At 40.3% G+C, this 57671-nt stretch carries 53 protein-coding genes (1 of these 53 running past the window's edge); 38 read left to right on the top strand and 15 right to left on the bottom strand.

Going from position 1 to position 57671, the window contains the following annotated elements; translation table 11 throughout:
• Together H5079_RS14720 and H5079_RS14715 are read left to right on the top strand one after the other, a co-directional pair.
• On the top strand, nt 1-69 hold the end of the coding sequence (locus H5079_RS14720) for a GFA family protein (RefSeq protein WP_011329061.1). The gene continues 345 nt to the left of window position 1, outside the view; 69 of the gene's 414 nt are visible here — the last part of the coding sequence; its start codon lies beyond the left edge, outside the window; the stop codon is at nt 67-69.
• 7 nt (nt 70-76) lie between these two features.
• Complete coding sequence (locus H5079_RS14715; RefSeq protein WP_182684371.1) at nt 77-514, top strand: Rid family detoxifying hydrolase; 438 nt, start codon at nt 77-79, stop codon at nt 512-514.
• Nucleotides 515-594: 80 nt separating this feature from the next.
• Here the strand turns inward: H5079_RS14715 and H5079_RS14710 are convergent, their stop codons facing one another.
• Nucleotides 595-1788 carry an MFS transporter gene (locus tag H5079_RS14710; RefSeq protein ID WP_182684370.1) on the bottom strand — a complete coding sequence of 398 codons (1194 nt, stop codon included), beginning with the start codon at nt 1786-1788 and terminating at the stop codon, nt 595-597.
• A 114-nt stretch (nt 1789-1902) separates the two neighbouring features.
• Here H5079_RS14710 and H5079_RS14705 point away from each other — a divergent pair, with 114 nt between their 5' ends.
• Nucleotides 1903-2697, top strand: a complete 795-nt coding sequence (locus tag H5079_RS14705; RefSeq protein ID WP_011329058.1) for a helix-turn-helix domain-containing protein — start codon at nt 1903-1905, stop codon at nt 2695-2697.
• Here H5079_RS14705 and H5079_RS14700 read toward each other — a convergent pair.
• Together H5079_RS14700 and H5079_RS14695 are read right to left on the bottom strand one after the other, a co-directional pair.
• Entirely contained in the window at nt 2685-4751 is a 2067-nt protein-coding gene (locus H5079_RS14700; RefSeq protein ID WP_182684369.1) for a TonB-dependent receptor, read from the bottom strand. The genes H5079_RS14705 and H5079_RS14700 overlap by 13 nt on opposite strands.
• A gap of 73 nt (nt 4752-4824) precedes the next feature.
• Nucleotides 4825-5484, bottom strand: coding sequence for a YoaK family protein (locus H5079_RS14695; protein ID WP_011329056.1), 660 nt, complete (start codon nt 5482-5484; stop codon nt 4825-4827).
• A 181-nt stretch (nt 5485-5665) separates the two neighbouring features.
• Between H5079_RS14695 and H5079_RS14690 the strand changes: the two genes are divergently transcribed.
• From H5079_RS14690 to H5079_RS14680, 3 genes are all read left to right on the top strand, one after another.
• Nucleotides 5666-5914 (top strand): TIGR03643 family protein, encoded by a 249-nt coding sequence (locus H5079_RS14690; protein ID WP_011329055.1) that lies wholly within the window; start codon nt 5666-5668, stop codon nt 5912-5914.
• Between the two features lie 79 nt (nt 5915-5993).
• Nucleotides 5994-6443 (top strand): hypothetical protein, encoded by a 450-nt coding sequence (locus tag H5079_RS14685; RefSeq protein ID WP_011329054.1) that lies wholly within the window; start codon nt 5994-5996, stop codon nt 6441-6443.
• A 19-nt stretch (nt 6444-6462) separates the two neighbouring features.
• On the top strand, nt 6463-7539 hold the full coding sequence (locus H5079_RS14680) for an endonuclease/exonuclease/phosphatase family protein (RefSeq protein WP_182684368.1): 1077 nt from the start codon (nt 6463-6465) through the stop codon (nt 7537-7539).
• A 202-nt stretch (nt 7540-7741) separates the two neighbouring features.
• Here H5079_RS14680 and H5079_RS14675 read toward each other — a convergent pair whose 3' ends face one another.
• Nucleotides 7742-9121: an NAD-dependent succinate-semialdehyde dehydrogenase gene (locus tag H5079_RS14675; RefSeq protein ID WP_011329052.1), complete on the bottom strand. Its 1380-nt coding sequence runs from the start codon at nt 9119-9121 to the stop codon at nt 7742-7744.
• A 272-nt stretch (nt 9122-9393) separates the two neighbouring features.
• On the opposite strand from H5079_RS14675, the gene H5079_RS14670 reads away from it, so the two are divergent.
• Together H5079_RS14670 and H5079_RS14665 are read left to right on the top strand one after the other, a co-directional pair.
• A complete protein-coding gene (locus tag H5079_RS14670; RefSeq protein ID WP_089368690.1) occupies nt 9394-9960 on the top strand; it encodes a Crp/Fnr family transcriptional regulator in 567 nt (188 codons plus the stop codon).
• 48 nt (nt 9961-10008) lie between these two features.
• Nucleotides 10009-10506, top strand: coding sequence for a YgjV family protein (locus tag H5079_RS14665; protein ID WP_011329050.1), 498 nt, complete (start codon nt 10009-10011; stop codon nt 10504-10506).
• A 34-nt stretch (nt 10507-10540) separates the two neighbouring features.
• On the opposite strand, the gene H5079_RS14660 is transcribed toward H5079_RS14665, so the two are convergent.
• Nucleotides 10541-11053, bottom strand: a complete 513-nt coding sequence (locus H5079_RS14660) for an NUDIX hydrolase (protein WP_011329049.1) — start codon at nt 11051-11053, stop codon at nt 10541-10543.
• 229 nt (nt 11054-11282) lie between these two features.
• Here H5079_RS14660 and H5079_RS14655 point away from each other — a divergent pair, with 229 nt between their 5' ends.
• The 6 genes from H5079_RS14655 to H5079_RS14630 are packed head-to-tail and all read left to right on the top strand — an operon-like array spanning nt 11283 to nt 17436.
• Nucleotides 11283-12623, top strand: a complete 1341-nt coding sequence (locus H5079_RS14655; RefSeq protein ID WP_182684367.1) for a sigma-54 dependent transcriptional regulator — start codon at nt 11283-11285, stop codon at nt 12621-12623.
• Nucleotides 12624-12638: 15 nt separating this feature from the next.
• Nucleotides 12639-12845, top strand: coding sequence for a histidine kinase (locus H5079_RS14650; RefSeq protein WP_182678284.1), 207 nt, complete (start codon nt 12639-12641; stop codon nt 12843-12845).
• A 26-nt stretch (nt 12846-12871) separates the two neighbouring features.
• Nucleotides 12872-14356: an ATP-binding protein gene (locus H5079_RS14645; protein ID WP_179807509.1), complete on the top strand. Its 1485-nt coding sequence runs from the start codon at nt 12872-12874 to the stop codon at nt 14354-14356.
• Nucleotides 14357-14818, top strand: coding sequence for a response regulator (locus H5079_RS14640; protein ID WP_011329045.1), 462 nt, complete (start codon nt 14357-14359; stop codon nt 14816-14818). It begins immediately after the preceding gene.
• Nucleotides 14819-14844: 26 nt separating this feature from the next.
• On the top strand, nt 14845-16800 hold the full coding sequence (locus tag H5079_RS14635; RefSeq protein WP_182684366.1) for a hybrid sensor histidine kinase/response regulator: 1956 nt from the start codon (nt 14845-14847) through the stop codon (nt 16798-16800).
• Between the two features lie 21 nt (nt 16801-16821).
• Entirely contained in the window at nt 16822-17436 is a 615-nt protein-coding gene (locus H5079_RS14630) for a fumarylacetoacetate hydrolase family protein (protein ID WP_182684365.1), read from the top strand.
• Between the two features lie 92 nt (nt 17437-17528).
• On the opposite strand, the gene H5079_RS14625 is transcribed toward H5079_RS14630, so the two are convergent.
• Together H5079_RS14625 and H5079_RS14620 are read right to left on the bottom strand one after the other, a co-directional pair.
• Complete coding sequence (locus H5079_RS14625) at nt 17529-18581, bottom strand: aldo/keto reductase (protein ID WP_086993206.1); 1053 nt, start codon at nt 18579-18581, stop codon at nt 17529-17531.
• Nucleotides 18582-18602: 21 nt separating this feature from the next.
• The gene (locus H5079_RS14620) at nt 18603-19031 is read right to left on the bottom strand and encodes a thioesterase family protein (RefSeq protein ID WP_086993205.1); all 429 of its coding nucleotides are present in this window, start codon (nt 19029-19031) and stop codon (nt 18603-18605) included.
• A gap of 140 nt (nt 19032-19171) precedes the next feature.
• Here H5079_RS14620 and H5079_RS14615 point away from each other — a divergent pair, with 140 nt between their 5' ends.
• The 3 genes from H5079_RS14615 (at nt 19172) to H5079_RS14605 (ending at nt 22135) form a co-directional block, all read left to right on the top strand.
• Nucleotides 19172-19348, top strand: a complete 177-nt coding sequence (locus H5079_RS14615) for a hypothetical protein (RefSeq protein WP_011329040.1) — start codon at nt 19172-19174, stop codon at nt 19346-19348.
• Nucleotides 19349-19421: 73 nt separating this feature from the next.
• A complete protein-coding gene (gene dinB / locus H5079_RS14610) occupies nt 19422-20477 on the top strand; it encodes a DNA polymerase IV (protein ID WP_011329039.1) in 1056 nt (351 codons plus the stop codon).
• 122 nt (nt 20478-20599) lie between these two features.
• Complete coding sequence (locus tag H5079_RS14605) at nt 20600-22135, top strand: leucyl aminopeptidase family protein (protein ID WP_182684364.1); 1536 nt, start codon at nt 20600-20602, stop codon at nt 22133-22135.
• A gap of 52 nt (nt 22136-22187) precedes the next feature.
• Here H5079_RS14605 and H5079_RS14600 read toward each other — a convergent pair whose 3' ends face one another.
• Nucleotides 22188-23825: a methyl-accepting chemotaxis protein gene (locus H5079_RS14600; RefSeq protein WP_182684363.1), complete on the bottom strand. Its 1638-nt coding sequence runs from the start codon at nt 23823-23825 to the stop codon at nt 22188-22190.
• A 136-nt stretch (nt 23826-23961) separates the two neighbouring features.
• Nucleotides 23962-26187, bottom strand: coding sequence for a S9 family peptidase (locus H5079_RS14595; RefSeq protein WP_089368684.1), 2226 nt, complete (start codon nt 26185-26187; stop codon nt 23962-23964).
• A 111-nt stretch (nt 26188-26298) separates the two neighbouring features.
• On the opposite strand from H5079_RS14595, the gene H5079_RS14590 reads away from it, so the two are divergent.
• Both H5079_RS14590 and H5079_RS14585 read left to right on the top strand, forming a co-directional pair.
• Nucleotides 26299-26697, top strand: coding sequence for an HIT domain-containing protein (locus H5079_RS14590; protein WP_182684375.1), 399 nt, complete (start codon nt 26299-26301; stop codon nt 26695-26697).
• A 27-nt stretch (nt 26698-26724) separates the two neighbouring features.
• The gene (locus H5079_RS14585) at nt 26725-27258 is read left to right on the top strand and encodes a fused DSP-PTPase phosphatase/NAD kinase-like protein (protein ID WP_089368683.1); all 534 of its coding nucleotides are present in this window, start codon (nt 26725-26727) and stop codon (nt 27256-27258) included.
• Between the two features lie 141 nt (nt 27259-27399).
• Here H5079_RS14585 and H5079_RS14580 read toward each other — a convergent pair whose 3' ends face one another.
• A complete protein-coding gene (locus H5079_RS14580; RefSeq protein ID WP_011329033.1) occupies nt 27400-29094 on the bottom strand; it encodes a dipeptidyl-peptidase 3 family protein in 1695 nt (564 codons plus the stop codon).
• Between the two features lie 283 nt (nt 29095-29377).
• Between H5079_RS14580 and H5079_RS14575 the strand changes: the two genes are divergently transcribed.
• Nucleotides 29378-30217, top strand: a complete 840-nt coding sequence (locus H5079_RS14575; protein WP_011329032.1) for an HDOD domain-containing protein — start codon at nt 29378-29380, stop codon at nt 30215-30217.
• A gap of 76 nt (nt 30218-30293) precedes the next feature.
• Here H5079_RS14575 and rdgC read toward each other — a convergent pair whose 3' ends face one another.
• A complete protein-coding gene (gene rdgC / locus H5079_RS14570) occupies nt 30294-31205 on the bottom strand; it encodes a recombination-associated protein RdgC (RefSeq protein WP_011329031.1) in 912 nt (303 codons plus the stop codon).
• A gap of 470 nt (nt 31206-31675) precedes the next feature.
• Here rdgC and H5079_RS14565 point away from each other — a divergent pair, with 470 nt between their 5' ends.
• The 14 genes from H5079_RS14565 (at nt 31676) to H5079_RS14500 (ending at nt 47618) form a co-directional block, all read left to right on the top strand.
• Complete coding sequence (locus H5079_RS14565; RefSeq protein ID WP_086993178.1) at nt 31676-32044, top strand: response regulator; 369 nt, start codon at nt 31676-31678, stop codon at nt 32042-32044.
• A 228-nt stretch (nt 32045-32272) separates the two neighbouring features.
• Nucleotides 32273-34690 (top strand): bifunctional aspartate kinase/homoserine dehydrogenase I, encoded by a 2418-nt coding sequence (gene thrA, locus H5079_RS14560; RefSeq protein WP_011329029.1) that lies wholly within the window; start codon nt 32273-32275, stop codon nt 34688-34690.
• A 9-nt stretch (nt 34691-34699) separates the two neighbouring features.
• On the top strand, nt 34700-35635 hold the full coding sequence (thrB, locus tag H5079_RS14555) for a homoserine kinase (RefSeq protein ID WP_011329028.1): 936 nt from the start codon (nt 34700-34702) through the stop codon (nt 35633-35635).
• Nucleotides 35636-35645: 10 nt separating this feature from the next.
• Nucleotides 35646-36929, top strand: a complete 1284-nt coding sequence (gene thrC, locus H5079_RS14550; protein ID WP_182684362.1) for a threonine synthase — start codon at nt 35646-35648, stop codon at nt 36927-36929.
• 271 nt (nt 36930-37200) lie between these two features.
• Nucleotides 37201-38457: a serine hydroxymethyltransferase gene (glyA, locus tag H5079_RS14545; protein ID WP_011329026.1), complete on the top strand. Its 1257-nt coding sequence runs from the start codon at nt 37201-37203 to the stop codon at nt 38455-38457.
• Nucleotides 38458-38561: 104 nt separating this feature from the next.
• Nucleotides 38562-39011: a transcriptional regulator NrdR gene (gene nrdR / locus H5079_RS14540; protein WP_011329025.1), complete on the top strand. Its 450-nt coding sequence runs from the start codon at nt 38562-38564 to the stop codon at nt 39009-39011.
• 2 nt (nt 39012-39013) lie between these two features.
• Nucleotides 39014-40162: a bifunctional diaminohydroxyphosphoribosylaminopyrimidine deaminase/5-amino-6-(5-phosphoribosylamino)uracil reductase RibD gene (ribD, locus tag H5079_RS14535; RefSeq protein WP_182684361.1), complete on the top strand. Its 1149-nt coding sequence runs from the start codon at nt 39014-39016 to the stop codon at nt 40160-40162.
• Between the two features lie 4 nt (nt 40163-40166).
• Entirely contained in the window at nt 40167-40820 is a 654-nt protein-coding gene (locus tag H5079_RS14530; protein ID WP_086993175.1) for a riboflavin synthase, read from the top strand.
• 28 nt (nt 40821-40848) lie between these two features.
• Nucleotides 40849-41961 (top strand): bifunctional 3,4-dihydroxy-2-butanone-4-phosphate synthase/GTP cyclohydrolase II, encoded by a 1113-nt coding sequence (gene ribBA, locus H5079_RS14525; RefSeq protein WP_011329022.1) that lies wholly within the window; start codon nt 40849-40851, stop codon nt 41959-41961.
• 93 nt (nt 41962-42054) lie between these two features.
• Nucleotides 42055-42519, top strand: coding sequence for a 6,7-dimethyl-8-ribityllumazine synthase (gene ribE, locus H5079_RS14520; RefSeq protein WP_011329021.1), 465 nt, complete (start codon nt 42055-42057; stop codon nt 42517-42519).
• A 15-nt stretch (nt 42520-42534) separates the two neighbouring features.
• Nucleotides 42535-42945 carry a transcription antitermination factor NusB gene (gene nusB / locus H5079_RS14515; RefSeq protein WP_011329020.1) on the top strand — a complete coding sequence of 137 codons (411 nt, stop codon included), beginning with the start codon at nt 42535-42537 and terminating at the stop codon, nt 42943-42945.
• Between the two features lie 94 nt (nt 42946-43039).
• Nucleotides 43040-44014, top strand: coding sequence for a thiamine-phosphate kinase (gene thiL, locus H5079_RS14510; RefSeq protein ID WP_041454538.1), 975 nt, complete (start codon nt 43040-43042; stop codon nt 44012-44014).
• Nucleotides 44011-44496: a phosphatidylglycerophosphatase A gene (locus H5079_RS14505; RefSeq protein ID WP_011329018.1), complete on the top strand. Its 486-nt coding sequence runs from the start codon at nt 44011-44013 to the stop codon at nt 44494-44496. The genes thiL and H5079_RS14505 overlap by 4 nt, the downstream gene beginning before the upstream one ends.
• Before the next feature lie 35 nt (nt 44497-44531).
• Nucleotides 44532-47618 (top strand): ligand-binding sensor domain-containing diguanylate cyclase, encoded by a 3087-nt coding sequence (locus tag H5079_RS14500; protein ID WP_011329017.1) that lies wholly within the window; start codon nt 44532-44534, stop codon nt 47616-47618.
• Nucleotides 47619-47688: 70 nt separating this feature from the next.
• Here H5079_RS14500 and dxs read toward each other — a convergent pair whose 3' ends face one another.
• The 3 genes from dxs to H5079_RS14485 form a co-directional block, all read right to left on the bottom strand.
• A complete protein-coding gene (dxs, locus tag H5079_RS14495) occupies nt 47689-49551 on the bottom strand; it encodes a 1-deoxy-D-xylulose-5-phosphate synthase (protein WP_086993171.1) in 1863 nt (620 codons plus the stop codon).
• Between the two features lie 112 nt (nt 49552-49663).
• Entirely contained in the window at nt 49664-50551 is an 888-nt protein-coding gene (ispA, locus tag H5079_RS14490) for a (2E,6E)-farnesyl diphosphate synthase (protein ID WP_011329015.1), read from the bottom strand.
• A 2-nt stretch (nt 50552-50553) separates the two neighbouring features.
• Entirely contained in the window at nt 50554-50796 is a 243-nt protein-coding gene (locus H5079_RS14485) for an exodeoxyribonuclease VII small subunit (protein ID WP_011329014.1), read from the bottom strand.
• A 268-nt stretch (nt 50797-51064) separates the two neighbouring features.
• On the opposite strand from H5079_RS14485, the gene pomA reads away from it, so the two are divergent.
• From pomA to H5079_RS14470, 3 genes are all read left to right on the top strand, one after another.
• Nucleotides 51065-51832 carry a flagellar motor protein PomA gene (pomA, locus tag H5079_RS14480; protein ID WP_041454537.1) on the top strand — a complete coding sequence of 256 codons (768 nt, stop codon included), beginning with the start codon at nt 51065-51067 and terminating at the stop codon, nt 51830-51832.
• A 2-nt stretch (nt 51833-51834) separates the two neighbouring features.
• Nucleotides 51835-52755 (top strand): flagellar motor protein MotB, encoded by a 921-nt coding sequence (locus H5079_RS14475; protein ID WP_182684360.1) that lies wholly within the window; start codon nt 51835-51837, stop codon nt 52753-52755.
• 202 nt (nt 52756-52957) lie between these two features.
• On the top strand, nt 52958-54898 hold the full coding sequence (locus H5079_RS14470; RefSeq protein ID WP_182684359.1) for a DNA topoisomerase III: 1941 nt from the start codon (nt 52958-52960) through the stop codon (nt 54896-54898).
• A 25-nt stretch (nt 54899-54923) separates the two neighbouring features.
• Here the strand turns inward: H5079_RS14470 and H5079_RS14465 are convergent, their stop codons facing one another.
• The gene (locus H5079_RS14465; RefSeq protein ID WP_182684358.1) at nt 54924-56234 is read right to left on the bottom strand and encodes a M20 family metallopeptidase; all 1311 of its coding nucleotides are present in this window, start codon (nt 56232-56234) and stop codon (nt 54924-54926) included.
• Between the two features lie 113 nt (nt 56235-56347).
• Between H5079_RS14465 and H5079_RS14460 the strand changes: the two genes are divergently transcribed.
• The gene (locus H5079_RS14460; RefSeq protein ID WP_182684357.1) at nt 56348-57205 is read left to right on the top strand and encodes a tetratricopeptide repeat protein; all 858 of its coding nucleotides are present in this window, start codon (nt 56348-56350) and stop codon (nt 57203-57205) included.
• Nucleotides 57206-57671 lie beyond the last annotated feature (466 nt).

Raw genomic sequence — 57671 nt, 5'->3', positions numbered from 1 at the left:
CAGTCTAGCGTTAGTTGGTTGAACGATTTAGTGCAAGTGCCTGCATTTGCCACCACCCCAAAAAATTAGGTTTATGATGAAAAAAATAACATTAATTACCTTATTCGCCAGTGTATTGAGCAGTGGTTTTGCTAATGCAAAAAACAGTGATATTGAGCACTTAAATGCGGCCTCAGCAAGTTTACCTTTTTCGCAAATTGTAAGGGTCGATAATACCTTGTATATGTCGGGTCAAATTGGGCTTACAAGCAGTGGTAAACTAGCACAAGGTGGTTTTGCAGCAGAGACTAAGCAAACGCTCGAAAATATAAAAAGCACCCTAGAGCAGCATAATTACAGTATGAAAAACATAGTAAAGTGTACGGTTATGCTAACCGACATAAATAACTTTAAAATGTTTAATAAAATATATGCTGAATACTTTACCCCGCCATATCCTGCGCGCAGTGCGTTTGCAGTAAAAGCGTTAGCACTAAATTCAGTTGTAGAGGTTGAATGTATTGGCGCTGTTTAAGCTAAATATATAAAAAGTACTAAACTATAATTAGTTATAAAAGTGGGCAAATGATTACACCGCCCACTTTTAATTAACGCTTACGCTTTGTTGCGCATAGTAATATTACGCCCGCCTAAATAACCAAACACCGCACATAGCGCGCTCGCACCTGCGCAAAACCATAAAGTAGATGCCCAGTTACCAAAATAACTATGCAGCGCACCTGCAATAATAGGTCCAGTAGCGGCAAGTAAATAACCAATACACTGCGCCATACCAGAAAGTGCCGCAGCTTGATGTGAGTCGTGAGTACGTAAACTAATAAACGACAAGCCCAATATAAAGCATGCACCCGAGCAAAACCCCATAGTGATTGACCACACAGACGCATAGTCTGGCATATACAACAGTCCAATCGACGACAGGCTTGCCAACACTCCTAAAACAAAGGTGAGTACGCGCTGATCTTTTAGTTTTGCTAATAAGGGAATTAAGATAATACCGGGTAAAGCCGAAGCTACCTGAAATGAGCCTTGCAGCGCACCCGCTTGTTGTGCGCTGTGGCCACTGTCTATTAAAATGCTTGGTAACCAGCCAATAATTATATAAGTAAATAACGAGTTACAGCCAAGTAGCAAAGTAATTTGCCACGCAAGGGCTTGGCGCCACACTTTTACGTCACCGGTGTTTTCAACCAGATCTTTAGTCGGTTTGGTGCGTAGCTTTAATTGCGGTAGCCAAATAAATAAACTTATTAAAGTAATTAACGCGTAACTGGCTAAAGCAATTTGCCAGCCCATTTGTTTATATTCGGCAAGGGGAATAATTAACGCTGAGTAACTACCGCCAAAAATACCCATAGCAAGCACATACGCCGAGGTCATTACAGCCACTTTGTGTGCAAAGTCGCGCTTAATTAAACTCGGTAACAGCACATTACCTATCGCAATGCCGACCCCAATGACGGCGGTGCCTAAATAAAGTACCGGCACAGAATTTATCATGCGCGATGCTAAGCCTAAGCCAATTAAAATAAGGGCAATAAAAAGCGACACTTCTAAGCCTTGCCTTTTAGCTAAACTAGTGGCTAATGGGCTTGCTAAAGCAAATGCAATTAACGGTAAGGTGGTAAGCATACCGGCTTGTGATGCGCTTAAATTAAAACTAAGAATTATTTGGTCCAGCACGGGGGCTAAACCAGTCACTGGCGCACGTAAGTTACTGGCAATAAGTAAAATTCCCAGTACTAATAATGCGTAAGATAAGCGAGATTGAGATTGTTGAGTTAACAAGGTAAACGTCCTAGCAGGTTGGTTATTTAGCAAGAAGCAATAGAGACTAGTATAAAGGCTAAGTCATCACTATAATTTAGTAAAAGAGACATTAAATAACTAAAAACAGACAAAATGCAGCTTCCCCAAGATTGGAATGAAATAAAAAACTTTGAAATCATGCCGCAGCCGGTTATTGCTAAAATAGAATATGCCCAGCTTAGCCGTGAAATTCCGCTGCATACTCATCCAAAAGGGCAGTTAATTTTAGCCCTGCACGGTTATGTTACCTGTGAAGTGGCAACAAAAATGTGGATGGTGCCTACTCATAGCGCCATTTGGATCCCGGCAAATGTAGAGCACAGTAATAGAGCATCTGATAATGCGCATTTATGCCACTTATTTATTGATGCAAACTTACAAGGTATGCCAAGTACAGCCTGTACATTAACCATTAGCCCATTAATAAAAGAGTTAATGCTTAGTTTGGCAAGTAATCAGCAAAACTATAGCTTAACGGGTAAAACCGCACGGCTTGCACAGGTATTATTTGATCAGCTGGTGGATATGCCAATTCAACCTTTAGACTTTGTACTATCAAAAAACAGTGTTATTAAAAACATGAGCAATCAACTTATTAGCCAGCCTTATAGCCGTAAAACATTGCCACAATGGGCACAGCAATTTGCTTTAACTGAACGTACTTTAGCGCGGTTAATAAAAAAAGAAACCGGTATGACCTTTGGTAAATGGCGCACTCAATTGCATATTATAATTGCACTGCAGGCGTTATCTAATCAGCAAAGTGTGCAGCAGGTATCGGAGCTATTAGGTTATGAGTCGGTGAGTGCGTTTATTACTATGTTTAAAAAAGTAATGAAAAAATCGCCCATGCGTTACATGAGCGATCTGGATGTTTACCAGCTATAAGTTGCTGAGATCATGGCGTTACGTGGCCGCCCTGGAAAGTAGCGGTCGCCGGTAAAGCTTGTGTAATCGGCGCGCTCGGCATAAGCGGTATCGGTTAAGTTAATAATACGCGCTGCAAGCGCTAAGTTATTTGTTATTTGCCACTGTGCTCGTAAACTTAAAATGTCATGCCCGTCATAACTGTGTAAGTTTTCAGGATCGGTATAGTAACGACCAACATGATGCCATTGCAGTGCCACATTGGCGTTATTAAACGCCTGCCAGGTTAAATCTAAATTGGCAATTTTACGCGGGGCGGTATCAACATCATTATCTTTAATATTGATATTATTGAGTATTTGCTCATTAGTATAACTATGCTTGGCATAACTGGCGGCAAAGTTAACTGACCAAGTTGAGGTGAGAGCATGCTCAAGTTCAAGCTCAATCCCGCGGTGGCGCGAGCTGCCATTATTCACGGTAAAAAAGTCGCTGTCGCGGTAAATAGTATGGTGCTTACTCATAGCATAAACCGATAAATTATAACGACTATTTTGATAAACGCCTTTTAAGCCAAACTCAGCATTATTAGCTATTTCGGCACTTAAATTAGTGGTGTTTTGCTGGCGTTGTAACTGATATAACTCGGCGGCTTGTGGCGCTCGGTAGCCACGCGAAAAGTTAGCATAAAGCAGGTTATTAACAGTGTACTGATAGCTAACCCCAAGTTTTGGCGATAAGTTACTAAAATTATTTTTTGTACTTTCAGGGCGGCTATATCGGCAACCACCAAATCCGCACTCTGTACCGTCTTCTTTCGTGCGCCCCGCTAACATGTTATTAGTGTAGTCGTATTGCATGTGCTCATAACGAGCGCCAAGAGTCACTAACCAATCGTTTAGTTGCAGATCAACACTGACAAAAGGTGCATATAAAGTGGCATTTACGTCGTAATCGTAATGCTTACCTTGGGGTACTGTAGCAACTAAAAATGCCGAGCCTTGAGTTGGCTTGTTTTGACTTTGTAAAAAGTCGGCGCGGGTGTATTCGCCATCTAGGCCAAAGTTAAGCTTAATATTATTCTCTAGCTGATGTTGATAAAGCGACTGCAGCCCCACACCGGTTTGACTGTTGTACTCTAGTGGCGTACCAGGTAAAAAATGCTTAAAAAAGTCCATACTTTGGTTACGAAAATACACCGTTGTTGAGAGTGTATCGTCATTTATTTGCCAAGTGGCGTTACTCCATACTCGTAACGAACGTGCTTTTCTAAACGCATCCGGATCAAAGTTTTGTTGTGCTATGCTCTCGTCTTTATAGCTTTTAAGGCCAGTAATAAAGCCTGCGGTTTGTTGATCTAAATGGGTATAAGTAAGCCCAGAAGTAAGCGCTAAATCGCTATTATTATACCGGTGACGTAAGTTTACCTTTTGTTGTTTTACGCTTTCATCATCGCGATAGCCGCTGTCGTCAGTAATGCTGGCGTTAATACCTAACCCACTGCTGCCCATATCGTGGCCAGCACGTAATTTATAGCGGTTATAGCCAAACGAGCCATAATCTAGTCCGATTAAGCCGCCATCTTGCGTTGTATCTGGGGTGATCACGTTAATAACCCCATGCACCGCATTTGAGCCATACAGGGCAGAACCAGGGCCTTTAAGTACCTCTATACGCTGCGCCATTTCGCTATGTGCTTCAAACAACTCGTTTATATTACAAAACCCAGCTGCTCTTAGTGCAATACCATCCTCAAGTGTGAGTAAACCACCACAGGCACCTGCACCGGATAAAACAGGTGAGCGCAGCGCGGGTAAATATTCTTGGCCATTACCACGTTGTATATTTGCGCCAGCGACTCTTTGCATGGCTTCTTCAATATGCGTAGGAGCAATGGCATTTAATTGTGCTTCATTGAGCACGCTAATAATTACGGGTAACTGTGTACTAAGCGCCTCAACACGCGACGCAGTGGTTGTTATGCGCTCAATTGGCTGAGCATCATTTTGCTTGGCAATGGCTATAAGTGGTAGCTGAGAGAGTAACAGCAAAGGGGGTAAGTAATGGCGTTTCATATATTCCTACACATTGATTATATGGCAATAGTGCTATGGTAAGCGTTAGGCAAACGTATTGAAATAACTTGCGTTAAACGGTATTGCGTAAACGATAAAGCCGATAAGTAATTGATAAAATAAAGCACATAACAGCCGGTACTACTAAAGTTGCTACAGAAAACAATTCAAATAGCATAAACCCAATTACACCACCGCATAAAAAACCTAGGGTGATCAGTAAAAACACCATGAATTTTCGGCCATCTACAGCATCGCCTTTTAATGCGCGGCCCATCATTAAACCAAGGTCGGTAAAAATACCGGTTAAATGTGTAGTACGTACTACTGCGCCACTGTAATTGGTTGCCAGCGCATTTTGTAAACCACAAGCGGCAGATGCCAGCACTATGCCATAAACAAAGGAGCTATAAAGTAAGTAGGCACTGGCTAGTAGTAATAACCCTTCAATAAACAATAAAGTATCGTAATGTCGGCCTAACTTTAACGAACCACCGTTGAGTAAAAACCCCGACAACGCAGAGCCAAGCATAAAGCTAATTATGATACTAAACAGTAATAATGCCGCACTGCCATCACTCATTAATTTAATGCCAAATAAAGTAACAGAGCCCGACAAATGAGAAATAGCCTGATGTTCAAATCCTAATAAACCCACGGCGTTCACAATGCCGGCAATAAATGCCAGTGTAAATGCGCCATATTCAACCCAGCGTGGCAGCTTTGTAAACATAGTTAACTTCTCTATACTTGGTTATAGATATATTTAATATCATACACTTAAACTTTCTTCTTCTAAAATAATGATAAAAAATAACCGTAATTAAATATATCTCTATTTTATATGGCTTAAGTTAAATTGATCGTGCAATTTTAGTGCTTCGTATTAGTTATTTTTTAAAGAGAAAATAACTATGTTTAACGCCCAGCAGCAATCGCGCATTATAGAAATGGCATGGGAGGATAGAACCCCGTTTGAAGCAATAGAGCAACTTTATGGCTTAAACTATTCGCAGTTGGTGGTTTTTATGCGCCAAAATATTGCCAGCGGTAGCTTTAAAGTATGGCGAAAACGCCACGCTGGGCGCAAAACCAAACATTTAAAGCTGCGTGATCCCGCCATTATGCGCAGCCATTGTAAAACGCAATATAAGCAGCGTTAAGATTAATTTATACAGAGTTTCATATAATGTTCAGGCTAACTTGTTAATCTCGCGTTATTAACTAAAGCAGAGATTAACTATGTATAAAACCATTTATAGCGCATTAATTATTTTAATATTGAGCTCATTTAACGCACAAGCAAAGCACGACAAAGATGATTATTATGATAAGCACCATAATAAACATAGTAAATACGAGCATGGCTCAAACAAGCACTACAATAAAAAACACCATAATAAAAAACACTATTCAAATAAGCATGAGTGGAAAAAACACCATAAAAAATATGATCGCCACGATAACCACTTATCTAAAAAAGAAGCTAAAAAACTTATTCGTCAAGGGTGGACACCACCGGGTTGGCATAAAAGTTACCACAGAGGTGATATTTTAGAGCGTGATATTTATAAGCGTGCCAAAGTAATAGACAGATACCGAGATAAAGGTACTGTACGCATAGAGGTAGATCGTACTATTATTCATATGGTACACGACACGCGCGAAATACTGTCTATTTTGAGTCGATAAGCAACCAACAGGAATTTAAATGTTTATTACGCTGGCAATAATAACAAGTTTTTTATTATTTATAACGCTATTACCTATGGCGTATAGCCAGCATTACCTGGTGCGTGGTTGCGACTTTATTCGCTTACAAGTGTTTTATATTGCAAGCTTTATAGCATGTGTTGCTGGGTACTTTGCATTTAATAACGCCACAGACTTTTTGTATATTGTTGCAGGCGCTGTATTAATTTTGTTTTTACAGGGAAAGTGGATATACCCATATACTTGGTTGGCAAAAAAAGAAGTGCAAAGCGCCTCAAAACACATTGCGCACAGTGTAAGAATTATGTCGGCAAATGTACTTATGTCGAACCATAACAGTGAGCAATTAATTAGCTTGGTTGATCAGCATCAACCCGACCTGCTTATTACCCTTGAAAGTGACAGCTGGTGGCAAAATAAGTTATCAGTACTTAAAAAAGACTATCCATATTACATAGAGTGCCCTAAAGACAACCGTTACGGCATGCACCTATACAGTAAATTTAAAATATTTGACGCACAAATATGCCAGCTAATAGAAGACGACATACCGTCAATTCATATTTTATTTGCAAGTGCACAAGGGGTTAAAATGCAAGCGCACTTTATTCACCCAGCGCCACCAAGCCCCACCGAAGAAGACTCATCGCGGCCGCGCGACTCAGAGCTAATTATGGTAGCAAAAGCACTTAAAAACCCAACACGGCCAACCATAGTTGCCGGCGACTTAAACGACGTAGCTTGGTCGCGCAGTACCCGTTTGTTTATGCAAATTAGTGGCTTATTAGACCCCCGTAAAGGCCGTGGCTTTTACAATACTTTTCATGCAAGTTACTTTTTTATGCGCTGGCCGCTGGATCATTTATTTCACAGCGAAGGGTTTAAAGTAAAGCGTATAAAACGATTAGCTAAATACGGTTCTGATCACTTCGCGCTATTAACCGAGCTAACCTTTGAAAATGCCGACCAACAATCGCTAGAAACTAAATCGGCGCTGCACAAGCAAGAAGAGATTCAACAACTCGCTATGAGCAAAGCAGATAAACGCAAAGTGCCAGTGTTTGAAAAGAGTTAAGCTTTCAGTAATTAATTTATAAAGAGCTTAGGTGCTGCGTTTTAGCACGTGATAAAAATGATGAGTAAAAGTGCGATATAAAATCGTAATAACAAAAATTGATGTTAGATAAATTGAATACAAAAACACCGCGCTGAATTAGCGCGGTGTTTTATTTTACTTTCTAGTAACGAGTGTTTAGTACTCGTACTTTATAGTAAGTTTATGAGCTGTGGATCATGATGCTTTTAACGTTCACAAATTCGCGCATGCCAAAGCCGCCGTGCTCTCGACCGTAGCCACTTTCTTTAACTCCACCAAATGGTAAGTTTGGTTGCGCTAAACCGTAGCCGTTTATGTTGATCATGCCGGTGTCGAAGTGCTTTTTAGCCAGCTCAATGGCTTTTTTCTCGTCTTTTGAGAAAATGCCGCCACCTAAACCATAGCGAGACGAGTTAGCAATTTTCATTGCATCGTTGTTGTCTTTCGCTTTTATAAGCGAGGCAACAGGGCCAAATAATTCGTCATCGTATGCTGGCATGCCTGGCGCTAAATTATCAAGTAGCGTAGGAGGGTAGTAAAAGCCGGTTTGCTCTGGTATTTCACCACCGGTGACTATGTTTGCTCCTGCTTTAACCGATTGCATTACTTGCTCGTGAATACCGTCGCGTAAATCTTTACGTGCCATTGGGCCTAAATCAGTGCCGTCGGCCATTGGATCGCCCATTTTCATGGCTTCAAACTGCTGTTTTACTTGCGCTTTAAAGTCATCATACAGAGACTCAACCACTACAAAACGTTTTGCCGAAACACACGTTTCGCCGTTGTTGATCATACGTCCTGTTACACAGGTTTTTACGGCAAGCTCTAAATCGGCGTCATCAAGTACTAAAAATGCGTCGTTACTACCAAGCTCTAGTACGGTTTTTTTAACGTATTTACCCGCTTGCTCGGCCACTTTTTTACCTGTGCTATCGCTACCGGTAAAGGTAACGCCGCTAATCGCTTTATGCGCTATGAGTGCGCTGGCTGTTTTGCCATCAATAAGTAGGTTACTAAAGCAGTGCTCAGGAAATCCGGCTTGTTTAAACAAGGTTTCAATTTTTTCGGCCATACCAAATACATTACTGGCATGCTTTAACACTGTGGTGTTACCGGCCATAATATTAGCGGCGCTGTAACGAATTACCTGGTAAAGCGGAAAGTTCCAAGGCTGAATGCCAAGTAGTACACCCGTAGGCTGATAGCTAACAATTGCGCGACCGCCGTCCATGTCACGTTCTTCATCAGCAAGAATTTTAGGGCCGTGCTCGGCACTGTAACGACAAATGCCTGCGCACAGTTCAACTTCTTGCAAACCTTGGGCGTATACTTTACCCATTTCTTCGGTCATAAGCTTGGCTATGGCATCTTTTTGCTCTTCGAATAATGAAGCTAATTTGTTTAAGTGTTTTGCACGTTCGGTCACTGACACTAAGCGCCACTGTAAATAGGTTTGATGAGATTTTTCGATTACCTGCTCAGCTTGCTGTTGCGACAGCAGCGTATAGGTATTAATGATTTGCTCAGTTGTTGGATTGATCGTATTAACTGTGTTGCTCATTGTAATCTCCTCTATGTTTGTCTGTACTGAGAAGTGCAAAGGTAATGCCAGTTAAGGTTCTATTCGAGTTTATTTATAAGTTTATGTTATTAATAAATTTAATGTTTTTTATAATATGAATTTAATATTTTTATAGTTTATTTATCTGTTATATTTTGTAAACAATGCAAGTAGCTGCAAAATTTACAAGAAAATTAAAGTAATTTACGTGTTTTTAGGCTTAGCTTGCAAGTTAGAGCCAGTAAACCCTCATCAAAAAATGGTTAATATAAATGAATGAAATTTCAATCTTGCCGCTAGGCGATAGCTATCAAGAACTTGCTGCAAATTTAAAACTGCAACTTGCAGCGCAATACCCAATTAAGCATATAGCGCGCGATACCGTATTGTTACAACAAGGGCAAAAGCAGCGTTATGGCTATTTAATTCTTGATGGGGTGTTAGGTGCAATACATGATGATGCACAGGGCGGGCAAAGGTGTAAGGAGTTTTACTTTAAAGATGAGTTTGCGCTACTTTATGGAAACTGGCTAACGAATACCGAAGCGTTTTATCAACTAAAAGTAATTAATAGGGTAAGCGTTATTAGCGTCCCATTGAATGTATTTAATCAACCCGAATGGCAAATAATTAAGCAACAACTTATTGCGCAGCAGCTTATATTTAAAGAGGCCAAAGAAGCATTTTTATTGCTTAATACACCCGAGCAACGCTACCGTTATTTATTAGCCGAAAAGCCCCATTGGTTGGCGCAGCTAAGTTTAACTCAAGTGGCTATGTATATTGGTATTTCGGCAATTTCTTTATCAAGAATTCGTAAACGACTTAACTTAAGTTAAGAGTAATAACGCTAAAGCTAGTTAGACTTGCTGCTTTAAGGAGTCACTATGTTTTTAATTGCTCAGTCGTTAGTTGCTATAGCAACATTACTTGATCTTGCTTCGTTTCAGTTTAAGTCGCGTTCGTTAATTTTAACCTGCTTATTTATGTCGGTATTGCTGACTGCAGTGCACTTTTTTATGTTGGGGCACAATAGCGCAGGTTGCTTAATGTTAATTGCCGCCTTTAGGTATTTTTACTGCATTTATGCACGCAAAACGTGGGCAATGTATGCTTTTATGTTGCTGTGTTGCGTGGCTGTTTATTTTACTTGGCAAGATTGGTTTAGCGCACTGGCACTTATTGCGACGTTAATTCAAACGTTTGCATCGTTTCAAAAGCACGACTTACATATGCGTTTATGTATGGTTGTAGGTACTTTATTTTGGATAAGCCATAACGTTTTTGCAGGCTCTCCGGTCGCTATTGTTATGGAAAGCTTATTTTTAAGCAGTAATTTAGTTGGCTTGTATCGTTTTTATAGCACAAAAAAAATACCTTGTTGAGCTTTACTCAGGTGTAAGTAAAGCTAATTACAGGCTATAACTGTTTAGCTATTTCTTTGAGTAAATAGGTTTCGCGAATAATCGACAGCCCCTGCTTATCGCTGGTGGCAAGTGTTCGCTCGTTATGCTCAATTGCTTCATTTATATCTACCCACTTGGCAACCATACCATTTTGTTGCTCGTAGTGTTCAAGCTGCGTTTGGCCTAACTTTTGGTCAATATTACATACATAGCAATAAGACTTTATATGAATAATGTCAAAGTCGTCTTTGTACCAAGGGCGGTACTCTTCATATAGGCCGAACTCTTTTTTTATTACTATATTTTGTGCGCCGGTTTCCTCTTGTAGCTCACGTATTAACCCTTGCTCTATACTTTCGTGCTCATCAACACCGCCACCAGGTAAACTAAAGTCATCGTATCTCTTTGTATACATTAATAAAATATGCTGTTTATGCATGGCAATAGCGCGGGCGGTAATACGTGTAAATTGGCTGCCTTGTTCAATATTAATACTTGGGTGAATGAGGGTTTTTAATGGGCGCATTGGCTCTCCTGTAATAAAGTTAAATTATATCAGTTATTTATTTTAGGTTTTTATTAAATAGTATATAAAGTGAGTGTTTTTTAAGTTTAAGTACATCAAGTATGCTTACACTGTTCACTGATGAAAATGTAACTAAATAATATAAGCTCTGTAATTTAAGCGACAAATAGCGCGCCTTTCTTTTAGTGCTAAGGCCAAGTAGAATAATAAAAAAGCATAGGGATTAATCATGTTAAATATACTATTAGTGGACGATGACGTTGAGTTTAGTGACGTGGTTTGTCATATAGTCGAATTCCTCGGCCATAACATAAGTACAGCAACCAGTTTAAAAGAAGCCCATCAGTGGCTAGAAAACAATAGTTTTGATCATATACTGCTCGACTTTATGCTCCCCGACGGTAGCGGCTTACACCTACTTGATCATTTAAAAATGATAGGCCATTCACCTAAAATAACTCTAATATCTGGGCACCCTTCGGTAAAGGGGATTTTAGCCGACATGTGCGAACCTAATGTTGCGCATTTATTAAAGCCATTGCAGCGTGAAGATCTTGAAAGGGTGTTAAATGGCCCGAAAAAAATCATTAAAAAAACGAAATCATCAGCTATAACCCGCCACTTTGGTACGCTAATAGGCGAGTCTACAGCAATGCATAAGCTGTACACCATGATAGAGCGAGTGGCTAAAACCCACGCCAACGTAATGCTTATGGGCGAAAGTGGTGCGGGTAAAGAAGTGGTTGCTCAGGCCATTCATAATGCCAGCGAATGTGGAGGACCGCTGGTGGCAAGTAACTGTGGTGGTTTTTCAAAAGAGTTAATTAGTAGTGAGCTGTTTGGCCATGAAAAAGGCGCATTTACCGGTGCTATTGCACGTAAAGAAGGCGTGTTTGAACAAGCAAATGACGGCACGTTATTTTTAGACGAAGTAACCGAAATGCCAATTGGTATGCAACCTAACTTACTGCGCGTGCTAGAAACAAAAAAAGTAACACGTGTTGGCGGAAACCGCGAAATACCTACAAATTGCCGAGTTATTTCCGCCACTAACCGCTCGCTTACCGATTTAGCGCAAAATAATATTATTCGTGAAGATATTTACTTTAGATTGGCAGTGTTTCCTATTGATATACCGGCACTGCGCGATCGTAAAGAAGATATTCCACTATTAGCAAACGCCTTTTTAGAGCAATTAAATGATGAAAATGGCACCGCATTTAACTGGAATAACGACCAGTTAAAAGAGCTACAAAGCTATGACTGGCCTGGTAACGTGCGCGAACTGCGCCATGCCATACATCGTGCGTTTATTATGAGCGATCCACAAACCAGTGATATTACCTTACCCGATAATTTAGAGTCGCCATTTTCAAAAGTGAATAGCCAAACTAACGACAAGCAAGTGTCGGCAGGACAAACCATTGAGGAAGTAGAAAAAGAACTTATTCATGCCACGCTCGATAAAGTACAAGGTAATAAAACCTTGGCTGCACAAATGCTGGGTATTAGTACTAAAACACTTTATAACCGCCTAAATGCTTATGGTGGCATTGGCGAATATAAATAAAATTTGAGGAAAACAATGAGCAATGACAGTAAAAAACCTCTGAATGAGTTAGTACACGATGCTAGAGCACCACTTAATCGAATTTCGATGAATGCAGAGCTTATAAAACTGGTGCTAGAAAACGATATGCCAAAAGAGAAAGCACTCGATGCGCTAAATAAAATTATTGCTAACTGCCAACAGTGCAGCGAAAGCTTACAAACAATTACAGACTCGCAATAATTTATCTCTTTGAATTAGGATGCTAAATGAGTACGCAAAAAGAACCAAGTAAAGCTAATGTCATTTGGGCAACATTTATTGTTGTGGTGTTATCTATCATTATTGGTAACGCATTTTTGGCAGTAAATACCATACAAGGATTAAGCCAAACGCAAAATAGTTTAGACAATACCAGTATGCTCACTAGCGCTATCGAAAAGTTACATTTGTCAGTTGTGCAGGCCGAGTCGGGTCAGCGAGGTTATTTACTTACAGAAAAAAGTGATTATTTAGTTCCTTATTATGATGCACTTGAGCAGCTTGAGTCACAAACTGAGCATGTAAAATCATTAAGTTCAGAAATTAATGGCCAGGCAGAGCGTATTGCACTGTTATTGTCGTTAGTGGATCAAAAGGAAATTGAATTAAAAAAGACCGTTAACTTAGCGCAAAATAATAAAGAGCGCAGTGCGCTGTATTTAGTAAACACAGATAAAGGACGAGAGCTGTATAAAAAAATTCGCTTAGCGGTAAACGAAATTCAAGATCGAGAAATGCTGTTTAAAGTTAGCCATTTTTCTAAGTTAGCAAAAATAAAAAATGAAGCTAAAATTACCTTTGTTATTACCGCAGTCACTAGCGGTTTGCTAATTATAGGCATGTTTGTACTTACACGGTTAAATTTAAGAAATGCTGCGCAGTATCGTGCAGAGCTTGAAAAACAAAACGAAACGCTAGCTAACAAAGTGACAGAGCGAACTCAAGAGCTAACGCTTTATTCAGATGAGTTGAGCCGCAGTAACCGCGAGCTAGAAGAGTTTGCCTTTGTAGCAAGCCATGACTTGCAAGAGCCACTGCGTAAAATTCAAGCATTTAGTGATCGTCTCGAAACTATGTTTAAAGATGAGCTAGGTGAAAAAGGCATGGATTATATAGCGCGCATGAAAAATGCAGCGCAGCGCATGTCTAATTTAATTAATGATTTATTAGAGTTTTCGCGTATTACCACCCGTGGCAAAAACTTTGTTGATACCGATTTAAATAATGTATTAAATGATATTTTAAGTGATTTAGAAATTGCAATTAAAGAGTCTAATGCACAGGTTAATGTGGGCGATATGCCAATAATTCAGGCCGACCCAAGCCAGATGCAACAGTTATTTTTAAACTTAATTTCAAACGCAGTTAAATTTAGGCATCCAGAACAACAACCAGTTATTAATATTGAACACATAAAAACGAGTGAGTTTAGTGAAGGGCATAATACCGAAGTTTGTTGGCAAATAATTACCGTTAAAGACAACGGTATTGGTTTTTCGCCAGATTATGCAGATAAAATATTTGTTCCATTTCAGCGTTTACATGGTCGCTCGCAATATAAAGGCACCGGCATAGGTTTATCTGTTTGTCGGCGTATAGTAGAGCGCCATGGCGGTACTATAACAGCACAAAGTAACATGGGTGAGGGTGCAAGCTTCATAATAAAACTACCTGTGGAAAGCGAGCTTTTCACATTGCAAGGAGAGGCTTAAATGCCACTTACTAAAGTAAAACCAATCACTATTTTAATGGCTGATGATGATGAAGATGATCGTTTATTAACTCAAGATGCCCTCACCGAAAGCCGTGTACTTAACGAGTTACATTTTGTTGAAGATGGTGTGGAGCTATTAGAGTACTTGGAGCGAAAAGGTAAATTTGAGCAAAAAGATACATCACCCAGACCAGGTTTAATTTTATTAGACTTAAATATGCCACGTATGGATGGCCGCGAGGCATTGCAAGCTATTAAAGCAAACCCATGCTTAAAGGGTATACCTGTTGTTATTTTAACTACCTCAAAGCAAGAAGAAGATATGGTTAAAGGCTACGACTTAGGTGCTGCGTCGTATATAACTAAGCCAGTTACCTTTGATGGTTTAGTTGAACTAATGAAAGCACTCGGTAAGTACTGGGTTGAGTTTGTAGAGTTACCAAATACTTATAATGATTAAAAACAGCCACTAAAACGGGAGATTGCATGTCTATTAAGGCAACCAAGCTGCTACTTGTTGAAGATGATGAAGATGATTATATTCTTACTAGCGATTATCTTGAGCAGCTCAGTTCCCATACATTTGAGATTGAGTGGGTTAGCGACCCTAAACAAGCAGTTAAAGTACTTAGTGAGAATAAGCATGACATTTGTCTGCTAGATTATCGCTTAGGTGCCTCAGATGGCTTAAGTGTATTAAAACAAGCAATAAAAAACGGCTTTAGTGGCCCAATAATTATGTTAACAGGGCAATCTAATGAAGCGTTAGATTCGGCTGCACTTGATGCCGGCGCTGTAGACTATTTAGTTAAAAGTGAAATGACCACTAGCCGCTTTGCGCGCGCAATACGTTATGCTTTAGCCCGTCGCGATGTTGAAGATGAGCGACTTGAACGATTAAAAGCCGAAGCCGAAAACCGCTCAAAAGATCGCTTTTTAGCACACTTAAGCCACGAACTACGTACCCCGCTGTCGTCGGTTTTAGGTTACACCGAACTATTAATGCAAAGCGACTTTAGTAAACAAGCCGAAAACGAGCTAGGTGTAATTTATCGCAATGGTAAACACTTATTAAGCTTACTTAATGACGTCCTCGATTTATCAAAAATAGCGGCCGATAAGCTTGAACTTAATTGCAGTGATGTAAATCTTGATAGCTTAATGGCTGACGTATTTACTTTAATGCGAGTGTCGGCGCTTGATAAGGGCTTGTCACTACGCTTTGAATCGCTGCAGCCCTTGCCTTTAATCGTTAATATTGACGCAACTCGCCTTCGACAAATACTTATAAACATTATCAACAATGCAATTAAATTTACCGAGCAAGGCGAAATAACTCTTTGTGCTTGGACTGAGTTTGTTAGCGACCGTGAAATGCTATTTTTTAGTATTGAAGACTCGGGCATGGGCATTGCCCCCGAAAAACAAGCGCTTATATTTAAACCGTTTGAACAAATAGCCGATGTTGAGTCGCGTGCAGTGGGCGGTGCAGGTTTAGGACTTGCTATTTGTACTGAGTTACTTAACAGAATGCAGGGCTCAATAGCCTTAGATTCAGCAATAGGCAAAGGCTCTAAATTTATTATTTCGCTCTATCCGGGCAATATTGAAAATGTAGAGCGTAGCTTATTAAGGCTCGACTTAACCCCTAATATGCAGCAAAAAAATGCACCATGTAAAGTTAATGGTAGGGTATTAGTGGTTGATGATTTACGTGATTTACGCGTTTTAGTTGGCCACATGATCACTTCTGCAGGAGCAAAAGTAGATTACGCTGAGCACGGTAAGCAAGCGCTTGAAAAAGTACGTAATGCCCAGCAACAAGGAATAGACTACGACGCTATTTTTATGGATATACATATGCCAATTATGGGCGGAAAAGAAGCCACCATAGAGCTTAGAAAAATTGGCTTTGAAGGCGCAATTATTGCCTTAACGGCAGCAACTATGAAAGGCATTCATAATGAGTTATCGGCATTAGGGTTTAATAATGTGATAGCAAAACCAGTCGATTCCAACTTACTGTATCAGTGCTTACAAGATACGCTTAGTAAAAATAATAAAACAGCAGATGTATTAATTCCCCCCGAAGTTACCCATAGTAATACCCGCTTTTTATTAGTAGAAGACGACGCCGATGCGGCGCAAATAACGCAACTTTTACTAGAAAGCTTAGGGGTTGAAACACAAATAGCAAGCAGTTATGAGCATTGTTTAGCCATACTTAAAGCAGACGCTAACTACGATAAAGTACTGCTAGATATGAACCTGCCCGACGGCAGTGGTTTAGATTTAGCAAACCATATAAAACAACATTATCCAAAATTAAAGCGCGTTATTGTTAGTGGTATGGAACCTGATCCAGTAAAAATTAAACAGCTTGAAATTGAGCAAGTGCTGCTTAAACCAATTAATTTAGCTTTGCTCGAAACACTTATTTAACCAACAATATAGAGTTGATTTATGCAGTTAGTAATATTGGGTTGTGACAACGTATTGCCCTCAAAAGTGGTGTGTGTAGGGCGTAATTACACCGCACACATTGCAGAGTTAAATAATGAACTGCCAGAGCAAATGGTGTTATTTAATAAGCCTAATAGTGCAATTGGTACTAAGTTGCTAGCAAAGCATAATAAGGATGTTTTACATTACGAAACCGAGCTTTGCTTTGTGGTAAAAAATAGTCGTTTAGTTGGCGTTGGCTTGGGGCTTGATTTAACCAAACGCGAAGTGCAGGCTAAGTTAAAAAACAAAGGCTTGCCGTGGGAGCGAGCAAAAGCGTTTGACGGCTCTGTGCTATTAACGCCGTTTGTTGAGCTTAGCGAGGACATGCAACATTTTAGCTTTGAGCTCAAAATAAACGATCAACTAATACAACAAGGTAATAGCGATTTTATGTTACATAAACCAGCGCAAATTTTAGCTGAAATTAGTGACTTTATGTACTTAGAAGATGGCGACGTGATAATGACCGGCACACCTGCAGGGGTTGGTGAAGTAACGACTGGCAGTATATTTAGTGTCACGCTGTACGCCAATGAGCAACGTATATTAGCGCATAAATGGCAGGCCGAGTAATAATGCAAAGTTAAAAGTGCATCTATGGAGTAGGTGCACTTAGCTTGCGGTTTTTACTTTTAACTTGGTCTTTTTAATTAATGCGCATTAGCTTAATAAGGCATAGGGTATTGTCTAAAAATACGATTAATAGCGCCGAGAATTTCATCGCTTAAAGTAAGGTTAAACGCGCCTATATCTTCTTTTAATTGCGCCATAGACGTGGCACCAATAATAGTAGAAGTTACGCCATCTACTTTATTACACCAAGCTAGGGCAAGTTCTGCTGGGGTTAAATTATGGGCGTGAGCAAGTTCTACGTATTGCTTTATTGCTTGTTGTGCGTTTGGCGTATCGCGGAAAATACCGTTACGTTGCATAAAGGTCCAACGCGTTCCTTCAGGGCGTGCGCCGTTTAAATATTTACCGGTTAATGAACCCGCAGCTAATGGTGACCAAGGTAAATAAGCAATATCTTCGTGTACACATTGTTCTATTAAGTAAGGCCAATCTTTGGCGTGTACTAGGCTAAATTCGTTTTGAATCGACACCATGCGCGGTAAATTATGCTCTTTAGCTAAGTTTAAAAACTGGTTAACACCCCAAGGTGTATCGTCTGAAAGGCCACAGTGTTTTATTTTTCCGGCTTTTACGCAGTCGTTTAAACCTTCTAATATATCGAGCATATCGGCAGTTTGTTGCTGCGTATCTACCTCGGTAAATTTAAGCATTCCTGGCCATTGTTTAGCAAAATGTGGCGTGGCGCGGTTGGGCCAGTGTAGTTGGTATAAATCAATGTAATCGGTTTGCAAGCGTTTAAGCGAATCATCAACCGCGGCAATGACTGTTTGGCGGGTAATATTGCTACCTTCACGTATCCACTCTAAACCGTTTCCGGCAATTTTAGTGGCAAGTACTATGTCGCTACGTTTATCTTGATTGCGCGCTAACCAGTTGCCAATAATTTGCTCTGTTTTGCCGTAGGTGTCGGGAGATGGCGGCACAGCGTACATTTCGGCGGTATCAATAAAGTTAACACCTTGCTCAAGCGCATAAGCTATTTGCTGATCTGCATCGCTTTGCGTGTTTTGTAACCCCCACGTCATACTACCTAAGCAGACCCTTGAGACGTTTACACCACTGCTACCTAGTGGGTTGTATTGCATATAAGCTCCTTATTTACTGGCTTAGTTTTGGGTATATTGCTGTATAGCAGATAAAAGCGGCTCAGTGATTGGCGACTTTTTACCAGTTTGAAAGTCAAACATTACGACTTGCGAAGTGCCCGTAGTGGTAATGGCATTTTGCGCGTGGCTAAACACGTTGTAGTTCATCATAAAGCGATCTGTTTTAATATCGCTAATGGTGACACCTACAGTGAGAGTATCGGGAAAAGTAACCGGGCGTTTATAGCGAATGGTGTTTTCGCTGATCACAGGGCCAATACCTTTGCTGCTAATGGTTTCAAAAAGATTTATTTTATTTAAAAAATCGATGCGAGCTATTTCAAAATAGCGTAAATAAACGACATTATTTACGTGTTGCAGAGCATCCATATCTCCCCATGCCACTGTAATATCAGTATGAATAGGATGTTGATCTTTAAACGTTTGCATACATTTACGCCCTTTAATTTTAAAGTGTTTAGATTATCAATATGGGGTTATTACCTCAAGGTAATTAACCTAGGGTATTTTATGTTTGGTTTAATTAAATAAAAGGTTTATTGTTATATAACACAGCTAGGGAGATATGTATGAAAAGTGTCGTTAATTGGCTTTTAGTCTGTTTAGTTTTTATAGCTGCATTTATTTGCTACGCGATGGGTAATGCATCGGGTGTAATTGCTTTAACAGTTGTGGGCTTTGCGTTGGAAACAGGGTTTTGGCTGTACTCTTTTAAAAAGCGTAAAAATAATAAACGCTGTTTTTAATAGGGTGCAAGCTTGCTAATTATAGGTGACTCTATAATAATGGCTGTATAAATAAACAGTTGTTATAGTGGTAATGAAAAAGTTTATTCATATAGATATGGACTGCTTTTATGCGGCGGTCGAAATGCGCGACAACCCTAAACTTGCCAATGTACCACTAGCAATTGGTGGTAATAGTCGCCGTGGCGTACTCTCTACTGCAAATTACATTGCTCGGGAATATGGCGTGCGCTCGGCTATGTCTAATTATCATGCTAAGCAGTTATGCCCCGACTTAGTTATAGTGCCTGGGCGTATGGCTGTTTATAAAGACGTGTCGACGCAAATACGTGCCGTGTTTAGTCGCTATACAGATTTAATTGAACCCCTCTCTCTTGACGAAGCCTATTTAGATGTAACCCATAGTGAGCAGTGTAAAGGCAGCGCTACACTTATTGCGCAGCAAATTCGTGCTGATATTTATAATGCCACAGGGCTTACTGCCTCGGCTGGTATTGCGCCAATTAAATTTATTGCCAAAATAGCCAGTGACGAAAACAAACCCAATGGTCAGTTTGTAGTATTGCCCGATCAGGTTGATGCCTTTTTAGCACAGCTACCGCTGGGTAAAATTCCGGGGGTAGGTAAGGTCACGCTCGAAAAGCTTAACTTAAAAGGTTTGTATACAGGCCAAGATGTACGCAAAAAAGGCGTAAATTGGATGCAGCAACATGTAGGTAATTTTGGCGTGTCGTTATATCAAAAGTGCGCTGGTGAACACATAGGCCGGGTGTCTACTGAGCGCGTACGTAAATCGCTAAGCGTTGAGCATACTTATGAGTACAATAAAAATAGTTTACAAGAATGCCTAGAACAACTTCCTTCACTACTTGAGGAGTTAACCACTCGACTAAACAAGCAGCAGCTGCAAAATCAGGTAAATAAACTTAGTGTTAAAGTGAAATTTGCTAATTTTGTAGTGACCTCAGCCGATCAGGCGCATCAGCAATTAAATAGCGATATTTTTAGCGAACTATTAGCTAAAGCGTATCAACGCGGCTTACAGCAACCAGTGCGTTTGTTAGGTATTGGGGTAGGAATAAAGAATCAGCCGCAACACAATTTGCAGCTGAGCATACTCGATATGTAAACCCTGTAGTGACAAGTTGCCAGCGCATGTTAACTTAAGCTGGGAGCTTATCGCAGCTTGCTGGTCTTCAATATTCAAATCAACGATAATAGAGGCTTATGTTTTTAACAGGACCTTTATTTATGGCATACCCTAAAGCAGTAGTGGCTCAGCCAGTGAGCGCTAGCCTTGAATGCAACGCGCATGACGCACTCATTATAATTAGTGATGACTTTTCTCAATTAGCTAACAATCCATTACGCGACGCTATTGCAGCGCAAGCAAAAGTAGATTCACGTATCGGTAAGCAAGTAACTTTATTAGTTATTAATAATAAACGTGTAGTACTGGCGCCTACTGGGCCATTAAATAGAGACTACGACGATGTACGCCGTTATTTTGATGCTGCAAAATTAGCAATAAATGAAGCTAAAGCATCGGGCAGTGTTAACCCTGCTATTTACTTGCCTAATATAAATGCCGACAGCCGTTATCAGCATGCGCTAGAAGTTGCTTACTTAGGAACTTGCCAAGCATTGTGGCAGCCATTAGAAGCGCGCGAATATCATGGCGAGGCTATTGAGCCAATTACGCAAATTGGTTTGGTTGATGCCACAGAGCAAACAATTAAAGCAGTGAATGCACTTGCAGCTGGACAATACGCAGCGCGTGATTTATGTGGCACTGAGCCTGAGCGCATGGCGCCGCCACGTTTTGCAGATTACTGTGTTGATCTATTTAAAGGCAGTAATGTTGTAGTTGATGTTATAGATGACCTTGCAGTTATAGATAAAAACTACCCTATGCTTAGCACAGTAGCTCGTGCATCGTACGCTGTTGAGCATCATCACCCGCGTGTAGTTAAATTAGAATATGTACCAGAGGGCGAGGTAACTCGTACACTCATGTTTGTAGGTAAAGGCTTAGTATACGATACCGGCGGCGCTGATTTAAAAGTGGGCGGCCATATGGCGGGCATGAGCCGCGATAAGGGCGGTGCAGCTTCTGTGGCCGGCTTTATGAAAGCAGTGGCCGACTACCAACCTAAGGGCGTTAAAGTAATCGCTTACTTAGCGGTAGTACGTAACTCAATTGGCTCTGATTGTTTTGTACCAGATGAAATTATTACTAGCCGTGAAGGTGTGCGAGTACGCATAGGTAATACAGATGCAGAAGGGCGCTTAGCTATGGGCGACCTGTTAAGTGAAATGAAAGATTTAGCTAAAAACCAAATTAACCCAACACTATTTACAGTGGCCACTTTAACCGGCCATGCAGCCCGCGCTATGGGTCCTTATGGTGCTTACGTTGAAAATGGACCAGCACGTAGTGCTAATATTTCACGAAAGCTCGCTGATAACGGCGACTTATGGGCCGATGGCGCAGAAGTATCGCGTTCTCGTCGTGAGGATTATGACTTTATCAAGCCGCGTACTTTAGCAGACGATGTACTTTCTAGTAATAACGCGGCATCGGCTGTAACGGCACGAGGACATCAGTTCCCTATGGCGTTTTTAGCAATTGTTGGCGGCTTAGACAAGCATGGTAACGACTCAGCTCAGCCACTACCTTATGTACATATGGACATAGCAGGTAGCGCAGTAGAGGGCGGCGATTGGCAGCATGGCAAGCCAACCGCAGCCTCGGTAAGTAGTTTATTTGCTAGTTACTGTTTGTAATTACCATAAAGTAGTAATTAACAACGCCCTGTAAATACAGGGCTTTTAACTTTTAATCTAATTTAAAACGAGTTACTACACTTGAGAGTTGTGAGCTACTTTGTTTTAACTGCTCGCTGGCACCGGTTAATTGCTTAGTATTATCGAGTGACTCTTTAGTTGAATTAGCTAGATCGTTAATACGCAAGTTCACTTCATCTGCAGCTAAAGTTTGCTGCTCAGTAGCACGCGCTATTTGACTGTTCATTTCGGTGATCACACTAACTAAGCGTTCAATTTCATTTAATGATGTGTTTGCTGATGATGCCTGCTCAACCGTTGATGCTGAAAGAGCTTGGCTCGACTTCACCGCCTCTACCGCTGCTTTTGCACCGTTTTGCAGCTTAGTGATCATAGCTTGAATTTCGTCGGTGCTTTTACCAGTACGGCTTGCTAAAGTACGCACCTCGTCTGCCACAACGGCAAACCCACGGCCGTGTTCACCTGCACGGGCAGCCTCAATCGCAGCATTAAGGGCAAGTAAATTAGTTTGCTCTGAAATACTTCTAATTACTTCAAGTACCGATCCTATATTATTACTTTCGCTGGCTAAATCGGCGGTAACTCGGCTCACAGTTTCTATATTACTGGAGAGTGTTTCAATCGCTGTTATTGTATTGGCAACGACATTTTTACCTGATGATGCATTACTAGCTGCATCGTTTGCAGCTTGCTCGGCGGCTTCAGCATTGCGACTCACATCATGAATTTGATGGGTCATTTGCTCCATTGCTGCAGCTACCTGAGTGCTACTGTCGTTTTGTAATTCAATAAATGATTGGCTTGTTTTACTTGCTTCGTCAACGGTATGCGCATGTTGATTAACATCGTGTGCGCTTTGCGATACATATGTTAACGATTCGTGCATTTTCAATATAAACGCGTTGAATGAATGAGAAAGCTCAGATATTTCGTCATTTCCGGTTTCATCTAAGCTGCGGGTTAAATCGCCTTCGCCTTGGGAAATATCTTTCATCATGTCGGCAGCTAAGCGTGTTGGAGTAATAATACTTTTACCAATAAAGTAGCTTAATATAATCAGTGCAATAATCATTACCACGGCATTTATAATTATTAAATTACGTTGCTCAGCAAATGCACCATCAATACTGTCGAGGTACACGCCCGAACCTATAACCCATTGCCATTGGTTAAAGCCCTTCACAAACGCTATTTTATCAACTGGTTTGTCTTTACCTGGTTTAGGCCATTTATAAGGTACAAACCCTGAACCTGCTTGTTGAGTCACTTTTACCATTTCTACAAATAATGCTGTGCCATCGGGGTCTTTGTTATTAGTTAAATCTGTACCATTTAAGTCTGGCTTAAATGGATGCATTATCATTTTTGGGTGGTAGTCATTTATCCAAAAATAGTTGGTATTATCGTACCTAAGGGCACTAATTGTAGCTAAAGCTTGCGACTGCGCTTGTTGTTGGGTGAGGGTATTACTTTGCTCAAGATTATAAAAGTGATCAATAACGCTATAGGCGGTTTCTACTAGGTTTTGAGTTTTAAGATATTGCTCATTTTTAAGCGCTTGATACTGATTACTTAAGCTCGAAATACTTAATATAACCAGTCCCAATACAACGATACCAACTAACAGTGCAAAACGCTGAAAAATAGTAAAACGACGAAGGTTGAGCATATGTTTATTCCTTAATGGGTACAGCACTGCTGGGCTTTTATTAAGTTTATTTATATAACTAAACTTAGCACTTATTAAGGCAAAAAAAAGGCTGATTTATAATCAGCCTTTAGTCTATTTATTCAATATTTAGTTGTTATTTAACATCAAAATGACGATTAAAGAAGTTAGTAATGGTTTGGTGTAGGTGTGTTTGCACTGTTTTACCGCGTAGGCTGTGTTTAGAACCTGGGTAGGTCATCATTTCAAACGGTTTATTGGTATCTTGTAATTGTTTAAATAGTTTAGTGGCGTGAGTAAACAACACATTGTCGTCGGCCATGCCGTGGTAAATCATTAATGGACCTTTTAAGCCGTCAATATACGGAAATACCGCACTGTTTTCATAGCCTTTAGCATTAGTGGCCGGGTGGCCTAAATAACGCTCAGTATAATGAGTGTCGTAAAGTGCCCAGTCGGTTACTGGCGCGCCAGAAACACCGGCGTTAAAGTAATCGCCAGCTTTAAACATGGTCATTAGTGCCATGTAACCGCCATAACTGTGGCCGTAAATACCAATACGTTGTGGGTCAACATAATCAAGCGTACGTAAAAATTCCACGCCTTTAATTTGATCAGCAACTTCTACTTCACCTAAATTTTTATAAATAGCATCTTCAAACTTTTTGCCACGGTTGTATGAGCCGCGGTTATCAAGTTGAAAAATCACATAGCCTTGTTGCGCCATATATTGAAAATATAGGTTTTTACTACGCCAGCTATTAGTTACTCGCTGTGCATGTGGGCCACCGTATACGTTTACAATAACAGGGTGTTTTTTAGCGTCACTTATATTGCTTGGTTTAAATAACCTATAATGCATTACTTGGCCGTCTTCGGCTTTAAGTGTGCCGTATTCAGGCGTCGCTAAATCACTTAGGTAAGGCGTAAGCGGGTGCGTGTTATCTAGCTTGTTTTCTTCAAGCCAAGTAATAAATTCGCCATTTATTTTACGCAGAGCTGCAGCGTTTGGCTGATTAACCGCCGAGCTATTATCAATAAAGGTTTTGTTGTCTTTGGCAAGTACTACATCGTGATATTGGCCTTGCTCGGTAATGCGTTTAATATCGCCTTTTTTAAATAACGAGGCACTGTATAAGTGGCTTTCGAGTGGGGTGTCTTTTCTGCCTGAAAAGTAAACGAGGCCTTTTTTCTCATCTATGCCTTTTAAGCTATCGACCGCCCATTCGCCGTTAGTAATTTGACGTACTAATTGGCCATTGGTGCGATAAAGGTATAAATGTTTAAAACCATCACGCTCAGACGCCCATACAAAATGCTTTTTGTCTTTTAAAAACTCAAGGTCAAAGTGTAAGTTTATCCAGGTATCGCTACTTTCGGTGAGCGCTACTTTTTGGCTTTTAGTTTTGCTGTTATAAAAGCGCAGCTCTAACGTTTGCTGTGAGCGGTTTTGCCATTGATACGAGAGCGTATTACTATCTTTTAACCATTTTGCTCGGGCAAGGTAAATATCTTCATCTTTGCCTAAATCAACCCAATCCACTTGCTGATTGTTTAAGGTAACTACGCCAAGCTGTATTTTAACGTTATTAGTGCCAGTAAATGGGTAACGTTGATTGAATAGTTTTACTTCGTCGGCGTAAATTTCGTTGCGTAGCGCTTCTTTTACTGGGCTTTCGTCAACGCGAGTAAAGGCAATTTTAGACTCGTCGTCGGCCCACCAATAACCGGTCATACGGCTCATTTCTTCTTGTGCAACAAATTCGGCCATGCCATTTTTAATGATGCCGCCGCCATCGTTACTTAGTTGAATTTCTTTACCAGAATCGAGCGCTAAAGCGTACAGGTTTTGCTCGCGAATAAAAGATACAAAATTACCTTTTGGCGAAAAGCGAGCATCGGTTTCAAATGCCTCGGTATTGGTGAGTTTTTTACTTTTATTTGCTGCTAGTTCGTAGTAATACAAATCGCCGTTAAGTGGGAACAATAACGCTTTACCATCTTTAGACCACTTATATTCAAGAATACCTTGGCCAAAAATACGCTGGCGCTCGCGGCGTGCTTTCTCTTCGTCAGAGAGATTCTCTGGGCCCGAGAATAACTTAGCCGAATCGACCAGCATACGGTTGGTGTTATCTTTTAAGTTATATTCCCATAAGTCGTAGCGGTTATAGTCGTCACTTTTGCCTTGTAAATAAGTAACGCGATTGCCATCGGGCGAAAACTTTAATTGCACAGGAGATTTACCCGATAAACTCGGGTCGTCAAAAATACGCTCTAGCGAGAGTGGTTTTGCTTGTACGCTAACAGCACTTGCTAGCAGAGGGATGGCCAGTGAAAGATGTTTTATTTTTTTTAGCACAGGGTTGCCTTCGCTTTAATAAATATTGCTTAGAATGGTAAAGCCAAGCGTGTGCAACTGCAACTAAATGCTATAAAGTGGTAATTATTAAAGACAAAGTAGGACACTATGATGACCCACCCCACATTTGAATTAGCCCCAGAGCTTAAGCGCGATTGTATAGAGCTTGCCGATTGGCCGCTGTGTAAAGTATTACTATTGAACGATAGCCAATACCCCTGGTTTATTTTGGTGCCAAAAAAAGCCGGTTTAAAAGAGATAATTGACTTAAGCGAGGATGAGCAAGTTACTTATTTGCGCGAGTCGGAAAAATTGAGTCATTTATTAATGCGGGTATTTAATCCCGATAAATTAAACGTGGCGGCGCTTGGTAATATGGTGCCGCAATTACATATTCATCATATTGCGCGTTTTACTAGCGATGCCGCTTGGCCTGCGCCAGTATGGGGTAAACACCCGGCAGTGCCATATGAAGACGAGAAAATAGCAAAAATAAAAGCCCACTTTTAATTCTAAAACTTTATAGAGAGAGCCAAGATGAGACATATTAAGTTGTTTGCCAATGCATTATTTATCACTGCGCTATTAACTACAGGCGCAGCGTTTGCAAAAGAGCAGTCTATTAATATTACAGCAGTTAAAACTAGCGATGTGCGTAATTTAGTTATTCACGAAAATCAAACGTTGTCTGCGGCACAGCCTACGAGCGAGCAGCTTAAACAACTCGCTAATGCTGGAGTAAAGCACGTAATTAATTTACGTGGCGAAAACGAGCAAGACTGGGATGAAGCCCAGTTGGTGGCTTCGTTAGGGATGCAGTATCACGCATTGCCAATTGCTGGCGCGCAAGATGTTAGCGTTGAAAACGCACAAAAGCTGGCTAAAATAATGGCAGAACTAAACGGCGAACCTGTGCTGTTACATTGTGCTAGTAGCAATAGAGTAGGGGCTTTAATGGCTATTTCTGCTCATGCAGAAGGGCTTGATATTGAATCAGCCCTAGCAAAGGGAAAGCATTGGGGAATGAGTAGTTTAGAGCCTGTAGTGCGCAGCGTTATTACTGCTAAGTAATTATTACTAAATAATTAGCGTTTAGCTTAAATAACGACACCGAGCACTTTTAACTCAATAAAAAAGCGTTACAGTTTTGAGCTGTAACGCTTTTTTAGTTTTTATTTACTAGGCTATTTTAGGTAGTAAACAGGCTATAAACTATTTAAGGCCCAACACTGCTTTGCCTTGTTTAAAAGTAACATCAACCGGAATGTTAGCTTGGCTTAGCTTTTCTAAATCCTCTGCTAGCTCTGCTTTAATATTACCGTGCGTAGCAATAAGCTGATCTACTTTTTGATAGTCGCCATCACCTTGAATGGTTAAAATTAAGCGCGATAATTTAGCCATAGCATGGCTCATTTTTTCCATATTTACACGGTATAAACCGGCTTCATTTTTAGAAAAAGCACCTTCTTGAGCAAAAAAGTTAAAGCGGATCATATTCGCTTTACCATGAGCACTAGATGCACCAAAACGTACTGAGCGGAATATACCAGCCATAAAGGTGGTGTAGTAATCCTCTAGTGTACCTTCAGTAATTTCGCCTTTTTTAAGTAGTTGCTCAATCATGTATAAACCTAAAATATCGGCTTTACCTTCCTCTAGCGCACTGGCGTGTTCTTGTAATGATTGGCGCACAGTTCCCTTACCAGTAAGGGTATTTTTAATGCCTAAGCCATGGGCTACTTCATGGAACATAGTATTAGCAAAAAAAGCATCAAAGGTAATATGCTTACGTTGCTCAGGCACAATAAGCTGTTCTGCAATTGGTACTAAAATTTTGTCAAACTTAGCGCGCATGGCATTTTTAAGTTGTAAACGGCGCGTGCCTTTTTCAAGCTGTACTTGCTCGTCGTTTGGTAAGTTTATTGCAATGGTTTTACTGCCCGCATTTGAGTGCCCTGCATAGTAAACAACGTCGTAGGCATTTAGGTCGGCGTCTGATCCCGGAACTTCCTGTTTGTATTTATCATCAACCGGTAAGCCTTTTTGTAGCTCAGGTAAAAAGGCAGCAAATTTAGCCAGGCGTTCGCTCCATGCTAAATCTTTAATTAATACATAAGACTCATAAGCAGCACGGTAACCAAACAATTGGTCTTCATAAGTTTCAATTGGACCAATAACCACATCTACTGGGTTATTTTTCATATCCATCCACGCAAAATCAGACGCTTGAAAGTCATCGTTTAGTAGCGCGTCTGCACGAAGGTTTAAGTAGTTAGCAAACTCTTTATCGTCTGCTAGTTTACTTGCTTCACGTAGCAAGTTAGCAGCCTCTAAAAGCTCGGTTGCGTACTCTTTAGAGTATGGCACGCTGTAAAGGTTACCTTGCTCATCACGTTTAATAATAGAGTAAAGCCCATTTTTATCTGCAAGATCAGCTTTATTTAACTCTTCTTTAGTTATATCTGCAGGGTAAAACTGTGCACCAGTTGCTTTTTCTTTATAGCTTGATAAAAACACTTTATCGCCGTTTAAACGATCCCATGGACCGTAGTTTATGTCGGCAAATTTACGCACTTTGTCATCAGCTAGTTTAGCTAAAAATGACTCTTTATTTTCACCAAACGCTTGCTGCCAAAATAAATCATCCATAATTATTGAAGCATCTATAAGCTTTGCCACCATAGCTTTTTGGTTATCACTTAAATGTGATAAATCAGTTTGTAAGCTAAAGTCAGTGTAAATGTCTAAACGTTGTTTATCGGTATTTATAAGTGTTGGACCTACTGGCTTTACTTGCTCTGTTTTAACAGCCGTTTTATTACTAGAAGAAGGGGCTTGCTCTGAACAAGCACTAAGAAAAACGATGCCGGAGAGCATAATTGCTTGGCTAATTTTATTTAAATTCATTATTTTGCCTATTTAAAAGTAAGATTTATTATTTGTATGCAGTTCGCTAAGGCGCTTACTATCTTAAAAATACTGCCTTATAGTGACTGCATTAAAGCAAAACACCGTGGTAAATAGCAAGTTTTAGGCGTTAGAGGTGTAATTAACTGATGTTAAATAGTAAATAAAAAATAAATTTATGTAGTTTTGTTAGCTTTAACTATAAGTTAAGTAATACTAAAGCATATAATAACAACAATATAAGGCTTGTTTTAGCTTATAAATAACTAATCATAGGGATGTTATGTCTACTGAAAATGCATTGTTAACAATTTTGATTGATAGAATAAATAACGACACTTTGGTGCTGCCTACTTTACCTGAAGTAGCAATTAAAGTGCGCCAAGCTGCTGATAATAATGACGTAAACTTGATGCAAATGGCCGATGTGATTGCACATGATCCAGCACTAACAGCCCGTATGATTAAAGTAGCTAACAGTGCAATTATGGGGCGCTCAGTTAAGGTATCTAACTTACATCAAGCAGTTACTCGCATAGGCTTACGACAAATTAAAAATATTGCAACGGCTATGGCAATGGAGCAATTGTTTGTATCTAACAACGAGCTAATTAAAGGTTACATGGGCAAAGCGTGGCAAAAAACGTTAATAGTAGCGAGTCACTCAATTGCATTAATGGAATTTTACTTAAAGAATAATAAGCAAAACTCTTTAAATAGAGATTCGATTACCTTGGCATCATTAATTTATAATATTGGTGTATTACCCATTTTAACCGAAGCCGAACGCCATCCTGAGGTATTTGCTAATCCTAGCTTTTTAGCCCATGCAATTCAAAAGCTCAGTGGTAAAATTGGTGGCTCTATAATGAAAGCGTGGGAGTTTCCTGATGAATTTGTTGATGTGGCGCAAAACTGGGCTGATGCCAGTCATCGCCCTGAGCAGGTAAGCTATATTGATTTTATTAGGATTGGTGCAATTTTAGAGGGCACGCTACAAGTGTCAGATAAGTCGGCCGCGCTACAGGTTTATATTAACAAAGGAATTATTCCTTCTATGCAGCTTTTCACCAGCGATGAGTATCACGCTATGGTTGACGATATAAAAGAGATGTTTTGCTAATAGTAATTAAGTAGTGAGTGTAAAAAAGCACGATTAAATCGTGCTTTTTTTGGCTTAACTTAGCAAGGGTTAGCGCTTAAGCTAAGTCGTCTATATCGCCTAAGCCTTGAGTTAGCTCTTCAAGTAGCTGTTTAATTTCTTCTGAAGCTAAAATAAAGTCAGCATCGAGTTTTACTGCCATGTCTTCTTTTGGAATATCAGCATTTTCTTCTTTTAAGGTATCGCTGTAGCTTAAACGCTTAATAGAGCCGTCGTTTTGCAGCATAAACTTAACGCGTTCTTGCCAATCAAGTGCAAGCTTAGTAACACGTTTGCCTGTTTCAAGGTGCGATTTAACTTCGTCGCACGATAGGTCGTGGCCTTTAAGCTTAACTTGCGCGCCACTATCGTCTGCTTCTTCTAGCTCTGCATCTGAGCCAATTGCAAAGCCTTCAGGCGTGCTGAAGTTAGTTAACCAGTCGGTTAAAAATACATCTAGGTCGTAATTGGCAAATGCAGGTACTACAGGCAGTGTGCCTAATGATTTACGCAAAAGTGCGAGTAACTCTTCGGCTTTGTTAAAACTGCCGCTATTAACCACAACCCAGCCGTTTTCTTGGTCAATAAATGCAAACTGTAAGCTCGACTTTTTAAATGCTTGTGGTAGCAGTGTATGTAAAATGTTTTCTTTTAATTCGTCTTTTTCTTTCTTTTTAACTGGGCGATTTTCTTCAGCTTCAATTAAGTCGACTTTTTCTGCAACTAGCTCATTTATAACCGATGCAGGTAATACTTTTTCTTCGCGCTTAGCGCAAACTAAAATACTTTTTTGTGAAAAATGCGATAAAGTTTCGCCGTGTTTCCCAAACGCTTTTGTCCAGCCAAATGTAGCCAGCTCTTGGCCCGTACATGGACGAAATAAGTCTTGCTCTAATGCTTTGTCAAAATCTTCTTGTGTATACGAAACATCTTGTTTAAAGCGATAACATATAAGGTTACTAAACCACATAGGAATACAGATCCATTTGAAAAATTTGCACAATCATAGCAATAAAATCAGTATCTCGAAATGGCTGATTTTATTGTGGCATATTTAAAAAATAGCAAGTTGTTTTAAGGAGCGCAGTCATAATTGAGTATGTGTAATCTTGCTTGCTGTCGCTGCGCACTTGTTGCGCAATAAGTTGCTACACTTTTATACAGGCCGTTTAAAACTAAGCGCATATGTATTTAGCGCTTAGCTTTTTGCATTACACTATAGTTTAATGCTGGGTTTGATAATGCGCAGGCTAGGCCAAATATAAATAACTCTTGGTTGAATAAATTTCAATTTTGAAAAATTAACACGCCCTAGTGTATTTTACATTAATTCAGTTATAGTGAAGCTCGATATTTTTGAAGTTTTTTGGCTTTAAGTTTGGCTGAACGAGAGGTTGTTTTTATGCTGGCTTTAATGCATCGCCTTAGTAACTGGTTTTCATGATGAACTTTTCTATTTTAGTTTGTGACGATTCAGCAGTAGCCCGCAAACAAGTGATACGTTGCTTAAATGACTGTATAACCGCCGATATACGCCAAGCGATAAATGGAGTAGATGCGTTAGCGTTATTGAAAGAACAACATTTTGATTTAGTTTGCCTCGATTTAACTATGCCGATACTCGATGGTGTGCAGGTGTTGGAGCATATTAAAGCAGAAAAAATGGAGTGTTTTGTATTAGTCATTTCGGCAGATATTCAACAGCAAATGCAGCAGCGCGTAGCACAATTAGGTGTTATAGGGTTTATCGAAAAGCCAGTTGGCAAAATAATACTTAATAATATTTTGCATAAATTTGGCATTTACTAGAAGTTAAGATGAAAAAAAGACTGTTTTATCTTCTTAATGAGGGTTGACAGTATAGCCTGTGTTAAGGCAGTCTTAAGCTATGAAAACATTTAGTCTTGCAGCGACCATTATTATTACAACCATCATCCTAACTGGATAGTGGCATAGGTCGGTGCAACAAATTTAAAGGCCTGTGTTCACTTAGAACCCAGGCCTTTTTTCGTTTTATGGAATGAGGAAACATAAAAAATGCGCGTTTTAAAATTTGGCGGATCATCGCTTGCCGACTTTGCTTGTTTAGAGATGGTTGCCGTGCTGGCAAAAGCACAATTAAAAGATGAAATGTTATTAGTGCTTTCAGCCCCCGGTGGCATGACAGATTCATTAGTTGCATTAGCCTCAGCGGCTGAGCAGGGTGAAGACTTTAGTCACTTGTGGCAAGCACTGGTAAATCGATGTGACGAGTTAAAAAAAGCAGTAGAGCAAGGCTATGGTGAAATTGAAAACTGGCCAAATTTTACCGAGCTTAAAAATAAACTTGATGGTGTATCACTGATTAAATGCTGCCCTGAGCAAGTACGTGCTTTTATTATTAGCTTTGGTGAGCGCGTTAGTGTGTCGTTAATGCAATGCTTACTCGGTGATTTAAACGCGCAGTACCTTGAAGCGACCAATTGCATAGTATCAACCGGTGGTTACATAGATGCAGAGGCAGACTTAGTTGCCAGTAAAGTGCGCTTTCAAGCCGTATTAAAAGAACAACCAGCAACTATTTATATTATGCCCGGTTTTACTGCCAGTAATGAGCAAGGCGAACTAACCACTTTGGGCCGAAATGGCTCAGATTATTCTGCGGCAATTGCGGCAGCTTGTTTAGAAGCCGATGTTTGCCAAATTTGGACTGATGTAGATGGTGTTTACAGTGCCGATCCGCGTTATATAAAAACCGCCACTAAAGTTGATTTTTTATCTTATAAAGAAGCGATGGAGCTTTCTTACTTTGGTGCAAAAGTATTACACCCTAAAACAATTTTACCCTGCGCTAAAGCGGGTGTACCGTGCGAAATTAAAAACACGCGTAACCCCAATGCACAAGGCTCACTTATTAGTAACGAGAGCGTTTCATCTGAGCCAGTAAAAGCACTATCAAGTTTACAAGATTTAGCAATGCTTACCGTGTCGGGCCCGGGCATGAAAGGTAAAGTAGGGATGGCATCTAAAGTATTTAATGCCCTTGCCCTTGATAATGTGTCGATTGTTTTAATTACCCAGTCATCGTGTGAGTTCAGTATTAGTTTTTGTGTTCATGAGGTCGATTTAGCGCTGGCACTTGAAGCGCTGCAAACCGCATTTAAATTAGAGTCTCAAGCAGGATTAATTGAACCAATACAAGTAAAGCGTAACTTAGCTATTGTTACTTTGGTGGGCGATAATATGCGTGCGCACAAAGGTTTAGCGGCTAAGTTTTTTGCATCACTTGCTCAAGCACAAGTAAATATTGTAGCTATAGCCCAAGACTCTACCGAAAGTTCTATTTCGGCCGTGATCGATGGTGAACGTTGTAATGGCGCTGTAAAGGTTTGTCATGAGAATTTCTTTACCCATATTCCATCAATTGACGTGTTTTTATTAGGGTGTGGTTTAGTAGGTCAAGAGCTTATTGAGCAATTAGAGCGTCAACAAGCTTGGCTTGAAAAACGCAATATTAAACTTAAGCTTTATGGGGTTGCTAACTCTCGCCAGCTACACTTAGACAGTGAAGGTATTGCCTTTGATGACTGGCAGCAAAAGCTTGGCGCATCAGAGCAGGCTTTTGATTTAAAACTAGTTGAACAATTTGTACAGCAAAATCATTTAATAAACCCAGTATTAGTTGATTGTACTTCGTCAGATGCGTTATCGGCGCAATACGTAGACTTTTTAAATGCCGGTTTCCATGTCGTAGCCGCAAATAAAAAGGCCAATACAAGCTCGTATGCTTACTATCAAGACTTAATTGCAGCAACGCAAAAAAATGGCCGTAAGTTTTTATACGAAACCAATGTAGGAGCCGGTTTACCGGTACTTGATAACTTAAAATCGTTATTTGGTGCAGGAGACGAGTTACTAGAATTTAGCGGTATTTTATCAGGCTCGCTATCGTACATGTTTGGTGCGCTGCAAGATGGCTTGTCACTGTCTGAGGCAACAATTAAAGCTAAAGAAAGTGGCTTTACTGAACCTGATCCGCGTGATGACTTATCGGGGACAGACGTAGCACGAAAACTATTAATTATTGCCCGCGAATCTGGCATGCCACTAGAGCTAAGCGACATTGAAGTAGAGTCGGTATTACCGCACGGTTTTGCACAAGGCGATGATGTAAATACGTTTATGGAAAAGCTCCCTAGCCTAAACGCAGGTTTTAACGACCGAATAGCAAGTGCTGCCGCAGAGGGTAAAGTACTGCGTTACGTAGGCACAATTAAGCAAGGTCACTGTAAGGTAGGTATAGAAGCCGTTGATGCAAAGCATGCACTTTACGATATTCGTGATGGCGAAAACGCATTAGCAATTTTAAGTCAGTATTATCAGCCACGCCCATTTGTTATACGAGGCTATGGCGCAGGCTCGGCAGTAACAGCCGCTGGTGTATTTGCTGATATTTTAAAAACGTTATCGCGCTAGGAGCAAACAATGATTGAAGTATATGCTCCCGCATCTATTGGTAATTTTGCCGTTGGTTTTGACGCATTAGGCGCAGCTCTTGCACCTATTGACGGCAGTTTATTAGGCGATGTAGCCGTTGTTAGTGCCGCATCGAGCGATGAGTTTATTTGCTCTGGCGAATACGCGCATAAGCTACCAAGTGATGCCAGTGAAAACTTAGCGTATCAATGTTTAGTGCATTTTAGAGCGCATGTAGCGCCTAATATGCCAAGTGTAAAGTTGGAGCTGAAAAAGAACTTGCCCATAGGTTCAGGGTTAGGATCAAGTGCGTGTTCGGTGGTAGCAACCTTTGCTGCCCTAGATAAATTTGCCGGAACCAAGCTTAGCCAAGTTGAACTTATTGAGTTAATGGCCGACTTTGAGGCAGTTGTTAGTGGTGGTCGTCATTACGATAACATCACGCCATGTTATTTAGGTGGCCTGCAGCTAACTGGCGATTTAATTCCTAATAAATCAATTGCTTTACCAGTCGATGAAAACTGGTATTACGTTGCTGCGTTTCCTGGTTTTTCACTTAATACAGCAAAAGCACGCTCAGTTTTACCAAAAGAGTTGAGCATGCACGCAGGTGTAGAATTTGCGCAGCGTTTATCTGCCTTTAGTAGTTTATTGTTAATGCATCGCTTTGATGATGCATTAAGTATTATGCAAGACCATATAGCCGAGCCATACCGTGCGCCACTTATAACAGGTTTTAGTGAAGCAAAAGCGAGTTTGCCAGCGCTAGGCGCCGAAATTGTTAGTATTTCTGGTGCAGGGCCAACATTATTTACTGTGTGTAAAACATTAAAAGCTGCACAGCAGTGCGCGCAGTGGCTTGAAAGTAACTACATAAACGAGCAAGGTTTTTGCCATATTTGTAAATTAGATAACGACGGCACACGTCAATTAACAGTTTTATAGGATAGTAGTTATGCAATTACATAATTTAAAAGATAGTTCGCAACAAGTGTCGTTTGTTGAGGCAGTAAAAACGGGTTTAGGGCGTAATCAAGGGGTATTTTTTCCCGAGTCATTAACACCACTAACGGATGTTGATGCACTACTTGATATGGATTTTGTAACCCGTAGTAGTAAAATACTCTCGCATTTAATTGGCGATGAATTACCAGCAGATACCGTTGCACATATAGTTAAAAATGCATTTAACTTTCCGGTTAAGCTGGTGGAAGTGGCAGAGAACACTTATTGCTTAGAATTGTTTCATGGGCCTACCTTAGCGTTTAAAGATTTTGGTGCGCGCTTTATGGCAGAGTGTTTAGCGCAGTTTAATCAAGGCGATAAAGTGACTATTTTAACTGCAACGTCGGGCGATACTGGCGCGGCGGTTGCACATGCGTTTTATAATAAGCCTAATATCGACGTGGTAATTTTATACCCTAAAGGCAAAATTTCACTGGCGCAGCAAAAGCTCTTTACTACATTGGGTGGCAACATTCATTGTTATGCGGTTGAAGGCAGCTTTGATGATTGCCAAGAGTTAGTTAAAAATGCCTTTTTAGATGAAGAAGTTAAATCTACACTGGGGCTTAACTCTGCTAACTCTATTAATATTAGTCGCTTAGTGGCACAAGTTTGTTATTACTTTGAGGCAATTGCACAATTACCAAAAGCAAAACGGGCTACTGCGCATATTTCGGTTCCAAGTGGTAACTTTGGTAATGTGTGCGCGGCAATGATAGGTGCTGTTATTGGTTTGCCTGTTGGCAAACTTAGTGCAACTACTAATCAAAACGATACAGTACCGCGCTTTATGCTGGATAAAAACTGGACGCCAAACGCGACACTTGAATCACTTTCAAATGCAATGGATGTAAGCAAGCCAAATAACTGGCCACGAGTGCAATCTATGCTCGACAACAATTGGTTTAGCTACGATAATTTTTATTCAACTAGCGTAAACGAGCAAGATACGCAAACAGTGATGAAAAATATTCAACAAACAGGTTATGTTGCTGAGCCGCATACCGCTATTGCATACCAAGGACTTGTTGAAAATCGCGCTCCTGGCGCTGCCGGAATCTTTTTAGCAACGGCTCATCCAGCTAAATTTAAAGACAGTGTTGAAGGTATTTTAAACATTGAACTAGCTATGCCAAAGCCACTTGCAGATGCATTAGCCAAGCCATGTTTAGCTAATGATATAAATGCTGATTATGATGCCTTACGTACTGAAATACTTAAAAAATTAAGTTAAAAGTAAGATCTAATTAAAGCGGCCTTGGTCGCTTTTTTTATAGGTATATTTTAGTGTGGGTGTTAATACTTTCATTAGCTATGTAAATATAGTAATTAATATATATTTTAATTTATTATGTAATGATTAAAAAATATCATCTTAAAAAGCCTGTGAAATAAATTCAATCCCTGTTTAAATATCCTCAACTTAAGAGCGTAGGCAAATAGTCGTTTTAAGCGTACAATAAAGCCTCTAAAAAATACCATACACCTTGCCCCAGGAGACCCCAATGTTAGAACGTAGCATGAATATTTCAGATTTTGACCCAGAGTTATTTGACGCAATTGCAAAAGAAACTGCGCGCCAAGAAGATCACATTGAATTAATCGCTTCTGAAAACTACTGTAGCCCACGCGTACTAGAAGCACAGGGTTCACAGTTAACTAATAAATACGCAGAAGGTTATCCGGGCAAACGTTACTATGGCGGTTGTGAGCATGTAGACGTTGTTGAGCAATTAGCGATTGACCGTGCTAACGAACTATTTGGTTCTGACTATGCAAACGTACAACCACATGCTGGTTCGCAAGCAAATGCGGCCGTTTTTTTAGCATTGTTAAACGCCGGTGATACCGTACTAGGTATGAGCTTAGCTCATGGCGGCCATTTAACGCATGGTTCACACGTAAACTTTTCAGGTAAGCTTTATAATGCAATTCAGTATGGCCTAGATGAAACTACAGGCGAAATTGATTACGCACAGGTTGAAGCGCTAGCGCTTGAGCACAAACCAAAAATGATTATTGGTGGCTTCTCAGCATACTCAGGTATTGTTGATTGGGCTAAATTACGTGAAATTGCTGATAAAATTGGCGCTTACTTTTTTGTAGATATGGCGCACGTTGCTGGTTTAATTGCGGCGGGTATTTACCCAAGCCCAGTTCCTCACGCACATGTTGTTACTACAACTACACATAAAACCTTAGCAGGCCCTCGTGGTGGTTTAATTATTTCGGCATGTGGCGACGAAGCTATTTACAAAAAGCTTAACAGTGCTGTTTTCCCTGGTGGCCAAGGCGGTCCTTTATGTCATGTTATTGCTGCTAAAGCTGTGGCATTTAAAGAAGCCCTACAACCAGAATTTAAAGTATATCAAACACAAGTTGTTAAAAATGCACAAGCTATGGTTGCTGTTATGCAGGAACGTGGCTACAAAATTGTATCTGACAAAACTGAAAACCACTTATTCTTACTTGATTTAATCAATAAAGATATTACCGGTAAAGATGCTGATGCTGCTTTGGGTAACGCTCATATTACAGTTAACAAAAACTCAGTGCCTAACGATCCACGTTCACCGTTTGTAACATCTGGCCTACGTATTGGTTCACCTGCAATCACTCGTCGTGGTTTTAAAGAAGCAGAATCTAAAGAGCTTGCTGGCTGGATCTGTGACGTACTAGATAACATCAATGATGAATCAGTACAGGCGCAAGTAAGAGAAAAAGTAAAAGCAATTTGTGCAAAACTACCTGTTTACGCTTAATAAAAGTAAAACAGTAATTTAGATCACAATCGCTTAGTTTTTTGCTAAGATAAAGGCCGCTTTAAAGCGGCCTTTTTTGTTTTTTAAAACGGAAGTACCTAGCTATGCATTGCCCATTTTGTACCGCAAAAGATACCAAAGTTATTGACTCTCGCCTGGTTGGCGGTGGTCACCAAGTGCGTCGTCGTCGTGAATGCAATGACTGCCATGAGCGTTTTACTACGTTTGAGGGCGCAGAACTGGTTATGCCACGGGTAATAAAACAAGATGGCAGCCGCGAACCCTTTAACGAAGATAAATTGTTAAATGGTTTAAACCGCGCACTGGAAAAACGCCCCGTAAGTACCGAACAAGTAGAAGAAGTAGTTAATATAATAAAGTCGCAATTACGCGCAACCGGCGAGCGAGAGGTTTCGAGCCATTTAGTGGGAGAGTGCATTATGGAAGCGCTTAAAAAGCTCGATAAAGTAGCTTATGTGCGCTTTGCCTCGGTGTATCGCTCGTTTGAAGATATTCGCGAATTTGGCGAAGAAATTGCCCGTTTAGGGGAGTAAGTATGCAAAGCGACTGTGTTTTTAACCAAGATGACGAAATGTATATGGCACGTGCTATAGAACTGGCTAAAAAAGGCCGGTTTACTACCACGCCTAATCCAAACGTAGGTTGTGTATTAGTTAAAAACAATGAAATAGTAGGCGAGGGATTTCATCAGCTTGCCGGACAAGGGCATGCAGAAGTAAATGCACTTGCTATGGCTGGCAGTAAAGCAAAAGGCGCAACTGCTTATGTTACGCTTGAGCCATGTAGCCATTATGGTCGTACACCACCGTGCGCAGAAGGTTTAAAAGCCGCCGGTGTAGTAAAAGTAATTGCCGCCATGGTCGATAATAATCCACAAGTGGCTGGTAAGGGGCTGAAAATACTTAGCGACGCTGGTATTGAGGTTGCGTATGGGTTACTTGAAGCACAGGCTAGGGCGCTTAATTTAGGCTTTTTTAAACGCATGGAGCATGGCCTGCCCTATGTAACGTGTAAAATGGCCGCCAGTATTGATGGTAAAACGGCGCTTAATAATGGCCAAAGTAAGTGGATAACAGGCGCAGCAGCACGCCAAGACGTACAGTTATATCGTGCACAAAGTTGCGCTATTTTAACCGGTGCCGACACAGTATTAGTAGATGACGCTAAATTAAATGTGCGTAAAAATGAATTACCGCAGGCATTACCTACACAGTTACCGCTTCGCCAACCTGTGCGTGTTATTATTGACTCGCAAAATCGTTTAACCCCAAATCTTGCTTTATTTGCTATTGAAAGTGAAATAATAATTTTTACTACCAAGGTTGATAAATCGCAACATTGGCCGCATTTTGTAAAGCATATAGTAGTAACTGCTAGTAATTCAAAAGTTGATTTAACCGCGGTTTTAAAAAAGCTCGCAAAGCTGCAATTTAATACTGTGTGGCTAGAGGCTGGAGCAACCCTTGCGGGTAAAATGGTTGAACTGGATTTAATAGATGAATTTATTTTTTATCTAGCGCCTAAATTAATTGGGTGTGATGGCAAGAGTTTAGTTAATTTTCCTGAGTTGATCAGTATGCAAAATACGATTGATTTAACTTTTAATGAGTGTACGCGTATAGGTGATGATTTACGTATTAGCGCAGTAAAAAGCTCATTAAAACCACTTGATACAAAAGAGTAATGCTATGTTTACTGGGATAATAGAAGCCACAGGCAAAATTGCTTTATTACAAAAAAAACAAGGCGATTTAGCTATTCGTGTACAAAGCCCTGACCTTGATATGAGTGATGTTAAGTTAGGAGATAGTATTGCCACTAATGGTGTGTGTTTAACTGTTGTTGATAAACATGCCGATGGTTTTAGTGCCGACTTATCGAATGAAACGATAGATTTAACTGGTTTTGCTCATTACACATTAGGGCAAACAGTTAATCTTGAAAAAGCCATGCAACCGGTTTCGCGTTTAGGTGGGCATTTAGTGTCTGGCCATGTTGATGGCATTGCTACAATTACCGCCATTACGCCAAATGCACGTGCTACAGAATATTGGCTAACCACAGATGAAAACCTAATGAAATACATACCGTATAAAGGTTCTGTATGTATTGATGGTATTAGCCTAACAGTGAACGCAGTAGAAGGTAATAAATTTAAATTAACGATTGTGCCCCATACTAGCGAGCAAACAACGATAGCTAATTTTAAAGTGGGCACCCAAGTTAATTTGGAAGTCGACCAAATTGCGCGTTATTTAGAGCGGCTTATAAAAGGCGCAGAGCAGCCTACGGGCGCTGATATTTCAATGAGCTTACTCGCAAAAGCGGGCTTTATTAAGTAACGCAACTAACAACTAATAAGAGTGAATTATGAACTTACACAGCGCAGAAGAAATTATCGCAGACATTAAAGCCGGTAAAATGGTTATTTTAATGGACGATGAAGACCGGGAAAATGAAGGCGATTTAATTATTGCCGCCGAGCATATTAGTGCAGAAGCTATTAACTTTATGGCCACGCATGGCCGTGGTTTAATTTGTTTAACTATGACGCAACAGCGATGCGAGCAACTTGATTTACCGCTTATGGTAAAAAATAACGGTGCTGCGTTTTCAACTAATTTTACAATGTCGATAGAAGCTTCAAAAGGCGTTACTACAGGTATTTCGGCAGCAGATAGAGCACGTACAGTACAGGCCGCTATAGCTAAAGGCGCAGTGCCTAGCGATATAGTACAGCCTGGGCATATTTTTCCTATAATGGCACAACCTGGCGGTGTTTTAACGCGTGCAGGGCACACTGAAGCAGGCTGCGACTTAGCCCGTTTAGCAGGGCTTGAGCCTTCATCGGTTATTGTTGAAATACTCAATGCAGATGGCACTATGGCGCGCCGTCCTGACTTAGAAGTGTTTTCTAAACAGCACGATATTAAAATTGGCACCATAGCTGATTTAATTGAATACCGTAACTTAAACGAAACCACAATAGAGCAAGTGGCAAAGTGTAAGTTACCTACCGAGCACGGTGAGTTTGATTTAGTAACCTACAAAGACACCATTGACGGACAGCTACATTACGCATTAGTAAAAGGCGAAATAAAACAACAAGCGCCAACCGTAGTGCGAGTGCATTTACAAAGCACCTTTAACGATATTTTACTCTCAGATAGAAACTCTGAGCGTAGCTGGGGCGTGTCTGACGCAATGGCTTATATAGCTAAGCACAATGGTGTATTAGTTATTTTAGGCAAACAAGAAAGTACCGCAGAGCTTGAGGCAACCGTAAAGGCGTTTGCAGCCGAAGATTCGGGTGAAGATGTAACACCGAATAAATTTACAGGTACGTCTCGTACTGTAGGCGTGGGTTCACAAATATTAGCCGATTTAGGCATTAAACAAATGCGCTTAATGAGTCGCCCTAAAAAGTATCATGCACTTTCAGGGTTTCATTTAGAAGTTGTTGACTACATAGAGCCGCAGTAATTAGACGCTAGGCTATTATTTTATTTTTATGGTATGATGCGCTGCAATTTTTGCGCAATCGAAATCGCTCAAACTTATTTTTAAGGTTATCAAATGAAAATTATTGAAGGTAGTAAGTACGCTCCGGGCAAAAAATTTGCCATTGTCATTTCTCGCTTTAATGACTTTATTGGTAGTAGCTTATTAGCAGGCGCTATTGATGAATTAAAACGCACAGGTGGTGTATCGGATGACGATATTACCGTAGTTTATGTACCTGGCGCGGTTGAATTACCTTTAGCAGCGAAACGTATTGCGGCAAAAAAACAGTATGATGCAATCATCGCATTAGGCGTAGTGATCAGAGGTGGTACTCCACACTTTGACCTAGTTGCTGGCGAATCAAACAAAGGTCTTGCGCAAGTATCACTTGAGTATGATATACCGGTTGCATTTGGCGTATTAACCACAGAAAGCATTGAACAAGCAATTGAGCGTGCTGGCACCAAAATGGGCAATAAAGGCGGCGAAGCTGCTTTAGGCGCGCTTGAAATGGTTAATGTGTTAGATAAAATTTAAGTTTAAGGAATTTTTGTGAAACCAGCAGCAAGACGTAAAGCACGTATATTAGCACTTCAGGCCATTTATTCTTGGCAATTAAGTGGCAATGCAATTGCCGATATCGAACAACAAATGTTGATCGAAAACGACGTGACTAAAATTGATGTTGAATATTTTAAAGATTTAGCCAGTGGCGTTGCGGTAAATTATAAGCAACTAGACGAGGCTGTATCACCGCATTTAACCCGTCCATTCGATGAGTTAGATATGGTTGAACGCGCAATATTACGTTTAAGCAGCTATGAGCTAAAATTTCGTGAAGATGTTCCATACAAAGTGGCTATCAACGAAAGCATTGAATTAGCTAAAATGTTTGGCGCTGAAGATAGCCATAAATTTGTAAACGGTGTACTTGATAAAGCAGTTAAGCATTTACGTAAGTAATATTTAGTCAGGTTTTTGATAATTATTTTATCAAAACTGGCTGGTATAAATTACCGTTAAAAAGGAGAGCCGGCATAGGTCGGCTTTTTTGTGTATGAAGGAATTTGAATTAATTAATCGTTATTTTAAAGGCCGTGGTATTACTCGCCGCGATGTTAATTTAGGGATTGGAGATGACTGCGCATTAGTTACTGTGCCGCAAAATTGTCAGCTTGCTATAACAACCGATACACTCGTTGCTGGTGTGCATTTTTTTGATGACATTGAACCTCGCGCACTCGGGCACAGAGCATTGGCTGTAAATTTAAGTGATTTAGCGGCAATGGGGGCAGAGCCTACATGGGTTTCTATCGCTTTAACACTTCCGAGTATTGATCAGCAATGGATTGAAGAATTGACTGACGGCATGCATGAAATTGCCGAATATTTTAATGTACAAATAATTGGTGGCGACACGACTCAAGGACCTTTGAGTATTACTATTTGTGCAAAAGGTACAGTACCCGAAGGCACTGCATTATGCCGAAATGGCGCAAAAGTAGGTGACTGGATTTTTGTAACTGGGCCGTTAGGAGATGCGGGGCTTGCAATAGAGTCTCGCAAGCAAGGCTTAACGATTGAACCTGAGCATCTAAAACATATTAAAAAGCGCCTTAACTTCCCTACACCTAGAGTGGCTGCAGGGCAGGTATTACGTGGGCTTGCGTCTTCTGCTATTGATATTTCAGATGGTTTACTAGCCGATTTAGGCCATATACTAAATATGTCGCAGGTTAGCGCAACGGTTAATATTGAAAGCATACCCACCTCGGATGCAATGAAAGCTAGCCTTGATTTTGAACAACAATTACCGTTTATACTAAATTACGGCGACGACTATGAACTGCTTTATACCGTGCCTGATAGCAATAAAAGTATGCTTGATGTAAAACTGCGTCAATATGGCGTAGAGGCAATTTGTATTGGCCAAATAAAAAGTGGCGAAGGGCAAATTGACCTGTTACATAAAGGCGAAAAATTTACTTTTAAGCACCAAGGTTTTGAGCACTTTTCTAAGGATTTAAGTTGAACAACAAGCGTTTATTTAACCTAAAGCGTCCACATCAGTTTTTTGGTTTAGGTTTTGGTACTGGGCTTGCACCTATAGCCCCAGGCACATTTGGTACTTTGGCTGCTTTACCTTTTATTTTTATAACCATGCACTACCCGTTGTGGTTACAAATAGTATTTGCTGTAGTGATCAGTGTTTTTGGTATTTGGGCTTGTGGCAAAACCGCTGATGATTTAGGGGTACACGATCACCCCGCGATTGTATGGGATGAAGTGGCAGGCTATTACATCACTATGATTGGTGCCGCACTGAGCTGGCAAACATTATTGGTTGGTTTTTTACTGTTTCGTTTTTTTGATATAGTCAAACCAGGCCCTATCCGTGTGCTCGACAAGCGTGCCCATGGTGGATTTGGAATTATGATTGATGACGTACTTGCAGGTATATTTTCACTTATTTGTTTGCAAGCGCTGATAAAAGTAGGTTTACTACCCTTTTAGTTTATTATTTGATTGTTTAGCTAGGTGGCAGCAATATGATGCGATTTTTACTAGTTTTTGTACTACTAACCTGTGCTATGCCAAGTTGGGCCTCAATTACTGATTACGTAGTTAAACAATGGAATATTAAAGATGGACTCCCCTCGCAATCACTCAAAAGTGTTGTGCAAGACCAGCAAGGTTATATGTGGCTGGGAACTCAATTTGGTTTAAGTCGTTTTGACGGCAATACTTTTACCAACTACAACACGCAAAATAGTCTTTTTTTACCAAGTAATGGTATTAATAAATTACTAATAGATGGCCAAGGCTTTTTGTGGATCGGCACCAAAAATGGGTTAGTGGTTATTGACCCTGCAACACTTAGTGCACAAGAGTTTAATATTAAAGGCCCGGTTAGAGATATTTTAGAGGACTCTAAAGGCGGTATTTGGATAGCCGCTAATGGCCTGTATTATGTTGATCGTAGTTTGGTTGATTTACGCGATCAAACTAATGAGCCATCACCCATAGTTAATCCCACTGTTATTACTCAAATAGTTGGCTCTGTGAGCAAAATGGCGCTCGCACCTGAAGGTATTTGGTTAGTAAACGACAGACATTTACTGCGCCTGACAAAAAGCGCTGCCGACTTTTCTAAATTACGTTTAGAGCTTACTGCCAAAGTGTCATTACCCGACAGCTTAGCGCAAACCATAGTGCACGATCTCTCTTTTTTAAATGGTAATTTATATTTAGCCTCTGAGTTGGGTGCTTATTTTTTAGATTTAGATGACGAACTACGTTCTTTCCCACTGCCTAATGTGAATAACTCTGCAGTTTATAAATTTATGAGCGACACCAATGGTGGCTTATGGGTATCTACTTATGGGCGTTTATTATTTCGTGGCAAGTCAGGTGATTGGCAATGGGTTGAGCCAAGTCAGTTAGATCAAAGTATTTGGTTTGCTGACATGTTTCGCGATGATCAAAATAATGTTTGGCTAGCCAGTTTTAGTGAAGGTTTATGGCTGGCACACGAAGGTCGCATTGAGCGTCACTCGGCAATTTCTAAAATGACTGAAACGGTAATGGCGATTAGTAAATCACCCGATGACAAACTGTGGATAGCTAACAGAAGTGGAGTTGGTTACTTTGATACCAATAAAAACTTTATTAATATAATAAACAGTAGCAAGTATGGGCATGCCTCGGTGCATGATTTACAGTTTGATGGCGATCGGCTTTATATTGCTACTGGGCGGGGGTTATTCTTTTATGAAGACGACACACTTTACAGCTTTCCTGGGCGCGCATTAAACGACAACCCGGTATTTGCGATTAGCTCAGCTACCCGAGGCGGATTTTGGATTGGTACTGGCCGAGGTTTGTATCGACTCAATTATAGTGGTTTAAGGCCCTTTGCTTATAATGCATTTTTAGGCAGTAAGTTTATTACTTTTGTATTAGATGCACCAAACTTTGGCATTATCGGTACTAGTAAAGGCGCGTATTACTTTACTGACCGAGGAATAGAAAAAATAGGCGACCAAACTACCTTAGAAAGTGCTTATGTAACCAGTATTTTGCATATAGATGGAGTTGGAATATTAGTTGGCTCGTTAAACGATGGTTTGTTTTATCGTAGTGGACAAGGACAATGGCAGCAATTAGATGCGGCAAATGGCTTACCCTATGGTTCTATTTTTAGCTTAAAGTACGATGAAAAATTAAAAAGAATATGGGTAAGCACCATGAAAGGTGTTTATCGGATGCCGGTAGATCAATTTAAAACGCAGATCCAAAGCTTAAAAGTTGAAGAGGTTATTTCCTCGTTCGATCGCCAACTCGATGGTAAAGCCAGCCAATGTTGTAATGGCTTAGGGCATGACGCGGTTGTTGATATGGATAACTCCATTTGGTATCCCAGTTTACAAGGTGTAGTTGAAATACCTAAAAGCGTTGAGCTGTTTGGTTTACGTGGTTTAAAACCTAAAATAGAAACATTAACTACACCATTACGTAGTTTAACCACAGCTGCATTAGGTAATAAACCGCGATTAAAAATAGACGAGCGCGATGTTACTTTAAAATACACAGCTATAGATTATTACGCGCCAAATAGTATTGAGTTTAGATATAAATTAAATGGTTTAGATACTGACTGGCGATACGCTAATACTCGCCGCGAAGCTATTTATACCAACCTTCCAGCCGGTGCATTTTTGTTTCAGTTAGAAACAAAACGCCAAGGCGAGGATTGGAACATAGCCCAATCTGTTGATTACGCTTTTGTAGTACCTGAGCGTTTTGATGAAACAATTTACTTTAGATTACTGATCACAAGTGGTTTCGTTTTATTGTTTTATTTAGTGTTTTGGGTATTTAGAGCGCAAGAGCGCCGTAAACAAGAAGTGTTAGAAGGGTTGATCACTGATCGTACCTTAGAGCTTCGCCAAGCAAACGATAAGCTTAATAAGGTTAACTCACAGCTTAAGCTGGTGAGCCATTCAGATGAGCTTACAGGGTTACGTAGCCGCCGCTTTTTGTTCGACCAACTACCTAAAGATATTGAACATTTTCAGCGTAACTCACAGTCACTGCAAGCGCAGGGCAAGTCGCTAGTATTATTAATTATAAACTTAGATAATTTTAGCCGTATTAACGATGCGTATGGGCCAATTGCCGGAGATAGTTGTTTGCAGCAAATGGCGGTATTACTTAATTCGCGTACTCAGGGCTCAGATTATGTGGCACGTTGGAGCGGCGATGAATTTTTACTTTTATTACGTGACTTTAAATGTAACTTAATTGACAGCTATGTGTCGGATCTTTGCCAAGGAATTGCCGAACATGGATTTCAATTGCCAAATGGTAAAAGCACTCATATTTCGGCCTCAATTGGTTGGTCGTTTTATCCGCTACCATTATTAGGTGGCCAAGTTATTAGCTGGGAAACCTCGATTAATTTAGCTGATATTGCACTGCATCAAGTTAAAAAACGCGGTGGCGATGGGGTCGCTAATATTACCTTTGATGAGCAGTTAGATGCGTTTGAGTTTGAGCAAAACCCTAATGTTGAACAGCAAATAGGCTTGCTACAAGCCAATGGTTTAGCTGATATTAAAGTATGGATGCGATAAGTAACTAATATTTAGATATTAAAAAAGGAGCCTAGGCTCCTTTTTTAATATGCTTTAAATGAGTAGGGGGTTAATTAATAAACGCTTTGATAGCAGTTAATATTCCTTGCTCGCCTAAGCCCATTTCGTCGTGCATTTCGTCTTGTGTACCGTGCTTAATAAATTCATCAGGGATACCCAAGTTAAGAATGCTAACCTGTGCTTTTTGCGTTGCTAAATACTCATTAACCGCAGAGCCAGCACCGCCAGAAATTGCATTGTCTTCAAGCGTTACTATTACATCGTGGCTGTTTATTAACTCATTGAGTAACGCAGTATCAAGCGGTTTAATAAAGCGCATATTAACTAAAGTCGCATTGAGTTCATCAGCTGCTAGTTGCGCGTTTTCAAGTAATGTACCAAATGACAATATAGCCACTTTAGCACCTTGCTTAACAACATCGGCTTTACCAATTTCAAGTAATTGCATATTAGTTGCAATTTCTGCCGTACCAGCACTACCACGCGGATAACGCACAGCAACAGGACAATTTGCTTGATAACCAGTATATAACATGTGGCGACACTCATTTGTATCGCTTGGCGCCATAATGACCATATTTGGAATGCAGCGCATAAAGCTTAAATCGTACGCACCTTGATGTGTTTCGCCGTCTGCGCCAACAATACCAGCACGGTCAATAGCGAATAACACAGGTAAGTTTTGCAGCGCTACATCGTGAATTAGCTGATCGTACGCACGTTGTAAAAAGCTTGAGTAAATTGCGACAACGGGTTTTAAGCCTTCACAAGCAAAACCAGCGGCTAGGGTTACAGCGTGCTGCTCGGCAATCGCAACATCAAAATACTGATCAGGATGCTCTTTTGAAAAACGCACCATGCCAGAGCCTTCGCGCATAGCCGGTGTTATCGCCATAAGCTTGCTGTCTTGCTTTGCTATGTCGCATAACCAGTCGCCAAATACATTAGAAAATGTAGCCGCACCGGGTTTTGATTTAGGTAAACTTGATGTATTAGGATCAAACTTAGGTACGCCGTGATAGCCAATAGGGTCGGCTTCAGCGGGTTTATACCCTTTGCCTTTTTGGGTTTTTATATGCAGTAATTGCGGGCCTTTTAAGTTACGCATATTACGCAGCGTATCTACTAACATGTTTACATCATGGCCATCAATTGGGCCAATATAATTTAGGCCTAATTCTTCAAAGAAGGTACCAGGGATCATCATCCCTTTAATATGCTCTTCCATTTTACTGGCAAGTTGCTTAACTGGTGGCACACCCGAGAGTAGTTTTTTACTACCTTCGCGAATGTTAGTATAAAAGCTACCCGATAAAATACGGGCAAAGTGATTTGTTAACGCGCCAACGTTTTCAGAAATCGACATTTCGTTGTCATTTAAAATGATCAACATATCTGATTTTACATCACCTAAGTGGTTCATGGCTTCAAACGCCATGCCTGCTGTAATAGCACCATCGCCTATAACGGCAACCGTTTTGCGTCCTTTACCTTCTTTTTGCGCAGCAATAGACATGCCCAACGCAGCTGAAATAGAGGTACTAGAATGGCCCACACTAAACGTATCGTATTGGCTTTCTTCGCGAAATGGGAAAGGGTGCAAGCCATCTTTTTTACGAATGGTGTGCATTAAATCGCGACGCCCGGTGAGTATTTTGTGTGGGTAAGCTTGATGGCCTACATCCCATACAAGGCGATCATCTGGGGTGTTATACACATAATGTAGTGCCACAGTGAGCTCTACGGTACCTAAACCAGACGCTAAATGCCCGCTACTTTGCGATACCGAGTTGAGTAAGTAGTCACGCAACTCATGGCTAAATGCAGGAAGCTTATCTTGTGCTAAGTCTCGCAAGTGGGCTGGTTCGTTAACCAAATTAAGTAATGGATACTTGCTGCTATCAAGTGTCATGGTTTTATATATGTCCTTCGCTAACATCAACTAACTGTGCAAACGCGTTGTTTGAGTTATTTGATGTTCAGTAATAATTTTAGTGCTAAGTTGCAATACATTTAAGCCGTGTTTAGTGGTCACGTTCAATTAAATAGTTAGCTAGTGACGCTAAAGCACTGGTATCGGCGTCTATATTTGCTAACGCTGCATGGGCTTGTTGTATTAAGTTTTGCGCTTTTTCTTTAGCGCCTAGCATACCTAATAAAGCGGGATATGTCGCTTTATTCGCAGCGATATCTGACCCTTGAGGCTTACCTAAAGTAACGGTATCGCCTTCTACGTCTAAAATATCGTCATGTACTTGAAATGCAAGCCCTATGGCATAGCCAAAAGTGGCTAAATTTTCTAACGTGTTTTGACTAACATTGTTCGAGCACAAAGCCCCCAGTGTAATTGCACAGCTTATTAGCGCACCGGTTTTTAACTTATGAATACGCTCAAGTTCAGCCACGGTTATTACTTTATCAGTAGCTGCAATATCAAGCCCTTGGCCTGCCACCATACCTTGTAACCCAGAGGCATGTGCCAGTTCAGCAATCATTTTAACTTGAGCTTGAGCACTACAGTTAAAATTATGCTTGGCGATTAACTCAAATGCTAAAGCTTGCAGTGCATCACCGGCTAAAATTGCGTGTGCTTCGCCGTACACGATATGACAGGTTGGGCGTCCGCGACGTAATTCATCATCATCCATAGCTGGTAAGTCATCGTGAACTAACGAGTAGCTATGAATACATTCTATAGCTGCAGCAAGTACGTCTAAATCTTGTTTATCTGCGCCGAGCATTTTACCCGTTGCGTAAACCAAAAAAGGACGCAATCTTTTGCCGCCATTCATTAAACTATAATGGGTGGCGGCTTTTATGGTCTCGTCAGTATTAAGCGATTGGTCAAAATAAAGGTTAAGAGTATTGGCTACATCAGTTTGAGCATGTGTAATAAGTTCTTTAATAGTCACGGCTATTCCATATCATTATCAAAGTCGGTTAATACAGACTTCTCATCTTTGCCCATTAAAATAGCCACCTTTTGCTCAGCTTGTTGCAACTTACTAGACGATGCGCCTGCTAAAGCAATGCCACGCTCAAACTGTTTTAATGACTGCTCAAGCGATAAATCACCTTGTTCCATTTCACTAACGATTGTTGTTAATTCTTCTAGTGCTTGCTCGAAACTTAAGTTTTCAGGTTTTTTAGTCGCCATCTTTATTTCAACTTACATAATAAATTTAGAAGTCAATTTTAGGGGGAATGCTAAACTAGGTCAAAGGATGAAATGGTTTTTTCGTTAATAAACGTTTTATGTTTTAAAAAATTGATAATTAGATAGATAACACAAGTTGATCTAGAATAGTGCTTAATCCAGCTTTTTATGTTTATCTATAAAAAATGGCTTAAGCAATTCAGTATCTTGCCGATAAACAATTAATAACAAACGTTTGCATATAAAAGCAAAAACTTTTGGAGGGAATGTGGATTTAGCAACCATTATTGGGATCCTTGGCGCAATTGGCTTAATTGTCATGTCCATGTTTATGAGTAGTAGCGGTGAAATGGCTATGTTTTACAACACGCCCTCTGTTGTAATCGTATTTGGCGGTTCATTATTTATCGTTTTATCAAACTTTACTATGTCACAGTTTTTTGGCATAGGTAAGGTGGTTACCAAAGCGTTTATGTTTAAGCTTGAGTCGCCAGAAGAGTTAATCGAAAAAGCAGTTGAACTTGCAGATTCAGCACGTAAAGGCGGGTTTTTAGCACTTGAAGAGGCAGAAATACCGAATCCATTTATGCGCAAAGGCGTTGACATGCTAGTAGATGGCCACGACGCAGACGTAGTGCGGGCCACACTGCAAAAAGATATTTCATTAACTACAGCACGGCATGAGTCGGGTGCTACTTTATTTAAATCTTTGGGTGATATAGCCCCAGCAATGGGAATGATAGGCACCTTAATAGGCTTAGTTGCGATGTTATCTAATATGGATGATCCTAAAGCAATTGGTCCGGCTATGGCGGTGGCATTGTTAACCACATTATACGGCGCATTTTTAGCTAACGTAGTCGCTATTCCTATTCAAACAAAATTGGAGCTGCGTAAAGACGAAGAGGCAATGAATCAACGTTTAATTTTAGATGCGGTTTTAGGTATTCAAGATGGTCAAAATCCAAAAGTAATAGAAGGTATTTTGAAAAACTATCTTGCTGAATCAAAACGTAAAGTAAACACTGAGGATTAACTATGTCTGATCAAGAGTGCAAGTGCCCACCCCCAGGTTTACCTGCGTGGATGGGGACATTCGCAGATTTAATGTCGCTATTAATGTGCTTTTTTGTGCTCTTGCTTGCGTTTTCTGAAATGGATGTACTTAAATTTAAACAAATTGCCGGTTCGATGAAATTTGCATTTGGTGTACAAAATAAAATAGAAGTTAAAGATATTCCCAAAGGCACATCAGTTATTGCTATGGAGTTTACTCCGGGCAAGCCAGAGCCTACCCCAATTGAAACAATTCAACAGCAAACGGTAGAAATGACCCAGCAAATGTTAGAGTTTCAGGCAGGTGATGAAAGCTCAGCAGGCGGAAGGCAAGAGCAGCAGGGCGATAAACGTGGTGGCGAGTCGCGTAGTACTTCCAAAGAGCAAGCATCGGAGCAAGCAATTTCAGCGGCCGATCAACAGCAAACAAACGACTTAGTTAAAAAAATCGCTCAGCAATTAGAAAAACAAATAATTGATGGTGCCATAGAGCTTGAATCATTAGGGCAGCAAATAATTATTCGTATTCGTGAAAATGGCTCTTTCCCTTCGGGTAGCGCATTTTTACAACCTAAGTTTAAACCCATTATTCAAGAAATTGGCGTGCTATTAAAAGATGTGCCTGGAGAAATTACCGTGTCTGGGCATACTGACGATTTTCAGGTTTCAAACGAGTTATATATTAATAACTGGGATCTTTCATCTAAGCGTGCAGTTGCAGTAGCCAGTGAGCTGCAAAAAGTAGTTGGATTTGATAAAAATAGAATGATGGTAGTAGGGCGTGCTGAAACCCGGCCGTTAGTGCCAAATGACAGCAATGAAGATCGCCGTCGTAATCGTCGCGTTGAAATATCTATTTTACAAGGAAAGGCCAAAGAGTCTGATCCTATCGATGTAAGGTAGCAGTCATTTTATTAAAAACACACTTGGTTTAAGCAAACTAAGTGTAATTGATTACAGGTGACTTTTAGTCAAAATTGACTAAAAGTCACCACCTCAGCCAAATACCTCAGAGTTGTTAAATAGTACGGTTTAATAAAAACATCCCACGCTGTGAATTGATATGCTAAACTACTGTGTATATAAACAGTAAAAGAGCTTGCTTATGAAACTCTATATTGCCGAAAAGCCGTCATTAGGGCGTGCTATTGCCGACGCGTTACCAAAACCGCACAAAAAGCACGATGGCTACATTGAAGTTGCAAATGGTGATTGCGTATCTTGGTGTATTGGTCATTTGCTCGAGCAAGCCGAGCCCGATGACTATGATGAGCGCTTTAAAAAGTGGCAGTTTGAGCACCTACCTATCATTCCTGAGCAGTGGCAATTAAAAGCAAAAACTAAAACTCGCAAGCAACTTACTGTGTTAAAAAAGCTAATCAAACAGGCTACAGCACTAGTGCATGCAGGTGATCCCGATAGAGAAGGGCAATTACTTGTCGATCAAGTTATTGAAGAAGCCAAAATAAGTAAAACTAAAAAGCAGCATATTCAACGCTTATTAATTAGTGATTTAAACTTAGCTGCAGTAAAAAAAGCATTAACGACTATGCGATCTAACCGTGAGTTTATTCCGTTGAGCGTTTCAGCCTTAGCGCGCTCTCGTGCTGATTGGTTGTTTGGTATGAATTTAACCCGCGCTTATACTTTAGCAGGGCAAAAAGCTGGGTTTGGTAACGTACTTTCTGTGGGACGAGTACAAACACCCATACTTGGCTTGGTGGTTAATAGAGATAATGACATAGCAAATTTCGTATCGAAGCCATTTTATGAAGTATTAGCCCACTTAGTCACCCCCGAAAAACAATCATTTAGTGCAAAATGGATACCCAGTAAGGCATGTGAGCCTTATCAAGACGAAGAAGGGCGAGTATTAAATAAAGCATTGGCTGAAAACGTAGCCTCGCGTATCACACAGCAAAATGCTGAGCTAACGGCGCTTGAACAAAAGCAAAAAAAACAAACTGCGCCACTGCCTTATAACTTATCTGCTTTGCAGATAGACGCGGCAAAAGCATTTGCTATGCCAGCGCAAAAGGTGCTGGATATATGCCAAACTCTTTATGAGCGTCATAAGTTAATTACCTACCCGCGTTCAGACAACCGCTACTTACCTAATGATCATCACCAAGATGCGTCTGCTATTTTAAAAGCTATAAGCACTAATGGCGGGCAAGGTGTTGAGTTAGTAAAAGCAGCTGATAGTAAAAAACGTAGTAAATGTTTTAACGATTCAAAAGTGGCTGCGCATCACGCCATTGTCCCTACGGCAAAACAGTTAAAGTCGGCAAGTTTAGGTAGCGATGAGACAAAGGTTTATCAATTAATATGTCGTCATTATTTAATACAGTTTTATCCCGACTATATTTACAACGAAACTAAAGCAGAGATAACTATTGCTGGCGGGTTATTTAAAGCAAATGCAAAGCAAGATGTAAGCTTGGGTTTTAAGGTGCTAATGGGTAAGTCTGAATTGAAAGATGAAGCCACGCTACCGCCTTTAACAAAAGACATGTTACTTTTTTGCTCGCAAGGGGAGGTTGTTGAAAAATATACCTCTCCGCCAGCGCACTTTAGTGATGCGACTTTACTTGCAGCCATGACAGGCATAAGCCGCTATGTACAAGATCCACAGATAAAAAAAGTACTTAAAGACACCGATGGCTTAGGCACAGAGGCAACGCGAGCGGGGATCATTGAATTATTATTTAAACGCCGTTTTTTAAAACGTGAAGGCAAATTAATTAAAGCAACCGAAACCGGGAGTGCACTTATTAGCGTGCTGCCGCAAGGTTTAGTTCGCCCCGATTTAACCGCTAAATGGGAATCGAGCTTAGGTGATATTGCACAGCAAGTAATGAGCTATCAGCAATTTTTACAGCCTTTACTTGCCGACTTAAATAGTTTTGTACAACAAGCTGCAAATTGCGATAGCAATGTATTTGCAAAGCTGCCTAAAACTTCAGCTAAAAAGCGTTTTGTTAAACGTGGCCAAAAAACGCCTTATAAAAAGTCGAGTTATAAAAAAAGCTCTGTTACAGGTTAACTACAGAGCTATTATTTAAATAAAACTATTGATTAAACAAAGTTACCGCTGCATTACTCATGGCTTTAATGCCAGTTGGTAGTGCGACTTTATAGTCTGGGGCAAACTTACTTGAATGCAGTGAAGGTAATGTTTTGCCCGCTTTTATTGCACTTGCATATTTTGCTTGGTTAACGCCACCGAGCCAAAATAGTGTGATAGGAATATTTTCGTCAGTGCGGCCATATAAGCCAAAGTCTTCACCTGCCATTACAGGGAGGGTTTCAAGCACATTTTCATCACCAATAGCGCTGGCAATACTTTGACGCACAAGGTTGGTTTGTGCCGGATTGTTATATGTAGATGGAATTGACTCATCTTCATGTACTTGCACCTTAGGGTAGAGCGCTTCCTCAAGGCCTGCGCTTTGTGCAATACCGGCGGTAATGCGTTTAATTGCTGCAATTTGTGCATTTCTAATATCAGGGTTATAGCTGCGTAATGTAAGTTGTAACTTTACTTCATCAGAAATTACATTATGTTTTGAGCCACCATGAATAGATCCAACAGTAATGACTGATGGCTCTAATGGTGAAAGCTCACGACTCGTAATAGTTTGCAGTGCAAGCACAGTGCGCGCAGCAATAATAACCGGATCAATAGTGGTATGCGGATAAGCTCCATGTCCGCCTTTACCCTTTATAGTTATATCAACAGAATCGACGCTGGCCATAGTATATTCGTTTTTCATCGCAACTTTACCGGCAGGCACACTTGCACTTACATGTAGCGCAATTATGTGATCAGGTTTTGCATATTTACTAAATAAGCCTTCTTTTAGCATGGCTTTAGCGCCACCGCCTACTTCTTCTGCGGGTTGTGCCACCATCATTAGCGTGCCTTGCCATGCATTTTTGTGAGCTATTAGTTGTTCAGCAGTACCAATGAATGAGCTCATATGTATATCGTGACCGCAGCCGTGCATAACACCTACTTTTGCACCGTGCTCGTCTATTACTGTTACTTTAGAAGCATACGCCTTACCTGTTTGTTCTGTAATAGGTAAGCCGTCGGTATCGGTACGTATCATTACTGTGGGGCCATCACCATTTTTGTAAATGCCTACAACGCCAAAACCACCTACATTGCTTGTAACTTCAAAACCAAGCTTGTTTAACTGCGCTGCTATTTTTTTTGCGGTTTGTTGCTCGTGATACGAAAGCTCGGGTGATTGATGCAGATCGAGGTAAAAGCTTTCAATGGCTGGCATGCTGCTATGTAAATTTAAGTCTAATGATTTAGCCGCCAATAGAGGGCTAGCTAATAATAGCGCTGTGCCTAAGTAAGTTAACTTCATGATTTTCCCTTATTGAGATAAATGTATATCCAAGTGATTTAGATATATGACTTGTAATAATTATGTTCAGCACCATATAAAAACCTAAATAAATGAATATGGCAATCAATTCAATGAGCAACATAGTTAGTATCAACGCGCAAAATTTTCAGCAAGTACTCGGCGAAACATCACAACAAAAGTTGGTACTGCTAAACTTCTACTCAGCGCAAAGTCCTGAATGTATTAACCAGGCAGCAATATTAGATAAATTAGCCGCTGAATATACCGACTATATAGTAGTAGCAAATTTAGATTGCGATGCCGAGCAAGCTCTGGCTTCGCAATTAGCACAGCAAGTTGGTTTACAAACACTACCAACACTGGTGTTGTTAAAAGACTCAGCGCCCGTTGATGTATTATCGGGTGCCCAAGCTGAAGCGAAAATTCGTGAAGCATTAGCTAAACATTTACCCGCTCAACAAGACTTACTATTAGAGCAAGCAAAGCAAGCATTATTAAAGTCAGATTTAAATGCCGCGTTTAATTATGCAAAGCAAGCTTATGAAATTGACAACAGCAACGCGCGTATTAAATTAGTACTTGCAGATATATGTATTCAAATTCATAAAGTAGATGAAGCGCAAGCACTAATTAATACAATAGATGTACAAGAGCAAGATGCTTACTTTAATAATATAAAAGCAAAATGCGAAGCTGCGCTTGAAGCAAAAGATTCACCAGAGATTAAAGAAAAGCAACAACAAGTAGAAAAGTACCCAAATGACTTAGAATTAAAAGAAGAGCTAAGTATTTTACTCAATGAAGCCGGCAGAAAAGAAGAAGCATTAGATGTACTATTTACAGTGCTGCAAAAAGATCTGAATTTTAACGAAGCAAAACCAAGTTTTTTAGCTATTATTGCCTCTTTACCCGACGGTGATGCACTTGCAGCAAAGTATCGTCGCAAGTTATATAGTATTTTGTACTAAAACTTAATAACTATTACTTTTAAAAGCACCTTATCTAGGTGCTTTTTACATTTTTAAGTTTATAGCAATATAACAGTAAGCTTGTTTAAGGAATAAAAAACGCAGTTATCCACAGGGTTTTGTGGGTAACCTGTGAGCCTGGCTTGTGTATCTTTGGGGTAAAAATTAAATGCAAAAAAGGCGATAAAAACACTTGCGTAAAATCTGCGGCTCCCTATAATGCGACCCCACTGAGACGGGAAACGTCAACGCCTAGCGAGACGCGAACTACTTAGAGAGTTAAATAAAACTTCGGTTTTAAATCTTCCAAAAAGAAAGTTTAAAACAAAGTGTTGACTCGGAAAATAAAGGATGTATTATACGCATCCCTTGAGACGCTAAAGCGACTCAAAACGTTCTTTAACAATATAAAGCAATCATCTGTGTGGGCACTCGTACAGATTGAGTTCTAACAGCCAAGCTTAGT

Origin of the sequence: Pseudoalteromonas sp. SG44-5 (genome assembly GCF_014164175.1) — a bacterium.
Taxonomy (GTDB): Bacteria; Pseudomonadota; Gammaproteobacteria; order Enterobacterales; family Alteromonadaceae; genus Pseudoalteromonas; species Pseudoalteromonas nigrifaciens.
This window is presented reverse-complemented; position numbering and strand designations above follow the sequence as displayed.

Coding starts and splice junctions, on each gene's coding strand:
- H5079_RS14715 (WP_182684371.1), top strand. CDS start 77: ATGAAAAAAATAACATTAATTACCTTATTCGCCAGTGTATTGAGCAGT.
- H5079_RS14705 (WP_011329058.1), top strand. CDS start 1,903: ATGCAGCTTCCCCAAGATTGGAATGAAATAAAAAACTTTGAAATCATG.
- H5079_RS14700 (WP_182684369.1), bottom strand. CDS start 4,751: ATGAAACGCCATTACTTACCCCCTTTGCTGTTACTCTCTCAGCTACCA.
- H5079_RS14695 (WP_011329056.1), bottom strand. CDS start 5,484: ATGTTTACAAAGCTGCCACGCTGGGTTGAATATGGCGCATTTACACTG.
- H5079_RS14690 (WP_011329055.1), top strand. CDS start 5,666: ATGTTTAACGCCCAGCAGCAATCGCGCATTATAGAAATGGCATGGGAG.
- H5079_RS14685 (WP_011329054.1), top strand. CDS start 5,994: ATGTATAAAACCATTTATAGCGCATTAATTATTTTAATATTGAGCTCA.
- H5079_RS14680 (WP_182684368.1), top strand. CDS start 6,463: ATGTTTATTACGCTGGCAATAATAACAAGTTTTTTATTATTTATAACG.
- H5079_RS14675 (WP_011329052.1), bottom strand. CDS start 9,121: ATGAGCAACACAGTTAATACGATCAATCCAACAACTGAGCAAATCATT.
- H5079_RS14670 (WP_089368690.1), top strand. CDS start 9,394: ATGAATGAAATTTCAATCTTGCCGCTAGGCGATAGCTATCAAGAACTT.
- H5079_RS14665 (WP_011329050.1), top strand. CDS start 10,009: ATGTTTTTAATTGCTCAGTCGTTAGTTGCTATAGCAACATTACTTGAT.
- H5079_RS14660 (WP_011329049.1), bottom strand. CDS start 11,053: ATGCGCCCATTAAAAACCCTCATTCACCCAAGTATTAATATTGAACAA.
- H5079_RS14655 (WP_182684367.1), top strand. CDS start 11,283: ATGTTAAATATACTATTAGTGGACGATGACGTTGAGTTTAGTGACGTG.
- H5079_RS14650 (WP_182678284.1), top strand. CDS start 12,639: ATGAGCAATGACAGTAAAAAACCTCTGAATGAGTTAGTACACGATGCT.
- H5079_RS14645 (WP_179807509.1), top strand. CDS start 12,872: ATGAGTACGCAAAAAGAACCAAGTAAAGCTAATGTCATTTGGGCAACA.
- H5079_RS14640 (WP_011329045.1), top strand. CDS start 14,357: ATGCCACTTACTAAAGTAAAACCAATCACTATTTTAATGGCTGATGAT.
- H5079_RS14635 (WP_182684366.1), top strand. CDS start 14,845: ATGTCTATTAAGGCAACCAAGCTGCTACTTGTTGAAGATGATGAAGAT.
- H5079_RS14630 (WP_182684365.1), top strand. CDS start 16,822: ATGCAGTTAGTAATATTGGGTTGTGACAACGTATTGCCCTCAAAAGTG.
- H5079_RS14625 (WP_086993206.1), bottom strand. CDS start 18,581: ATGCAATACAACCCACTAGGTAGCAGTGGTGTAAACGTCTCAAGGGTC.
- H5079_RS14620 (WP_086993205.1), bottom strand. CDS start 19,031: ATGCAAACGTTTAAAGATCAACATCCTATTCATACTGATATTACAGTG.
- H5079_RS14615 (WP_011329040.1), top strand. CDS start 19,172: ATGAAAAGTGTCGTTAATTGGCTTTTAGTCTGTTTAGTTTTTATAGCT.
- dinB (WP_011329039.1), top strand. CDS start 19,422: ATGAAAAAGTTTATTCATATAGATATGGACTGCTTTTATGCGGCGGTC.
- H5079_RS14605 (WP_182684364.1), top strand. CDS start 20,600: ATGGCATACCCTAAAGCAGTAGTGGCTCAGCCAGTGAGCGCTAGCCTT.
- H5079_RS14600 (WP_182684363.1), bottom strand. CDS start 23,825: ATGCTCAACCTTCGTCGTTTTACTATTTTTCAGCGTTTTGCACTGTTA.
- H5079_RS14590 (WP_182684375.1), top strand. CDS start 26,299: ATGACCCACCCCACATTTGAATTAGCCCCAGAGCTTAAGCGCGATTGT.
- H5079_RS14585 (WP_089368683.1), top strand. CDS start 26,725: ATGAGACATATTAAGTTGTTTGCCAATGCATTATTTATCACTGCGCTA.
- H5079_RS14580 (WP_011329033.1), bottom strand. CDS start 29,094: ATGAATTTAAATAAAATTAGCCAAGCAATTATGCTCTCCGGCATCGTT.
- H5079_RS14575 (WP_011329032.1), top strand. CDS start 29,378: ATGTCTACTGAAAATGCATTGTTAACAATTTTGATTGATAGAATAAAT.
- rdgC (WP_011329031.1), bottom strand. CDS start 31,205: ATGTGGTTTAGTAACCTTATATGTTATCGCTTTAAACAAGATGTTTCG.
- H5079_RS14565 (WP_086993178.1), top strand. CDS start 31,676: ATGATGAACTTTTCTATTTTAGTTTGTGACGATTCAGCAGTAGCCCGC.
- thrA (WP_011329029.1), top strand. CDS start 32,273: ATGCGCGTTTTAAAATTTGGCGGATCATCGCTTGCCGACTTTGCTTGT.
- thrB (WP_011329028.1), top strand. CDS start 34,700: ATGATTGAAGTATATGCTCCCGCATCTATTGGTAATTTTGCCGTTGGT.
- thrC (WP_182684362.1), top strand. CDS start 35,646: ATGCAATTACATAATTTAAAAGATAGTTCGCAACAAGTGTCGTTTGTT.
- glyA (WP_011329026.1), top strand. CDS start 37,201: ATGTTAGAACGTAGCATGAATATTTCAGATTTTGACCCAGAGTTATTT.
- nrdR (WP_011329025.1), top strand. CDS start 38,562: ATGCATTGCCCATTTTGTACCGCAAAAGATACCAAAGTTATTGACTCT.
- ribD (WP_182684361.1), top strand. CDS start 39,014: ATGCAAAGCGACTGTGTTTTTAACCAAGATGACGAAATGTATATGGCA.
- H5079_RS14530 (WP_086993175.1), top strand. CDS start 40,167: ATGTTTACTGGGATAATAGAAGCCACAGGCAAAATTGCTTTATTACAA.
- ribBA (WP_011329022.1), top strand. CDS start 40,849: ATGAACTTACACAGCGCAGAAGAAATTATCGCAGACATTAAAGCCGGT.
- ribE (WP_011329021.1), top strand. CDS start 42,055: ATGAAAATTATTGAAGGTAGTAAGTACGCTCCGGGCAAAAAATTTGCC.
- thiL (WP_041454538.1), top strand. CDS start 43,040: ATGAAGGAATTTGAATTAATTAATCGTTATTTTAAAGGCCGTGGTATT.
- H5079_RS14500 (WP_011329017.1), top strand. CDS start 44,532: ATGATGCGATTTTTACTAGTTTTTGTACTACTAACCTGTGCTATGCCA.
- dxs (WP_086993171.1), bottom strand. CDS start 49,551: ATGACACTTGATAGCAGCAAGTATCCATTACTTAATTTGGTTAACGAA.
- H5079_RS14485 (WP_011329014.1), bottom strand. CDS start 50,796: ATGGCGACTAAAAAACCTGAAAACTTAAGTTTCGAGCAAGCACTAGAA.
- H5079_RS14475 (WP_182684360.1), top strand. CDS start 51,835: ATGTCTGATCAAGAGTGCAAGTGCCCACCCCCAGGTTTACCTGCGTGG.
- H5079_RS14470 (WP_182684359.1), top strand. CDS start 52,958: ATGAAACTCTATATTGCCGAAAAGCCGTCATTAGGGCGTGCTATTGCC.
- H5079_RS14465 (WP_182684358.1), bottom strand. CDS start 56,234: ATGAAGTTAACTTACTTAGGCACAGCGCTATTATTAGCTAGCCCTCTA.
- H5079_RS14460 (WP_182684357.1), top strand. CDS start 56,348: ATGAGCAACATAGTTAGTATCAACGCGCAAAATTTTCAGCAAGTACTC.